Origin of the sequence: Arenibacter flavimaris (genome assembly GCF_030291335.1) — a bacterium.
Classification (GTDB): domain Bacteria; phylum Bacteroidota; class Bacteroidia; order Flavobacteriales; family Flavobacteriaceae; genus Arenibacter.
Window position 1 is genome coordinate 1 of record NZ_JASWIM010000039.1, and the last position, 50,290, is coordinate 50,290.

The following is a 50,290-nucleotide window of genomic DNA, read 5'->3' on the forward strand; positions in this document are numbered from 1 at the left end:
TTTGGAAACTTCATCACAAATATGGTTTCCGGACTCATTGCATATGCCTTTTACCCAACAAAACCAAACATCAATATAGACAACCTTCAAAGAATTGGATAGTCCTTATATCGAACTCACGTTGATTAATATTTTAAGTAACAAAAATGGATGTTCCTAATAATAAAGACCATCCATTTTTGTTATACCCATGCATTATGCATGGTAGATTGAACGTACAACGAACAAATTTTTTCTTAATATCCGGTTATGGTTCAATTAAACGCAAGACTTTTAAACGCCATTCTGCAAGTTGGAAGAGGCCGTCACCATTATTCTCCGTAATAAGCAATTTGTAAAAAGTATAGGCCGTTTCGTTTCCAAAGGAGAATTCAACAGTTTGTCCTCTAGAGGCAAAGGATTGATTGGTCCGGCTATCCAGAACGGTCCAGTCGCTACCGTTATTTGATCCTAATAATTGCCATGTTTTAGGGTCTCTTGAAGGGGCATCGTTTGCAGAGGTCAATGTGTATCTATTGACTATCTGGGCTTCTCCACCAAAAATTTGCTGTAAGAACAAATCGGCCGCATAATTAAATGTTAGGTATTTGGAAGAAGTATCCATGTCTATTAGTTTCTTTGAGCCTTCACCAGCGTCCGGACCTCCCGGGTTTTCATAGTTTACGGTAATTAAGGCTGCACCCTCCTCGGTAATGTCGACAATTTCCGTTACGGGGTCAAATTCATACGGCATGTCCGGATAGTCCATTTTCGCCTGGATAAGTTCCGTGGCCCATTCCTCTGTCCATCCAAAAGCACTTTCAGCTAAGGGTTGCAGATCAGAACCTACCGAGCCACTATAAAAATGTACAAATTCGCCCATGTTCATTTGGGTGGTATAGGAGCCGTCCAGCTTTGGAAATCGCTCACTGCTAGTTTTAAAAAAACGGCTTAATGCGGCGCTACCACCATGATCCTTGTATATTGGAAGGAACCAATCCTTAAACCAGTTGGAACCGGGACTGGGGTAGTCCACTATGGTGGAAATGTTTTTTTCGTACACTCTTAGGCTGTCCTCGGTCATTCCTAGATTGGAGTATACATCATATAAATATGATTGGCTCCATTGGTCGCCCCAAAGGTTGGATGCCGGAGAGCCGTAAGTATTATTGGTGGCCGATTCCACAATTTGACTGGCTTCCAAAATGATGGTGTCCGTGTTGTCTGAGGTCATTTCACTGCCGTTTAATGGAATGTCTATAATATTTCTACCGCCATGCTCCTCGTTAAAATAGGTAGTGTTGAAAGGTGTTCCCTCTGTATGGAACACTCCATATAAACGTTGGTTTCCTAGTTTTCCGTAGGTGTCATTGGTAAATTCCCAAAGGTTGTTCAGAAAACTGTAAGGCCATTCCAAGGGCCGCTCTATCTTATTGTCATAATATACGGCAACGTAATCGTCATAGTATTGTCTATATAGGGTATCATTACGATTATTCCAGGTCTGTGCCAAAATCCGATCTGGGGCACCGTCTGGGTCATCGTTTATAACGGACACAGGGAGTCCTTCAATATCGGAGAGAACGTCGTCTGTATTGCATGAATAAAGGCAAGCCACAAGGCTGGCCAGATATATGGTTAATAATTTATTTTTCATCTTAATTTCGTTTTAATAATTAATATTATAAAAAGTGGATTTTGCTTCTTTTAATTGGGTGTTCCATTCCTCCGGCCACCCAAAGGCATTTTCGGCCAGGGGTTGTAAATCCGCGGCGGCTGCACCGCTCCAGAAATGAACGAATTCTCCCATGTTCATTCGCCTTGTATAGCGATTTCCTTCGGCATTTTTGGGGAAGTGAAGAGCCAGAAGTTCGTAAAAGCGGTTTAACACCTTATTTCCTCCATATTCAGTGTATATTGGGTAAAACCAATCCTTGAACCATTGAGTACCAGGCCTTGGATAATCATCTACCTGTTCCATTAGATTATTGAAGGTATATTCGGCATATTCTTCCTGTCCTGTGTTCCTATAGACATCATAGATAAAGATTTCTGCCCACTTGCTATCTTTCCAAATGTCCCAAGCAGGATTTTCCTTAATACCGTTTGCCGCTCCTTCTACAATATGTCCAATTTCATGGATCATCATGCTAAGTCCCTCTTCCGGACTGGGTTCCAACCAGGTATAGGGGCCGCAATCTACCACATTTCTGAAATCATGGCTTGCATCCATATAGGGGGAAGGATGTCCTCCAGAATATTTTCCAGTATGTAATATGGCATAGAGCTTAGGGTCTTCCCCAAATTCCCCATATACACTTTTTATGTACTTCCAGACTTTTCCCAAATAGGCCTTGGGCCATTGGATTGACTGGTCAACATCCTTGTCAAAATAAAGTGCCAAATGTTCATCCGAATATACTAGATGGACCAACTGTTTGTGTTCAAACCAGTGTTCCTGCCATTTTTCCGGTGCGGCAAAGGGGTCCCCTTCGCTAGTATCCTCCTCTTCCTGATGGAATGCCTCTTTATCTTTTTTTGATTCACTGGAAGAACATCCTGATATAGGGAGTACAAAAATTGCCAATAAAACAATAAAAAGTATGTGCTGTTTTTTTACTATCATGATATCATTTTGTTATTTAAGACATGGAAGGGTTCACTTCGTACAATTTCCAAAGTTGATCCAGGGTTTTACCGGTATATTTTTTCCATAAACCTGGTGTATATGTCTTTTCCCGGAGGTGATAGTCTAATTTTTTAACAAGTTCTTTGTCAAAATTAGCCGTAGTCCATACCAAAAAGTTTGCGGTAATCCTGTAACTATTGGTATAGTGCTGCCCATCCTTGTATTGGGTTAGATACCAATTGGCACGCAGATTGTCAACGCCATACACATGGCGCACGTAATCTGCTATACCTTCTGTAAGCCATCCAGGTCCGGAACCATTGGGATATGCCTGGATAATGTGCATCCCTTCATGGGTTATCAAATCTATGTCCGTAGGATGTTGATGTATCCATTTGGAACTTATGGTTATAGCACCATTTTGTGCATAGGCCACTCCATTGTAAGAGGTGTCGATCTTTACTTTTAGATCAGTGCGCGCATTTTTATTAAAACGCTTCATCAACTTGGGATAGGTTTTAAAAATAGTCGAGACAAATTTTTTCACAATTGCCTTGTCAATGCTAGGGTCTTCATTGTGGAATTGAATTTCTACTCCATGTCTCTTAAAATTTTGAATCTCTTGTGCAGATACCCCTGTTACGAACATGGCCAAAATATAAAGCTGTATGGCAATGGTATTTATTTTCATTTTTTTTATTATTGGTGAAACTAATTTTGCAATGTTTTTGGTAAATCGGATTTCCCGAACAAACAGGAAACCCGATCAACTTAATAAAAGCAAAAACTAACTAACTACCATCCGGTATTTTGGATCAAATCGGTATTGGTATTGATCTCATCCTGTGGTATGGGCCACAGATAGTGTTTATTGGTAAAGACACGTGTTTCAAAAGGAACCACATTGTAAAACTCCGATTCATCGGTAGTATTAATGTCCAAACCATGAATTTCGCCATTGAGGATATCTTGGGCCACTTTCCATCTTCTGATATCAAAATACCTAACATTTTCAAAGGCAAGCTCAACCTTTCTTTCCTTGTGGATGGCCTCGCGCATGGATGCCTGATCAGCAGGGACATCTAAGCCCATAGTGCCGTATCCGGGGATTCCGGCCCTAGTTCTAATGGCATTCAGATAAATTAAAATGTCGGCATTTCCAGGGTCGTATTCGTTAAGGGCCTCAACGTAGTCTAGGTATATCTCGGCCAATCTGATCATGCTAAAACTTCTGTTGGAATTGGACCAGGTGTCAACCACCATATCCTTTCTCACTATATAGCCTGTGGTAGAATAATCGTTGCCACCAACTTCCTTGCCGGAGTTGCCCCCGTACCAGGTTTCTGTGATGGCATCCCCGTAATTACGTACCATCCATAAGCTATTGTTGTAAGTGATACCAGTATAAAATCGAGGTTCCCGATTGACCCATTGATTAAAGGTTTCCCGTTCTTGAAAGTCATATGGAGCTTTATAATTGGAAAAACCTGTATCCTGATAACCGGAAGTAGGATCTTCAATAGATCTTCCATTGGCCATGAAATAGGAGTCTACCATTTCTTGGGTTGCACCCAAGGCACCACCTCCTTTTATTTCACTGGCATAACCGTTGTGGTAAGGGGTCATTTCATACTGTCTATAATTGCTCGCTCGGGTTCTAGCGTAAATTATTTCGCTGTTCCAATCTTTCAACATTACATTACGTGTGGATAGATAAGGATCAAAAACCCCATTTTCATTATTTTCGGTATAGAGACTAAATTCGGTTGGCACAAACTCCTCAATAAATGCTTTGGCTGCATCGGCAGCTAGCTTCCATTTATCATTATCTGTAGTTTGATTAATGAGATGAGTGCCTTCGGAGTTCATTAAATCGGCATAATCGGTGTTGCCATTAAACAAAGGGCTGGCCGCTAAAAGCAGCACCTTTTCCTTGATAGCAAGGGCAAACGGACGAGACATCCTTCCGGCATTGGCCCCTCTAAATTCCAGCCCGGACAATGTACTGGCAGCTTTATCAAGTTCGGCAACGATATAGGCAACACTTTCGTCCATGGTGGCTCTTTGGAGTCCGCTTAGATCCGCGTCAGGATCTATTGGTTCTTCGCCCATTAAAATAACGGGTCCCCATGTCCTTATCAGATTATAATAGAAGTAGGCGCGCAAAGTCCTTGCCTCTGCAGTGTATTGGAGAATACGTTGGTCAGAACAGTCTTCGCATTGATCTATACTTTGTATAAAGGTAGAAGCTGCACGGATACCGCGGTAAAAGTTAGACCATAACGAACTTACCTCGGAGGTTGTGGCGTCCCATGTTCCTATATTCATATTGTTGCTCCAAACAAAGGACCAGGTGTATTCGGCCTCGTCAGAGGCAGCTGTCCAGGGTCCGGAATTACCATTTGTAACGAAACGCTGATTGGTTTCCTGTGGGATCCTGTTGTAAATATTGGCCAGATATTCCTCTACCGTATTTTCTTTGGAAAAGGTCTCATCAAATGTTAATCGGTCGTCGGGGACCTGGTCCAAAAAGTCATCGTTACATCCACCTAAAACAATTAGCACGCTAATTAAAAGAAAAAGGTTTGTTAACGGAATTCTATCTAAAATTCTTATGTTGTTTATATGCATGGCTATGTTGTTTAAAATTGAACGGACATTCCTAAAGAACCTACAGAAATATTGGGGTAGGCGCCACCATTGCTCGTTAATAGCTCTGGATCCCACAGGTCAAATTTGCTGATCGTAAAAAGATTGGTCCCCCTTAGGTAAAGGCGAATATTTTTCACCTTTACCTTATCGCTGATGGTTCCTGGCAAGGTATATCCAAGTTCAGCTGTTTTTAACCGTAGAAAATCTATATCACGAATCCACCATGAACTGGGTTGGGTATTGTTGTTTTGACCCACTCCCGAAGATCCATAGGATAGACGTGGATACATGGCATTGGTGTCATTATTTTCCACTGTCCATCTATCGGTAGCAACACTAAAAAGGTTTCCACGGCCCCCATCGCCATTAAACGGCATGATACCGGTTCCGGACAACATAATGTCGGCCTGACTCTGTCCTTGGAAGAACAAGCTTAAGTCGAAACCCTTATACTTACTGCTTATGCCAAAACCATAGGTAAAGAATGGTACATCGCCATCACCAATCCGTCTTTGGTCATAAGCGTCTATTTTACCATCGTTGTTGAGGTCTTTATAGCGGATATCCCCAGGCATGATCTGACCGAATTGGGTTGGGTAATCCCCATCTTCCGGCGTAATGAACCCATCTTCATTGGTGTCATCTGTGAGTGAATATAGCCCTTCTGCCACATATCCCCATCGGGATAGGAGGCCGCTGGACCTACGATCCAACCAAGAATATGGTTGTTCTGGCTGGCCATTCTCTATAATTTTATTTTTGTTGTAAGAGAAGGTGCCCCTGAACCCTAGGTAGAGATCATTAAAAGTTTTATTGTATTCCAAAGTTCCATCAAAACCCTTATTGTCCACTATCCCTAGGTTTCCAGAAGGATCGGAAACCAAACCTATGTAATTGGGGACATCACTTCTAGATAGGAAGGCCCCTTCGGTATGTTCTTTAAATACATCAAAGATTAGTCGTAGGCTGTTGTCAAGAGCAGTGACTTCCAGACCTAGATCCTGTTTTCTGGATTCTGCCCAAGTAACATCCACTCCTTGATAGGTTTCAGCTATACCGCCTACATATCTAATACTTTCGCCAAAGTTATAGCCATCTTGGCCGTTTTCTACCCGGCTCAAATAAGCAAAGCGGCCAGCCCCTGAGTCCGAGCCTACCAAACCATCTGAATACCTTATTTTTAAATAATCGATAGTGTTGCTAAGAGGTTCAAAAAAGTCTTCATTGGAAATGACCCAACCAGCAGCTATTGAAGGGAAAAAACCATATCGATTATTGGGGGAAAAGTTTTCCGACCCATTGTAACCAGCATTGAACTCGGCAAAATACCTATTGTCATAGGAGTAGGTTGCCCGTCCTGCAAATCCTTGGTTACGATATGGTATGGAGGAGGTAAAGTCGGTCGCAAAACCATCAGTATAATCCGTTCTGTTGAACAACAATAAACCGGTAACGGCATGTTCGTCAAAACTGCGGTTGTAATTCAATGCGGCTTCCAAATAAAACCTCCGTGTATTTCCATTGGTAGGCCTGTTGTCAATTATGGGTCTTTCAAAACCTAAATAATTGCCCGATCCGGTGTAGGTCTCAGTTAGTAAGAGTTCCCCATCCTGTGTATAGGGAAAGTTAGGATCTACATAATAGGTATTCTCTCTTTTGGATCTTTTAATATTGTTTCTGTTATAGGCGTCAAAGGAAAACATACCGGTTATGGACAATCCTTCCGTTAATACGTCCAAATTTTGAGTTAGCCTTAAATTGGAATACAGCTGGTTACGAGTATCGGTCCTAAGTCCCCTTAAAGCGACATCGGCATAGGGATTCCGTAGGTCGCCATTGGAACTACGCCCAGGAACAAAACCACCAGGGTAAAGTACAGGGTATTCCACAGGAGGCACTAACATTGCCTGGGTGAAGATGCTTGAAGCATCCTCGGCGGGATAATTTCCCTCGGAGAGATATCCTTGTAGGCCTAGGAGCATTTTGGTGGAAGGGGTAATGTCTACCGTAAGGTTTGAAGTGAAATTATATCGTTTATATCGGGTATCCGAATCGTAACTTTCCAAACCATCCGTAACAAATAGGCCAGTTTCATCATAATAGCCTATGGATACATAGTATTGGGAATTTTCTACCCCGCCACTAACATTGGAAGAGATTCTACGGTTTTTTCCGAAGTCGTTAAAAACAGTATCGAACCAATCAACATCGGGGTACAATAATGGATTGATGTTGGAGGCGGTCCGTTGTATTGTTTCATCTGAAAATCGGGCCACATTGCCCCTGGTTACCAAGGCTTCGTTGGCCAACTGCATATAGGTGACCCCATCTGCCAAGTTGGGCATTTTGGTAAATTGGGTTACACCTTCGTAGTAGTCTACCGAGACGGAAGGTTTGCCCTGTATGCCTTTTTTTGTTTCGATAAGGATAACCCCATTGGCACCTCTTACCCCATAGATGGCTGTAGCAGAGGCGTCTTTTAATACAGTAAAGGAATCTATGTCCCGTGGGTCGATATTGTCAAGACTCCTTTGTACCCCATCTACCAGTATAAGAGGGGAGGCATTGCCAAAAGTTGAGATTCCACGAATCCAAATATCGGCCCCATCGTATCCTGGCAATCCCGAGCGTTGAACCCCTGTTAAACCAGCTACTCTACCCGCCAGAGACGTACTTAGGTTGGCAACAGGTTGTTCAATTTCTTTGGGCTTAACAGTTGATTGGGCCCCTACCAAACTAATTTTTTTTTGTGTCCCGTACCCAACAACCACAACTCCGTCCAAACTACTGGCGGCTTCCGTTAGCTTCACAATGAGGGTTGTTTTTCCCTCTACAGGTATTTCTAAGGTCGAGTACCCTAGATAACTGAAGACCAAAACCGCATCGTTTGAAACTTCAATACTATAATTACCGTCAAAATCCGTAGCTACACCATTTAGAGTGCCTTTTTCCAGAATATTGACCCCTGGAATTGGGATACCTGTTTCGGCATCGGTTACAGATCCCGTTACTATTGGGTTTTGTAGATAGGAAGAAGGGCTCAGTTGATTGGTCCTCGGACCTTTTTTTAAAATAATCTGATTTTTTAAAATGGTATATGCAATATCTGTATGATCAAATAAGAGCGATAACACTTCATGGATATTCTTGTCCTTAATATTTACGGTTATTCTCGGAAAGTTTTCTATAAGGTCATAATCGCCAAGAAACTTATATTCACTCATAGTTTCGATCTTTCCAAGTACCGTCATTATTTCGGCATCTTGGACCGTTAATGTAAAATTGGTTTCCGCACTGGGGTTTGCAGCTGGTATCTGCCAAACGTTGGTGAGTACCAAAAACAAAAATTTGATCATAAGAGGGATGTTTTTGGGTAAAAAGGAATCTGTACGATTCCAATTAATTAGGATTTTCATACTTTAGCTTAATAATTAGTTAATGATTTGAGCGATCATTACTTTCATAATCGGGGAATGTTTGCAGCATTTCCCGATTTTATTTTTGTAGTAATGAGTTGTTTAGTTTTTTAAAGGTTTTTTTCTATTACATTTTTATTTGGTTTTTAGAGGTTCATAAATGGTAATTTCCCTACCCTCCACCTTGTATTCAAACGCTTGACTTTCTTGAAAGGATCGGAATATTTCTTCAATGGTCTCGTTATCAAATTTGGCGAAGAATTGTTTGTCATTCAGTTGTTTATATTCATTGTTGATTTTTACATCGAAATGCCTTTCCAGCACCTTAAGTATATTTTCGAACGGCCTTACCTTGAAGACAAGTCTGTTGTCTATCCAGGCAACAAATTCCTCTACATCTACCTTTTGTACATCGATTTCCGAAGACTTATTGTTAAAAAGCCCCATTTCACCTGGTTTTATGATACGCATTTTCGTGTTTGAAGTTGAAGTTTTATCATTGGAAAGTCCTACGGAACCCTCAATGAGAACTGTATTCACCGTGCTATTTTCTGCATATCCGTTTACATTGAAACGGGTACCCAGCACCTCGACCTTCAAGCCTCTTTGATAAACCTGAAATGGTCTTTCGGAATCTTTTGTCACCTCAAAAAAGGCCTCTCCATCTAGAAAAACCTCTCTTGGGGCGTTAACGGCAAAGGCTATGGGGTAACGAATCTTACTTCCAGAGTTTATAGTTACAAAGGTCCCGTCTTCAAGAATGAGTTTAAACTTTTTCCCCAAGGGCACGGAAATCTCGTTATATATAACAGATTGTTCGTTGAGGTCGACAATCTTATCATTAAATTTTCTATAGTTAATAACTCCATGGTCCTTTTTGGCAATTACTTGTCCTTTGTCATTGGTGATTACTTCGGATTCGGTTTCAGAAAGTATTTTTACAGTGCCATCTTCCAATTGAATAGTAATGGCATTTTCTGGAATTACCAAGTTAGTGGAGGAGTTGCCATTGTAGAACACTTTTAATACACTGGATAAACCAATTAGCAGCAAAATGGCGGCAGCTGCTTTTAAGAATACATGGTATTTACTATTTTTGGGTTTGGCCAGTTTTTCCTGAATGTTGGCAAAACTACCTTCCACATCAAAGGAGGGTAGCTCACGGTTTAGCAGATATTGGTCTTTGGCAAATTCTTCAAATTCCTTCCTGTTGGCATCATTTTTTATTAGCGATTCCAATTCCCTAAGCTCACTTTTAGTAATGCTCCCAGAAAAATATTTCCCAATGAGTTCCCTTAATTTTTCCATTTCTTAACCTTTCTTATTCATAAAACAACATAAATTTAAAAAACCCTTAACCATATAGTATATTTTTTTGCTAAATCGATTAACTTGTTCGCGATTTTATAGGTCAGCGATTATTCAAATATTTAATTAACAATCGATTATAATGATATTTGCCATTATTATTTTTTTTGATATAATCCCATTTATTCATGGCTAAGGTGGAATTGGTGGATAAATTACGGGATGGAGACCATGATGCCTTTAAACAGGTTTTTCAAGAGCATTATGAGGCCCTTTGTTCCTTTTTGCTGACTATGGGACTTTTTGATAGGGCCATTGTGGAGGATATTGCCCAAGGTTGCTTTATTACACTTTGGGAAAAGCGCTCTTCATTGCGTGGAGGTTCCAGTCTTAGGGCATTTTTATTTACCATGGGTTATCGCAGATTTCTAAATCGGATAAAAAAGGAAAAACGTCATGTTTCGGCCTTGGAGGAACTGAAGTATGTAAGTATGATTAAAAATATTGCTGAAGATGACGAGTTTCGGTCCAAAAGACATTTCCAACTTTGGAAGTTGATCGATGAACTTCCAGAAAGATGTAAACAAGTTTTATTGCTTCATAAGGTTCAGGGATTATCTTACGTGGAAATTGCAAATGAACTGGGTATTTCAATAAAGACAGTAGAATCCCAGATGCGCATCGCCTATATAAAGATTCGGGCGGGTTTTCAGGGAGATGGTATGGAATCCAAAGAATAGGAAATAACTAGTAACCATTATCCAGTATCACCTAAAAGTGGGCCAAGAATCAACAATATGAAGAAAAAACGTTATTCCATAAAAGATATCGCACAAGAATTAAAGGTATCCAGAACAACCATATCTTTTATTCTTAATGGAAAAGCCAAGGAAAAACGGATTAGTGAGGCACTAACCAAAAGGGTATTGGAATATGTGGAAAAGGTAGGGTACCAACCACATTCCATCGCAAGAAGTTTAAGGACGGGAAAAAGTAGGGTATTGGTTGTCATGGTCGAGGATATCTATTCCAAGCTGGCTAGGATAATTGAAGATGTTGCCTATAAAAAGGGGTATAGGGTGTTGTTCTGTAGTAATGACAACGATGATAAAAAATCCAGAGCTCTTTTAAAGCTATTCAGGGACAGGCAGGTGGATGGATATATTATTGTTCCGTCTCCGGGTGTTGAAAAGGAGATCAGGGCAATGGACCAAGAAGGGGTACCAGTTGTTTTGTTTGATCGATATTTTCCTGCCCTTAAGGTAAGTGCTGTTCTTGCGGCAAATAAACAGGCAACCTATGCGGCAACAAAACATCTAATTACAAATGGGTTTACCAAAATTATCTTCTTAACCATAGATTCTTTGCAGACACAAATGATGGCCCGCAAGAAAGGCTATTGCCTGGCATTGGAGGAACATGGGTTGGAACCGATAATCGTGGAAATTCCGACCAATGTGAAAAATAGTCTTGCGCAAAAGGACATATTAATGCAACTAATGAAAAAAACCAATGATTTTGATGCTATGTTTTTTGGCACCAACTATTTGGCCGTAAGTGCTTTGGAACTTATGAAGGAAGAATTTCCGTCCTATTTAAATTCCAAAGGCTTTTTTACTTTTGATGACAGTATTCTTTTTAAATTGTTTTCTCCTTCAATTTCTGCCATTTCACAACCTTTAAAGAAATTTGGGGAGCTTTTGATGGAGATGATCGTAGATAAAATTGAGTCGCCACAAGTGGATGCTGAAACGGATTTTAAGATACATACCTTGGATTGTGATATAGAATACAGGGAAAGTTCAATGCCTTTAAAGGACCGTAGCGGAATTTAGGAAGGTGTAATGGTGAATTCCCACCCGGTTGCCATTAGTTCGGCTTGGATCTGGTAATCGTCCTGCACAACGCTGTAATAAACGGCTTCGGCTATTTCACTGTGAAGTGGGAACCGTGAACGGTATCCGCTTTCAGAGTCGGCAGCGGTCCCAGGATTTAATTTTAGGGGTCCAGTTGTGGGCATGATCAAGAAATTACCAGGTCCGAATGCCCAGTTCCGCTAAAATGGATATTACTAAAACCAACAATTGTCCTGTCCCCGTATTGACAACCGGCACAGTATTTATATACATCCGGACTTTATTGTACACTGCCATAAGGCACGGTGGCCCAGGGTAGGTATGGCCCATTTTGGCCATACCTATCATAGGGTCTACATATTGTACGTAATTGGTTTCAAAAGGAACTGTAACGGTCGTGTTCTTTTAGGAAAATGAACTTAATGTAACTGCGCATATCCCTAAAATTGCATAAGGCCTATTTTTTACGGACTTGATCATTTGATTACAGTTTGTAGAAATTTTTTATTCGTTCGATAAGGAGTAGGGGTAGGCATCTTTGGTAGTTCCGCGCTGTTTATTGGGGGTGCTGTCCATCTCGATATCCAAAATGGCACCTTCCATAACCATGGAATGAAGGAGGTAATTTTTGTTGTATTCCTTGTTATTGAGCTTTATATGTTTGATGTATTTATTGTCCTTACTGTTTTTTGGTGCGTGAATAATAAATTCCTTTCCATTCTGAAGGTAAATGGTAGTCTTTTTAAACAGTGGAGCACCCAATACATATTGGTCGGTGGTAGGTGTTACCGGGTAAAAACCCAATGCCGAGAAAACATACCAGGCCGAGGTTTGTCCGTTATCTTCATCACCGCAATAACCATCCGGGGATGGAAGGTACATCTTGTCCATAGTCTCCCTAACCCATTTTTGCGCTTTCCAGGGTTGACCGGCATAGTTATAAAGGTATATCATATGTTGAATGGGCTGGTTCCCGTGGGCATATTGGCCCATGTTGGCTATTTGCATTTCGCGAATCTCGTGGATTACTCCACCGTAATAGCTATCATCGAATATTGGGGGAAGGGAGAAAACTTTATCCAGTTGGCCAATAAAGTCGCTTTCGCCGCCCATAAGGTTTATTAAGCCTTGGATGTCATGGAACACGGACCAACTATAATGCCAACTGTTTCCTTCGGTAAAGGCATCGCCCCATTTGAATGGATTAAAGGGTTTCATAAATTCTCCATCTTGGTTCTTCCCCCTCATCAATTTGGTTTCGGGGTCAAATAATTTTTTATAGTTTAAACTACGCTCTTTATAGGTTTTAATTTCCTTTTTAGGTTTTTTTAGGGCTTTAGCCAATTGATATATGGCAAAATCGTCGTAGGCATACTCTAGTGTACGTGCCGCGTTTTCGTTAATTCCCACGTCATAGGGTACGTACCCCAGTTTTTTGTAGTAAGGTGCTCCTGCACGGCCAATTGCCGTCATTGGGCCTTCGTTATTGGCACCATTAATCAAGGCGTCATAAAGGTTTTGGATATTGTAATCGAATTTTCCATCAGATTTAAGGTAGGCATCGGCAACCACGGAAGCTGAATTGTTTCCTACCATAATATTCCTTAATCCTGGACTGGCCCATTCCGGTAACCAACCACTTTCATCATATGCATTGGAAAGACCGGCCTGTATTTTGGCGTTCAGTTCGGGATACATTAGGTTCAAGAAAGGAAATAATGCTCTAAAAGTATCCCAGAAGCCTGTATCGGTAAACATATATCCGCTTCTTACCTCTCCATTATATGGGCTATAATGTACAACGTTGCCATGCTTGTCGTATTCATAAAATTTTCGCGGAAACAATAAGGATCTATAGAGACAGGAATAAAAGGTTTTGAATTGTGCGGGTGTACCTCCCTCAACCTTTATACGGCCAAGTTCGTCATTCCAGACCTTCTTGCCTTTTTCCTTCAGTGAGTCAAAATTATGATCGCCAATTTCGTTCAGGTTAAGTGCTGCTTGCTCAAAGCTGATGAAGGAAGAGGCTACCTTTGCATTGATCTGTTCTCCCTTTTGTGTTTTAAAACCAATAATTGCTCCGGTATGATTGGATTTTACTTCCAATGTATTGCTAAGTGTGCCATCGCTGAAAGTTTTTTTCAGTTCAAAAGGTTTGTCGAATTGAATAATAAAGTAATTTTTAAAATTATTAGGAACCCCTCCGCTATTACGGGTAGTGTAGCCAATAACCTTATTTTCTTCCGGAATAATTTTTACAAAAGACCCACGGTCTAGGGCATCGATTACTATTGAAGCCTGATCAGATTCAGGAAAGGTAAAACGGAACCGGGCCGCCCTTTCGGTTGGGGTTATTTCGGTTGTTACGTCGTGGTCTGCCAGATAAACACTATAATAGTATGGCTTGGCAGTTTCCGTCTTGTGTGAAAACCAACTTTGACGCTCCTCTTCCGGGAACCTAATTTTGCCGGTAACCGGCATTATTGAAAACTGTCCATAATCGTTCATCCACGGTGAGGGTTGGTGGGTTTGTTTAAAGCCACGGATCTGGGTAGCATCATAGGTGTAGGCCCAACCGTTGCCCATTTCACCGGTCTGAGGGGTCCAAAAGTTCATGCCCCATGGCATTGCGATTGCAGGATAGACATTTCCATTGGATAAACGGTAATCGGAATCTGTTCCAATTAAGGGATCTGCCCACTCAGCTGGCTCGTCTATATGGTCGATCACCACTTCCTGAGCAATGGATGTGGTAAGGAGTAACGGGATAAGTAATAGGAGAGAGATTGGTTTTTTCATACTTTTTGTAGGGTAATTTGAGTTTAACTTAGTTTATAGGCAGGATGAAATCACCCACCTGGTAGTTGTATGGGTTCAACAATACTATTGCCGACCGATGTGAAAATTCTTTTGCAACATTATATGTTTCTGAACGTCTGTAAGCAAAGCTTTTATGAGCACTGTTTTAATTCTGTAGGTGCTATTTAGGTCGTTTAGGGAATACAATAATACAAAATACTAAATCGATTTAGCAAATTTTTTTGAAACAATTGTTTCAATTGGTTGGTGTTGCACCTTACAGTAGGTTGTGGGAAAAGCGCATGAAAAAAAATGGTTATAGGCCAATATTGAAATTGAAAACGGCTTCAATCTGTTTCGGATCTTGGATTGATTCCATTGATACTTTTACCTTGAATGAATAAATTTACAGCGAAATTCCGATGATAAAATTTATGTGGAGTTGTTGAGGACCTTAGGTTGGATCGATCCCGAAAGTTGTTTACCTAATATAAAAAGTTAGAGTTTATTATTTCAAGTGCGTGTACCGTTTATTTTGTGCATCGCCCAAATGCATAGCATTCATGAATATTGGAATAATTAATTAAAATATATATCGCAACCTCTCCAACAAGAAGGACAATACTGGGGCATCAAAACGTTACAGTAACCTTGGAGTCTGAATAATTTCCATTTTCATCAAATGTAACAATATTCAAATAATAGGTTGCACCCGTTTCTACACTGGCATTGAAAGATTGTTCAATGGTATTGTCCAGGAACAGGGCAGGAGGGTTTTCTTGGGAAAAATATACTTGATAATAGTCGATATCATTATCTAGATCAACTCCTTCCCATGAAACATTTACAGTATTATTTTCATTTTCTGGTAACCTAATATCTGCAGGAAAAGGCACATGGTTTGAATCTGCCAGACCTTCCGTGTAAAAACTGAAATCTTCACTTTTTTCGGAATGTCCAAAATCATCCGTAACGGTTACGTTCCATGTATAAAGGGTACCCGGTTCCAATTCAATGGAAATAAAGGAATCAGTAGTGGTAAGTAAATTAGATTCCCCAGTTACTCCATCCGTATAGTTAATGTTGTAGCTTGTAATCTGGTCAACATCATTCCAATCAAATTCTACGGCAATCTTATTGGATTCCAACTTTGTTCCAAAACATTGTTTATTGTTTTCGGGGAGCAGTAAGCTAACCTTGCCTATACTGTTACTTGGTTCAAACTTGCCCTCACAAGCAAGAAATACCGATGTAAGGGCCATAAGATAAAATATATTCGACTTCTTCATAGCGCTACTCTTTGATAATTTTAAACTCTATAATTTCTATTCCCGAAACAACTTTAAAAAGATAGATTCCTTTGGGTAAATCTGGCAGCTGTACCGTAATATCTCCGTTTTCGATTTCTTCATGTATTGTCTTGACCAAACTACCTGATAGGGTGAAAATATTTATTTGGGCCTTGCCATCCCTTTCAAAACCACTAAAATTAAGAATGTCCTTTACAGGATTGGGAAATATCGATACGTTTCCAATAATAATAACGTCTTCAAAAATACCCTGACAATCAGATCCCCCTGTAATGGAAACTAGGTTTTGACCTTTATTAATGGGTATTTCCAGAATTTTATTTGAAGTATTTTCAAATTGAAAACGATAAATATTGTCATTTACCAGGGCTTCATAATTCTTGCTTCCCTGAACAATAAAGCTTGCTTTTAAATTGGTGGCATCTATGGCATTCGCATCTACGCTAAGTCTTTCATAAGTGGAGACTACAATACCAAAACATTGCTCATAATCTGGAAGTTCAGGAACAGTCAGGCAAACTTGATAACTTCCCCTCGCTAGATTATTTTGCTCAAAGGCATTATCATAATTAGCGGATCCAACAACATTTCCATTCAAGCTCACTGTAAATGTGTAATCCTCATTATCAATAGTGACTACAAAACTCCCGTTTTCTTCACCCTCACAAGTTTCACTTTGGACAATTACTTGAAGGGCTTCCTGATCAAAGGAAGTAATTTCATAAAGGCAGCCATTTTCTGCTGGGGTTCCCGATACGTACGGGCAGTCATCATCAATATCCGGAACCCCATCATTATCATCGTCACTATCTGCATTGTCGCCAATTCCGTCATTATCATTATCTGAAGATTCACTGCTATCCCTAGGGAATACATCTTGGTCGTTATCAATGCCATCGCCGTCTATGTCAGGGTCGCACACATCCCCGAGACTATCATTATCCAAATTTGCCTGATCCGAATTGGAAGTGTTGGGGCAGTTGTCCACATCATTGGGAATACCATCGTTGTCGTAATCGTTGTTCCCTTCACAGGCATCTCCAATTCCGTTGGCATCAGCATCTTCCTGATTTGGGTTTGCTACAGTAACACAATTATCCGAGTTGTCACCTACACCATCTTGATCCGTGTCTGACCATTCCGAGGCATCCATAGGGAATGCATCATTTGTATTCGGGTAGCCATCACCATCAATATCCTCATCGCAAACATCGCCAAAAGCATCTCCATCGAAATTTGCCTGATCCGAATTGGAAGTGTTGGGGCAGTTGTCCACATCATTGGGAATACCATCGTTGTCGTAATCGTTGTTCCCTTCACAGACATCGCCAATTCCGTTGGCGTCAGCATCCTCTTGATTTGGGTTTGCCACAGTAACACAGTTGTCCGAGTTGTCACCTACACCATCTTGGTCCGTGTCTGACCATTCTGCGGGATCCATTGGGAATGCATCATTTGTATTCAGGTATCCATCACCATCAATATCCTCATCGCAAACATCGCCGAAAGCATCTCCATCTAAATTTGCCTGGTCCGTATTGGAAGTGTTGGGACAATTGTCTATAGAATCTATTACGCCATCGTTGTCGATATCCGTTCCATCATCATCTATTATATTAACTCTAATGCGGACAACACCATTGATATCTGAATCTTTTAGGAAAACACCAGTTTCATTTTCCGAAATATCCACGTAATAATACTCTGCGTCTTCAATGGTATTGTCATTATTTATTCCAAGGGTAAGTAAAGGAAAACCACTAAAATCATAGGTAAGGTTTACAACCTCATTTACTGCGTAATAATCAGATCCATCAGTAGGTGGGTCACCCCCAATTGCAGTGCCGTTTCCTGAAACAATTTGAAAGTCGTATCCTTCAAAATTTTGGTCCGTAGCACTTGGATCGCTAATATCAAAGAGAACCGTTAATTCTTGCGAACTGTTCTCTTGAAAATTGTATTCGGTAGGGGTAATCATTTGGCCCCCTTCCAAAAGAGGTGTTATTTCAAAGGGAGGGGGTGGTTGGTTGTCATCATTGTCATTTATAAAACCTGTGGCTTGATCATTGTCTATTACTAATCCCAATCCCTGATTGGTAGTAGTGATCGCAGTGATAAAGTTTTCTTGATTTTCAGGATCGGTATCATTTATCACTTCAACCTCAAAGGTTATGGATTCCTGGGCTGGTTGGATATAAAGGGTTTTGTCGACATTATTTTTGATGCCGTCAATAAAATCAGTCCCAAGCACGGCTGCATCTGTACCTATACCAGGTAAAAAATCTACTTCAAATTCAATATCGAAAGGCGTATCGTTCACAGCAGGATTCCCATTCCCGTCACTTAATAAAATGGAAAAACCGATATCCGCGCCTCCCTCCAATCCAATTTGGGTAGAGGATAAGGAAATGTGGTTGTCATTATCCAATATGGAAATTCCTGCAAATGGTGCTCCTGTGTTGGGGTCTAAATAATACCCTTCACCTTCGGTAATTTCTAGGTCTATAAACTCTCCGTCCTCAAATAAATTATCGTCTATCGGTTCCACTGTCATTATAGAAGAGCCCTGACCATTAGCTATGAAGAAGGAATCTATTGAAGATCCATCAATTGTAAAATCCACACCTTCAATAGCATCCCCATTGTTCAGAAGTGAAATTGCCATATCCCGTCCACTTTCGTTAATTACACCGTTACCATTGTCATCAAAAATGGATATGGTAAAATTACCGTTGGATCCATTTTCGGCAATATTTGGACCGGCAGTAACATTTATCCTATAATCGTCTTCCAGAATGGTATAGGAGTAGATAAGGGAACCTTGGTCAAGGGAAGCGCCATCCGAGGCATTCACCAATTCTCTAGAATTGGAAAATGCTTCCAAAAAAACCACTTCATTACCCTCAAATTCGCTATCACTTGAGATGTTGAGGCCAGGTACAAGAATTGAAGTAAAGGTGTCATAGATCCCGGCCGGTATTTGTACTTCCAAACTTGCACCACCGTCAAGATCATAGTCCGTTGCCGGATCTGCTATATTGTTACCGGCAAAGGAGCTGGTAAATAAAATTATACTGGTGGGCGTTGTTACAGTTCCTTCCAGTAACAGGCGTGGGGTAGGGGTACCCGAGTCTTCCCAGTTAACCTCGTTGGGCAATATAAACGAAACAAGAACAGGGGGGTAAGTTGAACAATCTTCACTATATACAGTTTGGGAATCCTTGGACCAACCCGATGGTGATGTTCCTACTGTTGCTGCATCAACTTGTATACATGATAGTGTTGGGTAGTGCCCAGCAGTATTCAATTCTGTAATGGCAGCGTTATTTCCATTTTTTAAATTCAGTTCGTTTAAAGGAACTCCACCTAAACCGGAATTATAGGCCAGCCGAATTATTTCGATATTGGGGGAAGTAGAAAAATCCAAGGTTTCAATTCCAGTATTTTCCCCTTCGAATGTAATGAGACTATTGGGTAAACCATTATTTATTGTGGTTAAATCCAAGGAGGAAAGGTTTGGATTGTTGCGAACACTAAGTGTTTCTATGTTCGAAAAATTGCTAATGTTCAACTGGGTTAGGGCATTGTCAACTACTGAGAGCCGTTCCACAGTACTTAATCCGTTACCAGAAGTAGTAATTTCCGTTAAGGATGGGTTGTTTTCAATTTCAATATTTAGTAATTCCGCATTATTGTTGCCCAAATTAAATTCAGTGATAGCCGTATTTGTTATTACAAGATTTTGTAATTCGGTCATCCCAGCTATGTGCTCACCCACGATCAGATCGTTTAAAGCTGAACAATTTTCTATAGTTAAATTTGTAATACCCGACTGCCATATTTCTAATTTCTCAAGACTAGGTCTATTGCTTAGGTTATAATTGAACTGTGTTGCAGGGTCGTTATCGTTGAAAATACTGGCATATATGGTCAAATCCCTTAAATTGGAATTTGCGGGAGGTAGCACTAGGTTTGTCAGGTCTAAACAATTCCTAATATCCAATATTTCCAAACTGTTGACCGTAGAAAAATCAAGGCTGGTCAATACTGTGTTGTCAATCCTTAGGTTTGCCATATTGCTATTGGTAAAAGTAGCAAACGTAGTGAGCGAGGGGGCGTTTTCGATTGTTAAATCAGAAATTGTCGAATTACTGAAATCTACATAGCTTAAAAGGGGTTTGTTTATTAGGTCAAGTGCCTCTAAGTTCGAATTTAGGACCACTACAGTTGTGAGGTTATCGTTACTGCTTAATTCGATATCCGAAGTAAGGGTGTTAGTATCACCAAGTACAAAACTACTCAGCTTTGAATTTGCAGAAACATCTATTGAGGTCAATAGGGAACCGTATATGCTCAAAGACGATAATTCCAGATTTTGTGAAACATCAAGAGAGGTCAATTGTGTGGGGCCTACCCTTATCCTTTCCAAAGCATCCGCACCATTCACTACCAGAGAGGAAAGATTTGGAATATTGGTGTCAATTTCTTTCAGTAGTTTGTTTTGACTAAAATCCAGTTGCACGAGGTTTAAACTTCCCCCATTAATATGTACTTCCTCCAAAAAAATGAAATTTTCAATACCCGATAAGGTTTGTATATCCAAATTATTTAAATTAAATACAGTATTGGTGACCTTGGAAGCATCATCGAAACTAATGGCATTGTCTGGAAATGGGTTACTGTCAATGCCCTCTGCTATCAAATACGACTCAAAGGATGGATCTATTGGAAATGTCTGTGAAATAACAAATAAACTGTTAAGGCCTATAAGTAAAGTAAGTAGTTTTCTTTTCATAATCATTCTTTTTTTATCACCTCCTATGACTAATTGGTATCTTAAATCCAAAATAAACATTGACCATTTGTGGACTATCCGAAATTAGGTTTGATAATAAACTTCCCGAGCCCACAATAAGAGGGCCCAGTTTTAATCCTGCACCAATGGCCGTTTTACCCAATGGGCTATAACTTATGGGCAGATATGCACTAATTATTCTGGTCTCGAATCGCGGGGTAAACGTAATTAAGTTAAGTCGATTGTTATTGTAGGGTGCATTCTTCTTTACCACCGTTTGTGTTATATCCAAATTGGCGTAAACCAGGGGTAAGAGCTTATAATCTATATTGAGTCTTAAGGAGGTTGGTAAAGCAATTCTAACATCTCCCAAGGTACTTGTACTGGAGAAATTGTTGTCTAACGCATCAACAAAGTCATCCTCTACCTCATCCGCATCTACCGTTCCATTGATGTCGTATTTGGTAAACTCAACATCTTTATAGGTGATAGCTCCCAAATCCTGTAATGACATACCTATTTTAACCCTATACTTATTTATGGCCCTTTGATTATCACGTGTATTTGAGGCCATGGATGAAGGTGTTCTATATTCATACACCACGCCTAGATCCATTCCATAACCGGGCGAATAATTTTTAATATAGTCTTTCGGATCTTGATCTTCGTCATAACTCATGAGATATGAAAAGTCCCCATTAAAATTTATTTGATTGTCCGCTGCGGTATAACTTCCGGATAAATTATTGGACGATCCTTGGGCTATCCCACCGCCCAATAGATACTTTAAGGTTATTCCTCCTTTTAAATAGTGATTGTAAAAGTCGTCAAATATAACCCTGCCATATGCAAGACCTATTTCTCCCCAACCATGGGTAGTGCCATCCAGGTTATCCTGGTCAACGCTATAATCCTCAGTAGGGAAACCATCCAAAATACTTTCCAGGAATTCACCGTTAATGTTGTTGTAATTGTTTACCAATCTAGCCCTGGTCAGTATACCTACACTGTGTTTTTCGCTAAGGTTAAACATAAAGGAAGGCCCCATAACCTCTAAATTGGCAAGAACCTCGTTGTGGGAACTGGCAAAGGTGTTCAAATCCGTAAAATCTGCCCCATCTGCCAATTGGGTTACATTATCAAATGAAAAACCTACATAGTCATTGGCCACGACTGTGCTAAACGAGATGAAATTAACATCAATTTGCACCCTGGAATCAGCGATGTTGGCGGGATTGGAGGTAACTCCATGGATTCCATTAAAGTTGTCCGTAATATACCCGGTGTAAGATTGACAAACTAAAGAGGAAGAAAAAAGAATGGAAAACAGGAAGTAAATATTCTTCATTTGGTATGGTTTAGTAACAGCTGTTTTTGGTTTGGTTTTTTGTTCCATAAACAAGAATGACTAAATCCAGATGAACCGAATGTACAATCCTTGGGCTATCGGAAGGATGTAAATTCCACATTGGTAATTGGGTAAAAATTTTGGGGGGAGAATAAATTATAGGAAAGTTAAAGTTTATCAGTAGACCTTAGCATTCCCTTGACAAATATAATGTCTTAAAAAGTATTGGGAAATACCTACTAGTGGGTATTTTTACGCCAATACTGGATAAAGGGAGAATAGGATTGTACAGTTTATTTATTAACCGTATTTCTTACTCGGTAATCCCGATTTGAATGCTCCGACACTTGCCTGCCTTTGTCGTTTGGGCAGGGCTGTGACGGGGAGGTTTGCCCACACACTTTCTATTAATTCCAAAGGAACTGGGAAGCCGTTAATCGAAATAAAGATGTTATTTTGACCAATCATTGGAATGTAAAAAAAATAATTATTACATAAAGCGCTCCTATGCTGAGTTGTAATAAACCTTGAGAAAATTATTGACGAACCAAGGATACACGACCTACTGTATTAGGGTAATCCGATATACAGGGAACACTCGGTGTCATTTTTATAATCATGGAATACTCTCCTGAACGTACATAAGGGAAGAATTGGATCCTTGCGGTATGAATGTTTAATGAGATCTGTTGGGTCGATTGAAGGGGAGGTGAGTCAACATCGTCCGCACAGGCGTCTGAAATGTTACTTTCAACAATTAAATTAATATTCAATCCATTTTTAAAATGATAACTGTTTTCAATATAAGTGCTCCCACCTTCCAATTCCAAATTAATTTTATTCTCTTCCGTATTGAAAGTAATTAGTTCGTTCATTATAATTTGGTCATTAGAGCTATTTATAAGCTGTAATTTCCAAACCCCCGAAAGATAGTTTTCCGCATTGCCTTTTAGGGATATTCTATTATTTTCTTGGTCTACATCATTTACCACAATAAATGAAGAAGCATATTCTTTTTCTTCCTTAGGAGTGAAGGTTACGTTGACCGTCTTTTTACTAAAGGGAGGAATACTGCCAGCTTTCCAGTCTACAGAGAAGCCCTCCAACATTTCAATATCGGTAACCGTTATCGGATCATTTAGGTTAGGGTTCTCAATTTCCACAGGGAGGGTCTCGCTTTCACCAACAGCTACGTGCCCAAAATCCAAATCCCCGGATAAACGGATTTCCAATTTTTTTCCTTTCCCAAAAACTGGCCATTTATTGTTAGTGTCGTCAAGTGTGTTATCTACTACAACAAACCCATTGTATTCCTTATCATCGGTAGGTTCAAATACTACCTCTACTTCCTGTTTTTTTCCGGGAGCAATGGTTCCTTTGCTCCAACCATTGATACTGAACTTATCCGTAGGGAGACCTTCAAAACTTATGGCGTTAACTACCAGATTATCATTTAGATTGGGGTTCTCAATATCAAAAAATTCGGAGTGCGGTTGGTTCATTGCAACCCCATTATAATTTAAAGAGCCGCTAAATTTTATCTTTGCACCATCTTCATTGGTGGCAATGGCGGTAATGGCCTTGGTATCAAAAGGGTCGTATTTGTCATTGCTGATTTTCAAGAAGGTATTGAAGGATCCGGCAGCATTTTTTGGAGCAAATGCAACTTTAATTTCCTTGCTAAACGTTTCGCTCCCAGCGGCCCCCAGGGTGAAGGGCAAGGGAGTGTTTATTTGAAAATATTGCGCATTGCTATTTACGGATATAGCGGTAATGGTTATTGGGTCGGTACCCCTATTGAAAATATTTAATACTTCGGTTTTGGTGTCATTGATGTCTACTTCGCCAAAATTCAAGTTTCCAAGAATGGTTACTTCGGCTGAACGGCTTTGAAATTCTTCCAAGTCCTTTTGTAATTCTGCAGATATACGTTGCAGTTCCTCCAGTTTTGCCTGAAGGCCTGCCGCCTCGGCCACCACGAAGGCAGTACAGCCAATAATACCGGTAGGGCAGGTTAATGCATCGATAAACCCATTTACTTTTTCCAAATCCAGGGCCATTGCTTGGCCTATTTCTGTATCAGTTGCCTCAAGTAGGCTCTGGGATAGTTCAAAGACCATTGGAGAGCATTTGAAGGCAGCAAGCAATCCCAAAGGAATGGCCCCTGTGCCTACTGAACCTACCGAGCCTACAGCGAACATAGCTAAACCTTCGGCACAACCAACAACGTCCACCACCAGTTCAATATTGGAGGCAATATCGCGAATTTCCTCTGTTGTAGTCTTTTTTATTACCTCTCTCTTATTTGTAATAAAATCATCAGTGGAAGAAACTGTAAGGTTGGTAACAAAAGATGTCGCACCATTTAGCTCTAGGGCCATGTCTACAACTTCGTTGTTCTCTTTAAAATTATAGAGGACCGTGAGTCCCTCATTGTTCCTTTTGGATTTAGGTAATCCAGTTTGTTCATCAAGCACAATATACTCTTCATAAGCACCGTCTTTGTAGAAAAAACCATCATAATCACCATCTTCGTCCAAATCGCGGACATATAGACGTGCATTATTCTTATGTACAAAAGCAAAGGGGAATTGGGAGTTTCCCGTTTCAAAGATTAGTATGTTTTTTAAGGAGTTTTCTTGATCATCAAGCCTATCATCAATTCCCGTATCAGGAATACAAGAAAAGATAATGCCAAAAATAACAAGAATGGCGCACAGCTTTTTCATAATACAGAGAAGGTAACTTGGCCAGCAAGATAGACCATGTACGTACACAAAAAAATACCCACTCCAGGGTATATTTAGTGGGTCAATGGGAGTTTGCCCTATTCCAGAATACCATTTTTCTTACAAAACAGGAGTACATCATCAATAGAATGTGATTTAGCCTTTTTTAAGATGTTTTTCCGATGTGTTTGAACCGTATGTTTACTTATATGCAGATTTTGAGCAATTTGTTCTGAAGTGAAATCCTTATCCAACATCCTAATGACTTCTTTTTCCCTCTTGGTATAAAAGTCCTTATATAATTGGTAAACTACTTTTTTGAACTTCTTTAGGTCAAGTTCATTGGCTTGAAAATTCCATTCTACCCTGTCGCTGGTTTCCAAAAATGAGATGTCGGTCAACAACGAAAAATTACTTACCATTCTACCTTTCACATCACGTTCAAAAGCTGAGGATTGCCTTAATATTTTACAATAGTTTCCATCCTTCTTTAGGAACCGAAAAGACAGAAATAGATGAGCCTCTTCGTTCGAAGTTGGAATCTTTGTTACATGTTCCACAACGCCTTTTGTGATTTTTTTAACGATATCCCTATCGTCAGGATGGGTGTAGGCCACTAAATCTTCAGCATTGAATTCGGCCAACGTATAGCCAGTTAAACTTTCCAAATTTTTTTCGTAGATCATTCCTCTATCGGCCCAATGTGCCACATACAAACACTGTTTGTTGTTTAAGGGGAATTTTTCAAAAATTGAATAATCTTTAGGTATATATTTATAATTTTTGACAATATCTCGAATACCCTCTCTGAAGGCCTGCATCTCTATACGATCTTTCATGATTGTTGAAGACTATTTGCGAATTCAAAAAGAATTTTGTTAAATGCAGCTGGATTTTCAAAATGGGGAGAATGGCCTGATTTTGACACACTGTGTATCCTGATGTTTTTGTCAATATCCATTACTATATTTTCCATGTATGATTTGTTTATAAGACCATCTAGCTCACCTAGTACAAAAGCAATTGGAAGTTTTGTCATGGTTAAGATGTCCACTTCATCCAAAAGCTCTCCTTTACCTACGGCTATACCCAAATCATTTCTGAATTTGCCATCGGATTGTCTTATCAAGGACTTGATAAGGGTGTTGTCTTCAGCAGAACTTATGAAATTTGCCAAATCGTCAAGTTCCCCATTGTTCAAATTAGCTTGGAACAATAAAGCCATACGTTCGTCATTGTTAAAGGCCTCATCTATATTCAATGGTTTTTTTAACGGCGGGGTGCCACACAACAAAAGGCCAAGGCAGTTATTTAGTTTTGGTAAAGCTTCAATGCAGAAATGCCCTCCCAAGGAATGCCCTACTAAAATATAGTCTTGTTCCTTATTGATTTTTTCCACCAACATCCCTGTAATTTTTGTGATGGAATAGTTCTTCATTCTTGGAGATTGACCATGCCCTGGTAAAACTATGGTAACCAGGTTAAAATGCCGCAGTTCGGTTGCATTGAGCTGGTGTTGCCAAATCGCTGGGCTTTGTGAATTGCCGTGGACAAAAATGAGCGTTAATTTAGAGTTATCTCTTGCCTTTTTGGTAAAGGTGCTTAACTTCATATTGGGGGAATTCATTATGGCATGTGCGTTTAAAGATAGCGGAAATTTAACCTAAATAAACTGAAAGGGATCGGTTTACTCCTTGATCGTTCCTTAATATTCGATTAATTACGACATTGCAGTAATCGGCGGGCTATGATCTGTTTATATCTTAGGGTTCTTATTACTAATATAAAAGGCTAAAATATAAAAGGTGGGATACCTAATTTATGGTACCCCACCCTATAATACTTTTAAAAAAAAATGTGCTTTATTTATCTATAATTTTAGTTTTAAGAGTAATTCATGGGTGCCATTGCTCAAATTGGCAATGGTATTCTCTGTAGCGGTTTCATATGCATATCCCAATTGTAGACTATTGCTGGCTTTAAAAATAAAGAAACCGCCAAACCCTTCATCCATACGATATGCCACTCCTGGCTCTATTTTTTCCCCGAGCATAAAGGCTGCGGTGAAGTCCATTGAAAGGGGGGAGGCATTTACATACCGCGCTAATATGGAAGGCTTGAAGGTAATGTTATTGTTTAAAGGTATGTCGTAACCTGCCGTAGCATATACATGTATCTTATCTTCTCCTTGTTTTGCAATTCCATTGTCATTGTCCAAACGGTTTGGAGTGAGTATTCTGGGAACTGAAAGAGAGGCAAAAAATGATTTTCCTTTTAAATAGGCACCACTGCCTATATTGGGGGTAAAACTACCGCTGATATTCGTTAAGCTTGGGTCTGATTGAATGCTATAGGTTATAAGTCCATCCGTATTGACCTTATAGGAGTTTAACCCCGCTTTTATTCCCAAAAATAGATGTGTATTTTCATTCAGTTGCAAATGATAGGAGAAATCCAACGCTACCGAAGTTTGGTTTTCAATGAAGGTTCTATCATTGATGATAGAGATTCCCACTCCTAGATTCTTCCCAATTGGAGTTCCAAAGAAAACGGTCTGGGTTTCCGGGCTGCCTTCTACACTTGCCCACTGGCTTCTGATGCCCACTCCAATATCGGTTACCCCATTAGATCCCGCAAAAGCAGGATTAATGAGGTTCATATTATATCGGTAGAAGGTAAAATTGGGGTCTTGCTGGGCCGTTAATGCGCCAAAGGCCAGTAAGGTGGTTAAGACGAAATATATAGTTTTAAGTTTCATTTCAGTATTGAATTTTAATTGGTTAACGATTGGGTTTAATAATTAATGAACAACCAGCCCTGTATAGGTGCAGTACCATTGCCCAGATCAATTGTATACATATATGATCCCGACGGTAGTTTGTTGCTGTTGGACCTATATGTGGCGTTCCAATCGTTCTTATAGCCCTTGCTGGCAAATACTTCATGTCCCCATCGGTTATAAACCTTAATAAGTGCATTGGCGTAATTCTCAATTCCCGGTATTATCCAGTAATCATTGATCCCATCACCATTTGGTGTAAAGGCCTGGGCTGGTATTAGTGTGGGCTTGGCGTTGATTGGAAAGTAATCCTCCGCATCCGGTATCCCATCGTCATCATCATCGGTATCACAAGAATCGGCTATTGAATCTCCATCAGTATCAGTTCCTGTCAGGGTTAGTTGAGCAGTTTCAATAGTAGTGTTGCCACTGCTGTCCGTAGCCGTTAAAGTAAGGGTGTATTGTCCTATGTTGGCACAGTCAAAATTTGTACGGTCCATAACTAGGCTGGAGATACTACAATTATCATAACTTTCATCTATGAATTCTTCTGCAGCGATACTGATTAAACCGGTTTCATCCAAATTAATGGTCAAGTCTTTAACAACGACTATTGGTGCAATGTTATCCTCGACGATGACTACGGCTGTTGCGTGTGCTTCATTTCCGTTGGCATCGGTTGTTGTTAAGGTAACCGTATTTTCTCCAATATTTTCACAAGTAAAGTTTGTAGTATCTAAACTTATACTCGTAATTCCGCAGTTATCCGTTGAATTATTATTTATTTGAGTAGGGGTAATTGCAGCCACCCCATTGGCATCTAATTGTACAGTAATGTCTTGCGCAATTGCCGTTGGGGGGGTCACATCCATCAAGGTGATATTAAAGGTGGTCGTATTTGTATTTCCATTTCCATCCTCAGCAGCAAGTGTAATGGTCTGTGCTGTTGCGTGACCGCTAAGTACAGTGCCGGATATCGGGGACTGGGTAATTGTTACTGTTCCACAATTGTCCGCGGCCGTTGTTAAGCCCGTGTAATCTGGAACGGTAAAATTACAAGAGGCATCCAAATCTTCAAAGGTATCCTCCACGGCAGTTAACGATGGGGGAGTTACGTCCGCTAATGTTACCTCAAAGGTGGTCGTATTGGTATTCCCGTTTCCATCCTCAGCAGTAAGTGTAATGGTCTGTGCCGTTCCGTGATCGCTAATTACAGTACCGGATATCGGGGATTGGGTAACCGTTACTGCTCCACAATTATCTGCGGCCGTTGTTAAGCCCGTGTAATCTGGAACGGTAAAATTACAAGAGGCATCCAAATCTTCAAAAGTATCCTCTACGGCGGTCAACGATGGGGGAGTTACGTCCGCTAATGTTACCTCAAAGGTGGTCGTATTGGTATTCCCGTTTCCATCCTCAGCAGTAAGTGTAATGGTCTGTGCCGTTCCGTGATCGCTAATTACAGTACCCGATATCGGAGATTGGGTAACTGTAACTGTTCCACAATTATCTGCGGCCGTTGTTAAGCCCGTATAATCTGGAATAGTAAAATTACACTCGGCATCCAAATCTTGGTCTATATCCGCAACAGTGGTCAATGATGGGGCAATAAGATCATTAAAGGAGACATCAAAAGTTTGTGTCCCTATTTCACCTAAACTGTCCTCTATTGAGACCGTAATAGTACTTGTTCCCGCTGCATCCAAAAGGGGCGTAATTGTCAAAGAGCGGGTATTACCTGTACCTGTAATTACAATATCTGTATTATCTACCACACTTGTGTTTGATGAGGCTGCGGTAACTATAAACGTATTATCTCCAGGTAAGTTATCCGTAATAGTTAGAACTAATCCAGAGGCGGAACCATTAATACACTCAAATTGGTTTGCTATGGTGGAGCCTGAGGGTGTATCATTGGAGGTGGTTGTAAAGGAAACTTCATCACCGTAACCTGTTCCTATGGAGTTTGTGGCATATGCACGTACATAATAGGTGGAGCTACTGTTTAATCCGGTTAAATTGCTGCTAAAAGATCCCGTTCCTGTACCATTGGAAGTTTTTGAATCGGTTATTGTTGGTGATCCTGAAGTGTTCCAACAAATTCCCCTTTCAATAATAGCCTGTCCTCCATCATCAGTTATATTTCCGCCACTTACAGCTGTGGTAGAAGTAATGCCAGACATTGCTGTAGTTGTTACTGTTGGTCCCAATGATGCAAATACAGCATCAAAACACATTGTCATTAATAATCCTCCTCCACCTCCATTGTGTGAGAATGTAATAGTGGAGAAATTATTGGTTGAATGTACCTTTAATCGAGCCCCTTGAAGACCATCAACTGAAATTACATTACCATTGATAATAGTAGCTTCGGGGCAATCTCCGTTTTCATGTGTTATAGTTAATGATCCACCGGTATCAGTAGTAATAGTAACAATTTCACCAGTGTTTCCAGCAACCATATTATAAACCATATTGTTTACAGGAGATGAAAAGGTATTGGTGAATGTGCTTGCGCTTGAACCAATATAGACACTGTTTGGTTTAGTTGTGACCCCACAGATTTCCAAACTACTGGCGTAATTTTGGTATCCGCCGGTTCCTGAAGCGGTTATTGTCAATTCATTTTCAGTAAAAGGAAAATCATTATAGCCTTTTTCAGTTGTACAGGTTATTTGGCTTAATGCGCTTTGATAGCCTAAGCAGAATATCATTAACACTAGTAGAGTTATTTTTTTCATACGTTTATATTTATTGTTTTTCCAATTGAATTTCACACCTTCTGATATCTTCATATTGAAAATTAAAGTAGACAGGCACTACCTGTTGTGGTTTGAAGGCAGCGTCCTAAATCTTGAAAAGGCACTATGAACATGATATTGTTGTGGAATCCTTTATCAAGATTAAATTACCATCCTGTACCAACAATATTGGTTGCTCCAATCATGAAAAAAGGAGCCCTGTGATGGACTTAATTTGGGGGTTTTTAATTTTAAAAAATGGTTTTGTAGGGTTGTAATTTGGCAAGTTTTTGTTTGTAGTATTTTTCTTCATATAGGTTTTTGTTTACAGCTTAACGGGGCGAGAATGTTTCTAGTATTTCCAATCTTCATTCGTCTTGATATATGTCAATTTTCCTACAGTTTTAAGTAAATGAGCTGATAAAAATGCATTTTGTCGGTTTTTTTTGATTTTTTTCCTACACCGGAGGGCAAGATGGTTTTTGGCAAAAAAGTCTATGTAGATAAAGTTGTATCGTCTTTATAGGGGTGTTTTTTTGTCACTAAAAATATAAGCAACAAGAAAAATATTACATATTAAGGCTGGTCATCCAATGGCCCTAAGGTGGGGCGCCTTCATAAAGGATAAATTATTTTAGGGGGAACAGTGGCGGGAATAAGGTCCATTAATATGAAACGGAAGGGAACTTGGACAATACGTATTGGTTTCAAAAGTAAATGGGTACTATTGTAGTTTTCGGCCTATTCGTTGAATAGCCTGGAAAGTGTTTCTGGACGCATTGCCAGAAAGGAAGCCAAATATTTTTTGGGAATCCTTTGGGCCATTTTTGGGTCAGTATTTTTAAAGAAATAGGCTAGCCGTTTCTGAGCGCTGGGAATCCTGGTCATAAAAGCTCTGTTCTCGGCATGAATATAGTATTCCACCAGCATGATCCGGTTAATTTCCCGCATTTCCGGAAAGTTCTTCAAACAGTATTGATAATCCTGGTATTCCAAATATTCGCAATGTGTGACTTCTAGACATTGGATATTTTCCCTGGCGGGTTCATTTTTAAAAAATCCTGTTATTGAAGTGAATATTTCACTATCAAAACTAATCCAGGTTGTAACATCAATAGTATCGCTAACGCAATATCCCCTGACCAATCCTTTTTTTATAACATACAGTTTATTGCAAATTTCCCCTTCTTTATTAATGATTTCATTTTTAGCGTAAACCGTTCTCTTTATTTTGTTGGTCAAAAATGATTTTAGTTCAGCAGAAAGGGGAACTATTTCATTGAGATAAATTAGAATAAATAGATTTATATGAAGTCTGTTAGGTGAGGACATTTTGACGAATACAGTTTACTTGGCAAAAATACCTAAAAAGTAAGTATTGGCCAATCTATTTAGGACGGTTCCAGTACCTACCGCGGGAATACTTAATAAATGCGTTTTTAAGAGTCGGTTTTACATGCCCCCCCGAATAGGTGACTTTTTATTTGATATTATTTGGTTTTAAACGATATGGAATAAAACCAAAAAACCCTGTAAATCATAGGATTACAGGGTTTTTGGTGTGAAATGATATCATTTCAGTGGAGCCGGAGACGTCCAAGTGTTAAGAAAATGTCCAGTGGACATTTTTAGCGCAGGAGCGAGCGGGCGTGTTGGCTTTCGAATCCCGTAGGCATAACGCAAAAAACCACCCGTAGGTGGTTTTTGAAGTGGAGCCGGAGGGACCAGAACCTGCAGCTGGAATACCTTGTATACAGGGGTTTTTAGGGAGTCGTTTTTTTATGCTCACCGAATAGGTGACTTTTAGTTTTAAATAGGACTTCAAATACTCGTTTCTTTACAATTGTCCGAATTACCATAAATTAGTAGAAACAGTGTAAATCTTGCCAATGATCAACTTGTTAGCCAAGGTTGGGCGGTAACAGTGAGCAATAACCAGTTTAACTTAACGTTGTGTCAATAAATCAAAAAGTGGTCGATTGATATAGTAGTTCGCTGTTCCAATTCTTTTCTTTTGTAATAATCCATCTTTAGTTAATTTGTTGAGATAATTGGCCGCTGTTAATCTTGTGACACTCAGGTCTTCTACAACGAACTCTATTTTGGTGTAAGGGTGTTTAAATAAGTTGTTCAATAAGTCCTGGCTATAAAATTTGTAATTGGAGCGTAATTTATTTTTATATTCAGACATTAAGTCTTTGATTTTTACAATTAAGGTTATTGTGTCTTTGGATGTTTCTTCTACCCCCTTAATCATAAACAATAGCCACTCTTCCCAATTGTTCGTTACCCTTACTTCTTGTAGTAATCTATAGTAATCAGGTTTGTGTTTAATGATATAACTGCTTAAATATAGAATAGGTAATCTTTGTAAATTGTTGAGAATAAGATAAAGTATATTCATTATTCTTCCGGTTCTACCATTGCCATCATAGAATGGATGGATACTTTCGAACTGAAAATGTATGATGGCCATTTTTACCAATGGGTCGTAGTTGCTTAAATCGTTATCATTTATAAATTGTTCAAGGTTCTTCATAAGCCTTTGGATGTCATTTGAATCTTGAGGAGGAGTATAAACGGTTTCGCCCGTTGTACTGTTTTTTAGTTCGGTGCCAGGTAATTTTCGAAACCCAGCATTGTTCTTTTCTAATACTTCTTGTATTTCCAGGATGATCCTATTATTTAATACACCTTTTTGGGAAATCAAAGTAAAACCATGTTTTAGGGCTTCGATGTAGTTCTGTACTTCTTTAGCATCAATGGACTTGAAAGCATCCAAATTTAATTCGGATTTATAAAGATCATCATGTGTGGTGATAATATTTTCTATGGCAGAACTATCCTTTGCCTCTTGAAGCCCCAAGGTGTTTATTAAGATAGATTGATTTGGGATGGTTGACGCTAGGCCTTTAAGCTCTGCCAAAGCAGCATGTGCTGCAGGCAGACTTTTCAGAACCGCTTTACTTTCTATGTCAAAAGGCAATGGCAACTCAGCTAAATCAAAACCTTTCTCTTGGGCCATTATGTATAGTTTTTTAAGTTTTCTATACAAAGATAATTTTTTATGTATAGAAAATCGATTTTTCTTTACATAGCAGAAGACTTGTGTATAGATTCTATGAATTGGTATATATTTTACAAGAGACTGATTCACAATTCATAAACTGAGATTAAGTATAACCTCCGCCCATTGCCCTCCATTTTATTCCGGTCAAAGCGCATCGAAAAAAAAGTCTTGGACACAAGCCGTTTTTGAAAAAGAAAACGGCTTAAGTCCGCTTTGGTTTTTGCCGGGGTCATTTTTTTTTTTTTTCAATAGCATATTTAGTATAAAATTTTAAAAGATACCAAATGACAGTATATGATAACAAATGAAATTAAAGTGTTGTTAATCAGATGTTTGTGTATTTTTAAGACTTCTATTGGCTTAAATTTTGATGAGATGATCTTCTACTATTCTCCTTATGTAAAATGCGCTAAAATCATGCTTAAAATTCAAAATAAGACCATGTTTAAGTATAATTTTTAAAGTGAAATTAAACTTGGATGGTCAATGGGCGTTTTTGAGAAAAAACGCCCCCTTTATATAAGTTTTATTTTGTTTATTTATGTTTTATATAGTTTATATATATGTACCACTACTTGTCCACTACTTGTCCACTACTTGTCCACCGCTTGTCCAGTAGTTGTCCCACTAGTTGTCCTAGATTTAGTTATGTTATTTGTGTGCTCGTCAAAATCAAGCAAAAGATCTCAAATAAAATGATGGTTTTTTCAAATCATAAACCTATTCCAAGATTGAAAAAGCGATTCTTCGCTTCTTTTTCCCGATACCAAAGTTGTCCGATTTCGTCTTAATCGGATTGCATAACCGGGCTCGTTCTTCGCTCCTTTTATAAATCCTCTATAAGCCTAAATCGATAGGGAGGGGGTATCGAAAAAGTGAATATTTAGTAAGGAACGATAGGGGAAAAAATATGATAGTTTTGTTTTTGATCTATTATGAAATGTAGGCCTTCCTTTTGGGCGTTTACGTTTTGAAACGAACCTGGGTGAGTTTAAATTGTAAAGCAAGAGGGTAACACGCCAGGGCGGTGTTACGGTTCATAAAGTGCTGATTTTCAGAACTAAATTTACATGTCAAATTTGGGGCACTGTCCTATTTTTAATGTAAATCCGCTCGAAACCCCTATAATTATTGATGTTTTTACTGTAAATTATATCCTATTAATATTTTCTAATCTTAAAGGACCTGACTATGAAAAGACTAATAAATTTTAGTCAATTGGTTCAAAACGTATTTTAATGCCTATAAACATTGATATAATATGACCCCAGTGATCAATGCAATCAAATATTTTAAAGTCAACGGACATTTTTCTTGATACCTTTTTTTTCTCTTAGCCTGGCTCTCCTTTAAGACCATGGTTAAGTCCCAGGTTTCAGTAAAGCTGTATCGGTATGCATATTTCTATTGAAACGAATGCACTTCTTGAGGTTCTAAAATTTGCGTCAAATGGCCTGTGAACCTCTGTAAAATGACAAAAATTTGCGTCAAATTCATTTGAAAAGGAATTCGGAGAGTTATTCCGATTACAATTATGCGATTTTATTTGAGTATAATGTTGTACACTAAACCGACATGAGGTCATAATTGTTATAAAATATCGGGCATTATTTTTTTAAATTTGCTGCGATAGCAGATATATTTTAATCATCTTGTTGAATAGAAAGACCTTCTGAAATATGGATAATAATATCTTAGAAATTAAATATAAAAGGGTGCATTTAATTGAAGTGAATGAGGTGTCCAAAGCTTTGGGAATAAAACAAGCTTTGGAGTGTAGTAGGAAGGGTAGTGAGGCCGGTCGTGTAAAGAATCATAATTCAGTAATTCAAAACGCAAGAAAAAGACTTTCCTCTTGAATGTAATTTGGATTTATTTGGCCGCGATTCCTTTTATGGAATGGATTGTTGAATGATATTATGCAGTGCGAATGGATATTCGATTTAAGGTATCTGTACCAATAACGCATGGACTTCATCCAAAAATTCTCCCTCATCATAAGGCAGGAGTTGATTTGCTAATTCGAGTGTTTTTCGAATATCCAATCCGGGATCGTTAAAATCCCCTTCCACATGGCTGGCCAAAACGCAAACGTTAATCAGGGATTCTATGGTGCTAAAAAGATCCATGTATCCATCAAACTGCAGGAAGGATGGCTTAAATTTATTCTTGTGTATATCAGAGTTCTGTAAAGTGGTTAATTTGCGTTTTGCCGATTCCTTCAACCTTTTTAAATCTTTCTTTTTTGTTCCCATGGTCATTTGTTTTAATATTATGTCAATCCCTCCCTTAAATTCTCTTCCCTATAAAAAAGGTTTAGGTCATCCAATAGTGCCTCTTCCCCTTGTGGTAATAACCTATTGGCAATGGTCAGTGACTGACGAATATATTCCTTTTCGAATCCATTATTTATATCATCACATAATTCAGGGTCGATTGCCTTCATGGCCAAGTAAAGTAGGGCACGAACTGTCAAAACTAAGTCTGCATGATTGTCTACGTAAAAGAGACTGACCTCAAACTTGTTTTTAAAGAAGGAGTGGGGCTTTAGGGTAGGGTGGTGGTCCAAGGCATGGTACCTTAAGCGATGGATCAAATTTTCTTCGTTTGCGTTCATAGTTCTCGATTATTTAGATGATTTTGTTTTGACATTTTCTAAACCGCTCAGCTTTTCGGTCACATAGTCCATAAAATCCATTTGACTATGTGGTAGCATATTTAGGACCAATTCCAATACCCTGCACACGCTGTCATGTTTGGCAACATTTTGATTGTTTGGAGACAAGAGCATTCCGTTGCCGTCCAATGCAAACACACATACCTCGAGTAGGCTACCAATGTTCAACATCAGATCGTTGTTGTCTTTAACTTCAAAGGAAACCTTGTAGCAATTTGTTGGACTATCTGGTTGCTGCTTTAAAAGGCTCATAAGATTTTGGTGCAGTTTATGAATCTCGTTCAGGGACTTGAGTTTTTTCTTGTTTGTTTTCATGGACTTTTTTTTAACTGTTAACCGTGTTTCTCCTCATCCGGTATCGCATGCCGTATTTTATCAAGGAATTCCATTTCTTCATAGGGTATCATATTAAGTACATATCCAAGAACTTCTTTAATGTTCTGGTCGGGTTCTGGAACAACTCTATTTGGGGTACGTTCCGCATCCAATGCTGTGATGCATACCTTTAATAAACTGGAAATCATAAAGGAAGTTTCCAGGTAACCCTCTGTTATAAGATTAACGGTATAGAGTTCTTTTTTGGAGGGGTAGCGTTTCAAAGTATGGAAATGTTCCATGGTTAATTCCCTAATTTTATCCAGGAAGTTTATTTCCTCCAATCCCGGTCTTTCCACTTGAGAAGTACCCTCTTTAACAAAATGGGATCCTTTAAATGGTTCTTGATTTTCAAAGTAATTTCCGTATTGTGTATCAATTATGTTTTGTCCTGATTCACTCCTTACATGGCCCATAATGTCAAATGTGTTAGATTTATTAATAATTCTTTAGAATTTCTATTCAAATCTATAGATAATCTATTAAAAATCCAAACAAAATTATAGAAATTCTAAAGTGTTCATTAAGAAAAGTATATTTATGTAATCAATTTCAAAAGATATATGACCTCATTAGGATTGTTTTTAACCAAGAAATCGGTAAATCGAGCTATGGTCTCAAGACGCACAGGTATTAGCCAAGCAAGGCTTTCCCAATTAAGTTCTAATGAATCTACCAAACTTCGCGTGGATGAACTTTATTTGATCGCTTTGGCAATCGATGTAGAGCCTAGTGAATTGTTAAATGAGGTGTGTAAGGGGCTTAAATTACCAAAAGAATAGTAAGCAAAGGTCGACGACTTTTCAAACTTTTTAAATTGTTCATTTACAATAAACCGAAATCAGCAATAAACAGTAGCTGCCTGCATAAATTTGTAAATTGAATCTAGCTTTTGTAGATAATTCCTTAAACTACTCTATATGTAACATGTTTGCTTATTCGACCGTTTTATTAAACTTTTATTTTTCTTGGTTAATAACTCCTAGTAAGTTCATTTTTTCGGTATAGTTTTCTAGTTTAATTTTAGAGGTATAATTATACCATTATTCTATTTGGTTACGTAAGGGTAAGTACTAAAACCCAAAATCCCAATTTACAGATTGATGCCCTTTTGAAAGAAGGAGTTTCTGAGCGGAATATCTATCGAGATGTTTCTTCTGGGGCCAAGGCCGAGCGCCATGATCTGGATTTGATGATTTCTAAACTAAGAGAAGGAGATACAGTTATTGTTTGGAAACTAGATCGAATAGCGAGGAGTATTTCACATTTATTAAAATTAGTAGATCAGTTTGAAAGTCTAGGAGTTAGATTCAAAAGCATTAATGACCCCTTCATAGACACGACATCTGCCCATGGTAAATTTATAATTACACTTTTTGGAGCTGTTGCTCAATTGGAACGAGATATCATAATCGAGCGCACTACTTCTGGTCTTAAAAGTGCTCGCAGGAGAGGTATACAATTGGGTCGTAAAAAGGGTTTAGGTAAAGAAGCTAAGCAGAAAGCGATGTTGGCAGCTTCATATTATCAAGAGAATAAATTACCTATCATAGATATAATGAAATTGGTAGGTATTAAATCTAAACCTACTCTTTACAAATATCTAGCTATTCAGGGAAGAAGGAATTGTAGGGATTGTGGTATCGTTTTCTGGGATACTGAACAAGAACTGGAAACTGCACTTTGCAAGAAACATTTAAAAAAGAAGAAATAAGACTCTTTACAAAAAGCGGATTTTGTAAAGAGTTCCGATTTTTGAAGTACTTTTTTGGTAGTTTAACTGTAATCCAGAAACCATAATCAAAAGGCGAATTGTAAAGAGTTACTAAAACAGGGAAGCGTTAAGAACAATATGTAGATTAGTCGCGTTTTGCTATTTATGCTGACAAAAGGATATATGACCTGTTATGTCTTATGTATCCCAAAATGTGTAAAACACCTCTATACGCCAGCATGTACAACAAACCAAAAATATTCCTAGATAAATAATGTCATCTGACTATAATTATAATAAGGCTATTGCAGCGGAGGCATGGCCTCGGATACGATTATTCAGAAGTAGTTGGTCAAACATATCCAATGTCTGCTCCAATGCCTCTCTATGGCGTTTAGGATCCATATTAAGGGCACTATAAATGGCTAAAGCTGCCTGAACAGGTTCTTTGTCAAGAAACCCTCTTTTTTGAACATCCCCATGACCTAAATGAAGGGATTTTTTCATTAACTCAAGACATTCGATTGGAAACACTCTGGCGCTACTAATTATATACTGTATAAAATAACGGGGTTCTTTTTCAGGATGCATTGTTTCTACATAGGATTGTAAAAAAGGATATATTGAGTAAAAGTTTTCCGGCTTAAATTTTCGTAATATTAGCCCAGAGAATCGGCTTGCGATTTCATCACCTTTGTAAGATAGGCAACGAAACAGGAGCTGATTACATTTTGCATTCAGTTCCCCATTATCGAAAAGATAATCTTCTGCCGTATCGAGTATGGCGCAAATTGCATTTTCACCGCTTTCAAAAGCTTTGTTCAAAAGCACTACAGTACTATCTTCCGCTCCCAACTCAAATATCCATGATTTGGTAATAAGAACCACACTATCCTTATGGAGTTCTTCAAAGGCCAACGTCCGCGTCAAATAAGGTTTCATGCGTTCAAAGAAACTATGTAGGAAATAACTAGCCGAGACAAACGAACACTTTAGGAGTTCTGGGTTTTCGGTGTTTATGGCTGTGTTAAAAATAGAAAATGCACGGTCCATATCGAAATGGTTCAGATGGGCCACATTGCCTAAAATTGCTGCTTGGATGGAAGGGTAATTGTCTTTTAACGCTTCTTCAACTATTTCGAAAATGAAGATTGAGAATTCAGAAGTATGGGTGGTTTGCATGATTTTGATGAGGGCGGCACTACGAACAGAGTTAAGACTCTCTATCAGAAGATTTTCCGGATTTAAAATCCCCTTGCGATCGGGATGGCTAAAAACCAAGTCACTTAAATAATCCAATGCAGCTTTATCTATCAATTGGTGTTGTATGAAGTATTGGTTGAACCAAATACTCAGCATTATATGTTCCTGCGAAACCCCTTCTTTAATAAGGTCTTTATAGAGTTGGTATATCTTTGGAGGGTTGAATTTCCCTTCAATAAGGCCCCATAGTCCATACACCAAATAGTCCTGTGAATAGACCGACGAAGCAAAAAGTTCCTGAACAAGGGGGTAAAAATGCGCTGGTTTTTTTTCCACCTGAACCTTAAAAGCTTGGGCATGCTGTAATTTTCCGCCACGGGTGGGGTCCTCAGTGCGTTTTCGGACATAATCATCTCCATATTTGCGCATACTTTTTTTCCAATTTTCAAGATTCATACTGGTATAAGCACTGGATTGAAGAGGTCCGCCTACGCCATAAGAAATCATCCTGCTTTGATCCATAGGTCGGTCCGGCATCTCGTTAAATTTTCTTTTGAGTTCCTGATATCGCCTCCAAAGTTTAGGATGCTTGCGGAGATGATTTTGTGGAATGGCATGGATAAATAGATACTGTTTTTTACCTATGGAATTGACAATGTGATTTTTCTTCTCGTTGTCGGTAAATACGCTTAACTCATGTGGGTGTTTTATAGAGAATAGTATCGCTATTGTTTCTTTCTGTTGCACGTTTAAAAAGTGGGGAAAAGTGGCTCCTAAAAGCTTGCGGAGGAGAAATTGAAACTGATTGTCCCAATCGTTAAACCCATTTTTAGAGTGCAGCAATGTAATAAATGCAAAGGTTTGGGAATGAAAATAGCTTGGATTGGCAGCAAGTAGCAGGGCACAGAGTTTTAAGATGGGTATGGCGTTGGAATCTTTGTTTTTCTCATAAAATTGAAGTGCATTTTCCGGATCCGTGGCAGCCAACTTTTCAAGATGCTCTTTTAGGAGTCCAAACAAAACTTCATCAGCATTATCGGCGACACTACTTACCAGTTGTATATCTGAAAAATACAATGCTTTGTACAATGGTGTATCTATTGTTTTCGTCGTTATATCCTCTTTTTGGTCCTCAATAATAATTTTCATTAATTCAAACAAAAAAATAAAGGTTTCTTTTGGATAGCTCCCATTAAGTTGTTTGATGATTTTGTCCAAATCATGCCCTAAGTTGAGATTCAGACTCTTTTCAGAAAAAAGGGTTAAAACAATTGGGGTTAGCTTGGTAATGCAGTAGGCAAGGTGATGCTCTGCAATTTTCCCTAAAATCTGATAGAACCAAAAATTATCTTGCCGTTTTTGGTTCTCGTCCCTATATGGAAAGTATTGATCGAACAAGGAAAGTAAGTTCTTGTTTTCCCAGTGGTCTATTTGTATGAGTACATTCTGGACGAGATTGGTCGAATCTTCGTAGTTGCTTTGTTGATTCAAATAATCGATGACAAGGTCCAAGCTCTCCAATCGGTTATTTTGTAGTACCCGCAAAACCAAATTCCTGCGTAAGCCTCGTTCTTGGTCAAAACCTATAATTTTATATGTCCCCAAAAAAGTAGTGTTTTTAACTAGTGAGCAAGCAATTTTTCTGAGTCTATGTTGAAGTGTTGGTTTTGGAAAGAGATTATCATGCAGTATCTTTCTTTCCATCAAAAACATCATCCAGCCCCTAGAACGAACGGCACATAAAAAGGCATCCAAATAGTTCAATTTCCTCAAAATGACTTTGTAAACAAACTTTTTTTCCATGTCCGAAGGTGTATCGACCAAACCTAGGGAATTGATCATCAATAACTTGATATGAAACCGATATTTGGATTTGGAAACGATCTGCTTCAAGGTATGGATATAAAGCTTCGGGTTATACAAGCGGAGATATTCGACGACCATCTTTACGACCGGCCGTACATAAAGGCTTTGGCCATGCTGTTGTAAATAAGACATCAGGGATGCACCACGTTCAACGAACTGTTTGGCAAAAATAAAGTCGTAAAAGGTTTGATGAAAGAAATGGAGCCCCGAGGTATCCTCCAAGAGAATATCTTTACTTCCCAAAAAGTCAAGTTCGTTGTTGAATTCATCCCTAAAGAGGTTAGGGACGGTGATTCGTTCCCGCTCGTACATGGTTTGGGCAACCCTATACAATAGTTTTTTTAGCTGTAAGCTTCGTTTATTGGCCATTACCATAAGATCGTTCCAAAGTGCGTTGTGGAGGTCGTTAAGACTCTTTAACTGATCGGTGTGGTCGGAAGCTGTTGCTGAAAGTTTACAAAAAGTGTTTAAGTGATTGGGTGTCCCCAACAAATCCAAAAAGGTGTCACTTGGACTCTTGATGTCGTATTCCGCCAAGATTTTACGCACAGAATCCTTCGGTAAGGTACCAAGGACAAAGTTCTTATAGACGGTGGATTTGTATGTACTTAAATCGGCATCATAATTCAAGTCAAAGGTTCGTACACTAATCAATACACGTACACCCGGCATACGCACCAAATCCGAAATAAGCCGGTTGTAGGTCAGTAAGAAATCCCGATGGGTGCTTAAGGTTTGGGATAGGGCATCCAATTGATCGATAAGTACCACTATTTTGTGGTGGTTTTCTTTTAGGGCGGATACTACATCTTTGATGGCAACGTCCTTCTTTTGAAACAATTTCTCCTCTAAGCTTACTCGATTTTCCGCATAGTACCGATCTGCTTTAATGGCAAGAACTGGAATATCATTTTTAAGTAACAATTGACATACATCCCGGAAGATAACCGTTTTCCCAAGCCCTGCATTAGCTTCAAGTACTGCTAGCCCTTTTTGTTTGAGTTGCAAATCGGATAACACCCAATTGAAGATCTGTTGGGTTTCTGGCCGGTCCAAGTGAGTGGAGGACTGGGTGCCAAAATGCGCATGCACATCGTTCAGGTCGGAGGAGGCCGATAATGCTAAGGTATGTGCTTCCTCATAAGAAAGTGTTGGACGAAGCTTTTTATCCAATAAATCGGACATGCCTGCTACGTCGATTACACTTCGAACTGAAAAAAACTTCTTTAGCAAGTTGATGTTATAGGAATACGATAATAATAGTTCAATGTCTTCCCTAGGTAGGTTACGCAGCTTAATTTTCTCAAGCAATGGATAAAGTTTTTCCTTGACTCTATTGTAATCTATTAAGTTTTTTAGGGAGGCGTGTTGGGCAATTACATCATTTACCCATTTCTTCAAGGAAGGCTCTGTTGTAATTTTGGTATTGAAATCTTCAAGTAGAATTTTAGTATCGGGATGGAGACCAGCAGAAGCGAATAGATAGTAGGTAAAATTATCCATGTCCGGAATCAGTGACGGTTTGTTGATACTGTATAGCAAAAACTTTAGAATTTCCTTGGCCGCCATTGTTTTTCCAAAGGGGGTGCTGATGCTACTGTGTTTGCACTGAATAAGCCCGGTATTGTTTCCGTCCTTTTTAAAAACACAGTCCATACCATGGTCCTTGACTCCACCCAATAATTGGATGTCCTCAAATCCATTCCAGTGTTTTTCATATCTAATACATTGGGTAATGGTAAAGTAGGTCAGGAGCTCAAAAGTATTGGGGTCAAGTTTTTCCAGAGGCATACCCAATTCACTTTCGAGAATGGCAGGTTTGATGAACATTGAATCATCGACCGCATCCAGATCTTTAGTGCTATAGGTTATCTTCATTTGGTATCGTTGTTTTCTATTCCCTTATCCTGTATGCCTAGATATAGGGCCTGAAGTAATTTTTTATTTTCGGCCAATTTTTTTTCATGTTTAGAGCTAGGCACACCTTTAGGCTGTATGCTTTTGGTTTTTCCAGCAGGCTATGATTCAAAATAGTTATTATACAATAATTCAATTACATATATAAATGAAATATAAGGCATTAATGGTTTATATTTAGTTATTATAGACCATTTCAAAAAAGCTAGCGCATAATCAAATGCTAAAATACCAAAAGAGCTATCTTTTAGCCAACAGAACTATTAACTAATATGGGACACATTTCAAAACTCCTTTTGTTTGCAAAAGACACTGATGCCCCAAACGTGTTGAAAAGTCAGACCAGTGTAGGCGTGTTCGACGAAGGAAGTATAGAAGCCATTGAGAAATATGCCCTTAATGCAAATGGTGAATTTAGAAAACGCTTTAAGTCCAAGGACTTACCTATATTAGAAGATAATTTATCCCAGCTTATCAAACTTTCCCAAAAAGATGATTGGTAAAAACTAAAAAAGTCAGTTGTTATTGTTACGAAAGTTTTAATAAACGATAATATGCTTACAGACATCAATCCAAAATTATCAATGCGCAATAAAACGATAGAAAATATGTCCGAGTTAGAATTAAAAAATGGCAAAACCTTTGTCTTCATTGATCAATACGAAACGGTTGAAGCTAAGATATCTTATGGCAAAACACTTGAAGGATATAATGCATTCAAAATTTGGTTTAATGGTAAGTTTGTAATAATATCTAAAACATTTATTCCAATAGTTCATAAATTGAATGAATTGGCGGATAGATACCAGTTAGAAGAATCTAAGTTTAAATAAACGATACAAATATACACATGAAAAACGAAGAGTTGCGGTCAGTTTCAGTTGGACATAGAATAGGTAAATTCCATCATTGGGTAATTAAAGTGGTTGATGTTGATGATGACACTTCTCAAATTTCAAATGCGTTGATTGAGTTTCCAGGTGGTAAGTTAGAAGAGTTATCTCATAGTCATATTACATTTTTAGATTGATGAAAAGTTCAAATAAACGATGACAAAACCTTGTGACTGGAGACATGAGCCAATGCCCGATGAAAAAGAAAGTTTTTTTTCTGGTCGGAAGTTATTATTCGATGAATACTCTAAGTTAGAAAAGGGAATTAAGCCATCTGACATGGATGACAAATGGTTTGTCTACACGATTAATGAATCAATTTTCTTTCATAGGAGTTGGTCAGGACATTGTATTTTTGTAGTTAAAGTCGAAAGAGAAAATAATGAATTTTTTTTGGGAGATGTAATTGCTAATAGAAAGCCAGACCAATTCGGTAACAGTGAAATAGAAGTGAAAAAGGAAATGTTTGAGAAGCTTGTAGACTTAGTTATAAGGCGAAATTGAAAAAACAAAGTTTAAATAAAGGATTCCTAAATTGGGGTGGTGTAATACCGAAATATAAAGTATAATTAAACGATGGATGTAATTGAAAATACACTGATTGGTACTATTATAGGTGCAGCAGTTGGAGCTTTCCTCTCATGGGGACTTATTAAATTAGTTACCTACTATGTTTTAAGAGATAGATTAAAATCATTCATAGTTACCCTAGTTAATATACAATTGATACAAATAAAGAGTAGTAGAGCTTGGCTAGATAAATATACCAAAAACCTTTTATCAGTAGGCTCCATAGTCGACCAGGCACCATATTATACAAAGGACGAATTGCATGACTTAAAAAGTATTAGCGTGGAGCATCTTCTTTATTTAACAAAGCTAGAGCAAATACAATTGACCAACTTAATTGTTAATATAACGGAGGTAGAAGCTTTGTTTGATGGCTTTTGTAATACCCTTATGGAATTACAAAAAGAGGGTAAGGTACTTTCTGAAGACAAATACGATTTTCTAATTTTAAGAGCATCAAGAATATTGGAATTAACAGAACAATTTCCAGATACTTTGAAAAATCTTGAAACCTTAAAATTCGGTTATAAAAAGACTAACCCTGAGGATTTGGTAAAAACTAAAGACTAGAATTATAAGTTCAAATAAAGGATTATCAAGAACATGAGATATAAGGTTGCTCAAGGCATAATAAGCTTTGTTATTCTAGCATTAGTTGGTTGCACAAAAGAGGAAGAATGTACAAGGATTGATAAAATTGGTGGTGGATTATTGCCCGAACAGGAAATTGAAGTCCCATGCGATTTTCCAGAGCCCAAACCCTTAGGCATGCTTGCAAATAAAAAAATCTAAATTGGGGTGAAGTAATCCTGAAACATAAAGTCTAAATAAACGATACTCAATGAAAAAATATATTACTATAATCGTTGTGCTTATCTCCTATCAGAGTGTATTTTCTCAATACTCTAATAATGATGATGAATTAAGAGACTATTTCAGCACTATTTTGTATTTATCTGATGAAGCTATAGAGACTGTACAAATAAACGGTGAACAATATGAGGTTTTGTATCGCAAACCATGGACCGAAAAAATTCTTGAAAAGAAAGTTCCTGCGTTGGGGACAGGTTTTTTTCTACTCAGGGGTATTGATGTTTATTTAATTACTGCAGAACATGTTGCCAGGTTCTTAAAAAGCACAAGCAAAATAAAATATTTAGGAACTGATGGACAAAAAAAGGAAATTACAATTCAAGATTTAACACCAACTAAACATCATTTAAAAAAATTGAATTGGGTTAGACACCCTACCGCAGACGTAGCTATTTTACATTTAGGAATATATGATAATGTGGTTAAAGATATAGCTATGTTTAATTACGAATATTTAGAAGAATCTATCAAAGCACCAAATCGTTTTAATGACCTAACTATTATGGGTTATCCTTTGGGTTTAGGCGTTACTCCTTTATCCATTAGCCCAATTACTCGAAATACCCGTAGTGCAAGTGATATTGTATATTTTAACCGATTTGACAATGGTGTTATTAATCCATTCATTCTAACTGACGACCCAAGTATTGGAGGGTTTAGTGGTGGCCCCGTATTAGAAATTCGTAAAATCGATAAACAAATGAATATTCAAGGCGAGAAAGTAGGAATAGCTCCAACTGTAATAGGTCTAGTTCACGGAAATTTAGCCTCAAATACCCCAGGGAATTTCGCCGCTATAGTACCTTCATTTCAAATTGTTGAAACACTAGAATTGGCTCCAAAATTTAATGGAGAATATACGTTTTATTATCCAAATGGAAAATTATGGTCTAAACGCATTTATAAAGATGGACTTCCCTGGACTGTATTATCAAATTATAATTCAAAAGGGCAAATTCAAGATAAAGGAACATTAAAAGAGGGTGAAGGATATCTTTATGCTTGGAATGAAAAAGGAACGTTTGCAGAAGTAATTAATTGTAGTAAAGGAAAATGCTCTGGAGGTACTTATATGTATCCCAATGTTGATTTTTCAAAACAATTAAAACCAAAGTCTAATTAAATGTAAGCTTCCCTATTTTAGAACTTTATTTTTTTCAAAATAATTAACTTTAAGGAAGTTCAAATAAACGATGGCACGAATAAATAAGATGGGGGATTCTAAACTATGGCTTTTTCATGCCGATGAAGTTATGTTGGATTTCAAGTTTGACCCTATTATTTCTTATCTAGAAGAATCCGAAGTTATGATAAGGAGGAAAGGAGACGAGATTAAAACAAAATTTGAGGAATGGGAAAAAAAGTACGGACATGATTTAAATGTTCCTGATGCCTATGATATTTACGAAAATGAGGTATTAAATTATGGGGAATTCCCCAAGCTATTGAATAATTCTATTTTTCTGGTTATATATTCTATGTTCGAATCTCACTACCAAGAGTTATGTATGATTGTTGGAAATAGAATAGGGAGCTCCCTTCGCGTCAAAGATTTGGCTGGAGGAAGTGACATTGAATTATGTCGGAACTATTTGACCAAGGTAGTAGGTGTTAACCTTGAAAATTCAAACACAGAGTGGTCTGAGATTAAAAAATACCAGATACTTAGAAATGCCATAGCTCATAATACGGGTACTCTAAAAAAAATTGATACTGATTTAGGTAAATTTATCGAAAGGAAATCTGGGGTGAAATTATTAAATCAAACAATTTATATTGAAGAGATTTTATTTTTAACGTCCTTCATTGATTTGATTAAAAAGTATTTTATGAAAACGAATTCTGTTTTGGCAAACCATATTTATAAAAAGTAAAGTTTAAATAAAGGATATGTTAGAAGATGGTTTTAGGTCACATAGATATAGCGATATATTGAGCAACTTATGCGAGAATGGTTTTCTGACCGCTGAGGATGTTGGTAAGCTGCTAAAAGAATTTACAACCACTCAAAAAATTACTTTTGATAGTTTAAGCGATGAAAAGGCCCAAATCGTGTCGGAAGCATTAATTGATAATTATAACCGGTCAAGGTCTAAATAAACGATTTTCAGAATTGATTATATGACAGAAAAAGAAAAGCTATTTGTTAATACTGTTATTGAACTAGAAGAAAGATTTAATAGAAAGACTGAGTACGATTTTTTGAAAGCATCTGGATTAATCAGACAATTACTAGTTGATTCTAATCCACTGGTTGCTCAAGTAAATAGGAAATATAAACTAAAAATTAAATTCAAAGTCGTAAAACGATATAAGTTGGATTTTGCCCATATTGATTCGGATGGAACTAAATGGAATAATCTCAGTGCCATGGTATTTATATCGCCTGATAAATCATCAAATTTTGTTGAATTTTTAAGCAAAGATGATTTTTTTAAATACCAATTACTATCCCATAACGAAAAACAATTTACTGTCTTAGATGTTATAAAGATTTGCGCAAATAAATATGGAGGAATACATATTGAAGATATTAAGGGAGGAGAAAGCTTAAAGTTGGATAAAATGAACTCACTCATTAATTTCAATGGTTCTAAAAGCGTATTCCATGCCATGAATGGAATCATTGACGTTTGTATAAATGCCCTTAAACCATTGAAAAACACCATAACCAATAATTACTAAGTAAATAACTAAGATCAAAGTTTAAATAAAGGATATAATTCCAATTTGGGTATTTAAGGAAGCATTTTACATATCCAAAAAAAGTAATAGATAATTGCTTAACTCTTCCAAGAAAATCGACATGGCCAGAAAAGTATATTACAGCAGACCTCTTAAGCATTTTTGGGATAACCTTTATAGGAAGCAAAAGCAGTTCACTCCAAGTTTTACAGATGACCAAATATTTGAGGTGCTGAGAAATAACATTTTAAACAGCCCAGTAACTGCCCACGAAACGCATGCCTCGAAACAGTTGATAGTATCAGGTTGGGAATTGTGGAGAGTCGATTCTAAAGGAGAGTTGCTACATATTTTCTTCGTTGACAAAGAATTACGGGACTTCCTGGAAAGTACAACTTTGTCCGATTTGGATGGAATCAAACGCTTCCTTTACGAAAATGGTCAAAACCGAAGTGTATTTCATTTATATTCTAACAAACAGATTAATCATGTAGTATATCAATTTGCTTTGCACGTCCCATATGAATCTGAGGGATATGCCTTTTCATTAAGTATTGAAGAAGATGGTAGCCTTGAACTATACTATTCACTTGGAGAAAATGGGGGGAAAATGTCAGATAAGTTTTATGTTGATGTTAACAATAAAAATGATGAAATTTCATTAATCCACTCAAAAATTTTTAGACTTGTAATCAATACAATAGCTTACATGAGTTGCTTCCCTGAATGTGTTGATGATGGAGTTCCAAAGAATTTGTTGGAAAGAAGTGAAGATTTGTCAGCAAGGAATTTTTCATTACAGTTATCTGACAAAATCAAAGAAAGTGAAGGTTCAAAACTCTCAAAAAGGCCACATTTTAGAAAGGGTCATTTTAGGCTCCTTCGGTCAGAAAAATTTGTTAATAAAAAAGGTCAGATTGTATTTGTCTCCGAGACCATGGTTAAAGGAAGGGCAAAGACCGTTTCGAGTTCTTCTGAAATGGGTAAATTAAAATAAATCTATTAAAATTATGCCTTTCTAAAATTATAATCCAACCATAATAAAGTTCAAATAATGGATTTTCAAATATTAAGGAGTTTGCAATGATTAGCTGAGTGATAAGCGTGAAAATAGCTTAAATTTAAATAATGAACTCCATAACCGACATTCCGCCCATTGAGGTCTTAGAAAATCTTGATCTATTACGATCAGATCTGGAATCAAAGATTCCACCAAAAAAACTTGACCAAAATTTATTGATCGCCTCATGGAATATTCGAGCCTTCGGTAATTTGACCCGAAAATGGGATTCGGATGAAAATGATACTCCCAAGCGTGATCTTCATTCCATTCTCTGCATTGCCGAGATTATCAAAAGGTTCGATGTGATCGCGGTCCAAGAGGTCAAGGACAATATCAGGGCCTTACGGGATACACTCAAAATACTTGGCCATAATTGGTCCTTAATACTTACGGATGTTAACAAGGGCAAGGTTGGTAACGGGGAGCGCATGGCCTACCTGTTCGACACCAGAAGAGTCCAAATGTCTGGACTTGCCGGAGAATTGGTTGTCCCGGAAGAATGGGAGGACGACATCGATGATGGCGCAATGGCGAAACAGTTCGTTCGATCTCCTTACGCTGTAAGTTTTCAATCTGGTAAGCACACTTTTATTTTGGTGACCTTGCATATTTTATACGGTGACAGTCCAAAAAGCCGTATCCAAGAGTTAAAGGGAATCGCGAAATGGTTATCAAGCTGGGCGAATGACATGAATGCCTATCATCATGACCTGATTGCCCTGGGAGATTTCAATATAGATGAACGCGGGGATCTTTTGGACAAAACGTTCTTATCGGAAGGATTATACGTGCCCCCTCAGCTTCAGAAAAAGGAAGTGACGAGATCGATTTTTGACCAAACCAAGTACTATGATCAAATTGCTTGGTTCGATGGCCCGCCGAACGGGCCAAAGCTTTCAATGGAATTCCTGAACGGTGGTAACTATGATTTTGTTCCAATAGCACTTCAAAATCGTGGATTGACCAAAAACAGCCTTTCTTGGCTCATATCGGACCATTATCCGCTATGGGCGGAATTCAAAGTTTAAAATAACGATAAAACA

39 protein-coding genes and 2 pseudogenes are annotated in these 50,290 nt (G+C 38.3%); 18 read left to right on the plus strand and 23 right to left on the minus strand.

What is annotated here, in order from left to right; genetic code table 11:
- Nucleotides 1-102: pseudogene (locus tag QSE00_RS25390) on the plus strand (IS982 family transposase); the annotation flags it as partial.
- A 145-nt stretch (nucleotides 103-247) separates the two neighbouring features.
- Here the strand turns inward: QSE00_RS25390 and QSE00_RS21460 are convergent.
- From QSE00_RS21460 to QSE00_RS21485, 6 genes are all read right to left on the minus strand, one after another.
- Nucleotides 248-1,636 carry a discoidin domain-containing protein gene (locus tag QSE00_RS21460; RefSeq protein ID WP_286107455.1) on the minus strand — a complete coding sequence of 463 codons (1,389 nt, stop codon included), beginning with the start codon at nucleotides 1,634-1,636 and terminating at the stop codon, nucleotides 248-250.
- 12 nt (nucleotides 1,637-1,648) lie between these two features.
- A complete protein-coding gene (locus QSE00_RS21465; RefSeq protein ID WP_110355669.1) occupies nucleotides 1,649-2,605 on the minus strand; it encodes a hypothetical protein in 957 nt (318 codons plus the stop codon).
- A gap of 16 nt (nucleotides 2,606-2,621) precedes the next feature.
- On the minus strand, nucleotides 2,622-3,299 hold the full coding sequence (locus QSE00_RS21470) for a basic secretory protein-like protein (RefSeq protein ID WP_286107456.1): 678 nt from the start codon (nucleotides 3,297-3,299) through the stop codon (nucleotides 2,622-2,624).
- Between the two features lie 104 nt (nucleotides 3,300-3,403).
- Complete coding sequence (locus tag QSE00_RS21475; RefSeq protein WP_286107457.1) at nucleotides 3,404-5,239, minus strand: RagB/SusD family nutrient uptake outer membrane protein; 1,836 nt, start codon at nucleotides 5,237-5,239, stop codon at nucleotides 3,404-3,406.
- A gap of 11 nt (nucleotides 5,240-5,250) precedes the next feature.
- Nucleotides 5,251-8,616, minus strand: coding sequence for a TonB-dependent receptor (locus QSE00_RS21480; RefSeq protein WP_286107458.1), 3,366 nt, complete (start codon nucleotides 8,614-8,616; stop codon nucleotides 5,251-5,253).
- Between the two features lie 195 nt (nucleotides 8,617-8,811).
- Nucleotides 8,812-9,984 carry a FecR family protein gene (locus QSE00_RS21485; protein ID WP_286107459.1) on the minus strand — a complete coding sequence of 391 codons (1,173 nt, stop codon included), beginning with the start codon at nucleotides 9,982-9,984 and terminating at the stop codon, nucleotides 8,812-8,814.
- A gap of 188 nt (nucleotides 9,985-10,172) precedes the next feature.
- On the opposite strand from QSE00_RS21485, the gene QSE00_RS21490 reads away from it, so the two are divergent.
- Both QSE00_RS21490 and QSE00_RS21495 read left to right on the plus strand, forming a co-directional pair.
- Nucleotides 10,173-10,724 (plus strand): RNA polymerase sigma factor, encoded by a 552-nt coding sequence (locus tag QSE00_RS21490; protein WP_110355672.1) that lies wholly within the window; start codon nucleotides 10,173-10,175, stop codon nucleotides 10,722-10,724.
- Between the two features lie 57 nt (nucleotides 10,725-10,781).
- Nucleotides 10,782-11,819 carry a LacI family DNA-binding transcriptional regulator gene (locus tag QSE00_RS21495; RefSeq protein ID WP_286107460.1) on the plus strand — a complete coding sequence of 346 codons (1,038 nt, stop codon included), beginning with the start codon at nucleotides 10,782-10,784 and terminating at the stop codon, nucleotides 11,817-11,819.
- Here the strand turns inward: QSE00_RS21495 and QSE00_RS21500 are convergent.
- The 12 genes and pseudogenes from QSE00_RS21500 to QSE00_RS21555 form a co-directional block, all read right to left on the minus strand.
- Nucleotides 11,811-12,188 (minus strand): annotated as a pseudogene (locus tag QSE00_RS21500) (glycoside hydrolase family 92 protein); the annotation flags it as partial. The gene QSE00_RS21495 and the pseudogene QSE00_RS21500 overlap by 9 nt on opposite strands.
- A gap of 156 nt (nucleotides 12,189-12,344) precedes the next feature.
- A complete protein-coding gene (locus QSE00_RS21505; protein ID WP_286107461.1) occupies nucleotides 12,345-14,639 on the minus strand; it encodes a GH92 family glycosyl hydrolase in 2,295 nt (764 codons plus the stop codon).
- A gap of 632 nt (nucleotides 14,640-15,271) precedes the next feature.
- Entirely contained in the window at nucleotides 15,272-15,928 is a 657-nt protein-coding gene (locus QSE00_RS21510) for a fibronectin type III domain-containing protein (protein ID WP_110355675.1), read from the minus strand.
- Nucleotides 15,929-15,932: 4 nt separating this feature from the next.
- Entirely contained in the window at nucleotides 15,933-20,744 is a 4,812-nt protein-coding gene (locus tag QSE00_RS21515; protein ID WP_286107462.1) for a thrombospondin type 3 repeat-containing protein, read from the minus strand.
- A gap of 16 nt (nucleotides 20,745-20,760) precedes the next feature.
- Nucleotides 20,761-22,092 (minus strand): DUF5723 family protein, encoded by a 1,332-nt coding sequence (locus QSE00_RS21520; RefSeq protein ID WP_286107463.1) that lies wholly within the window; start codon nucleotides 22,090-22,092, stop codon nucleotides 20,761-20,763.
- Between the two features lie 536 nt (nucleotides 22,093-22,628).
- Nucleotides 22,629-24,821 carry a choice-of-anchor D domain-containing protein gene (locus QSE00_RS21525; RefSeq protein ID WP_286107464.1) on the minus strand — a complete coding sequence of 731 codons (2,193 nt, stop codon included), beginning with the start codon at nucleotides 24,819-24,821 and terminating at the stop codon, nucleotides 22,629-22,631.
- A 98-nt stretch (nucleotides 24,822-24,919) separates the two neighbouring features.
- The gene (locus tag QSE00_RS21530) at nucleotides 24,920-25,660 is read right to left on the minus strand and encodes a LuxR C-terminal-related transcriptional regulator (protein WP_286107465.1); all 741 of its coding nucleotides are present in this window, start codon (nucleotides 25,658-25,660) and stop codon (nucleotides 24,920-24,922) included.
- On the minus strand, nucleotides 25,657-26,433 hold the full coding sequence (locus QSE00_RS21535) for an alpha/beta fold hydrolase (protein ID WP_286107466.1): 777 nt from the start codon (nucleotides 26,431-26,433) through the stop codon (nucleotides 25,657-25,659). Before QSE00_RS21535 ends, QSE00_RS21530 begins: the two co-directional genes overlap by 4 nt.
- 258 nt (nucleotides 26,434-26,691) lie before the next feature.
- A complete protein-coding gene (locus QSE00_RS21540; protein WP_286107467.1) occupies nucleotides 26,692-27,579 on the minus strand; it encodes a PorP/SprF family type IX secretion system membrane protein in 888 nt (295 codons plus the stop codon).
- Nucleotides 27,580-27,614: 35 nt separating this feature from the next.
- On the minus strand, nucleotides 27,615-30,341 hold the full coding sequence (locus tag QSE00_RS21545) for a gliding motility-associated C-terminal domain-containing protein (protein ID WP_286107468.1): 2,727 nt from the start codon (nucleotides 30,339-30,341) through the stop codon (nucleotides 27,615-27,617).
- A 741-nt stretch (nucleotides 30,342-31,082) separates the two neighbouring features.
- A complete protein-coding gene (locus QSE00_RS21550) occupies nucleotides 31,083-31,673 on the minus strand; it encodes a Crp/Fnr family transcriptional regulator (RefSeq protein WP_110355683.1) in 591 nt (196 codons plus the stop codon).
- 613 nt (nucleotides 31,674-32,286) lie between these two features.
- A complete protein-coding gene (locus QSE00_RS21555; protein WP_246899243.1) occupies nucleotides 32,287-33,366 on the minus strand; it encodes a Fic family protein in 1,080 nt (359 codons plus the stop codon).
- A 1,724-nt stretch (nucleotides 33,367-35,090) separates the two neighbouring features.
- Here QSE00_RS21555 and QSE00_RS21560 point away from each other — a divergent pair.
- On the plus strand, nucleotides 35,091-35,270 hold the full coding sequence (locus QSE00_RS21560; RefSeq protein ID WP_286107469.1) for a hypothetical protein: 180 nt from the start codon (nucleotides 35,091-35,093) through the stop codon (nucleotides 35,268-35,270).
- An 84-nt stretch (nucleotides 35,271-35,354) separates the two neighbouring features.
- On the opposite strand, the gene QSE00_RS21565 is transcribed toward QSE00_RS21560, so the two are convergent.
- The 4 genes from QSE00_RS21565 to QSE00_RS21580 are packed head-to-tail and all read right to left on the minus strand — an operon-like array spanning nucleotide 35,355 to nucleotide 36,879.
- The gene (locus tag QSE00_RS21565) at nucleotides 35,355-35,666 is read right to left on the minus strand and encodes a hypothetical protein (RefSeq protein ID WP_286107470.1); all 312 of its coding nucleotides are present in this window, start codon (nucleotides 35,664-35,666) and stop codon (nucleotides 35,355-35,357) included.
- 17 nt (nucleotides 35,667-35,683) lie between these two features.
- Nucleotides 35,684-36,028: a hypothetical protein gene (locus QSE00_RS21570; RefSeq protein WP_286107471.1), complete on the minus strand. Its 345-nt coding sequence runs from the start codon at nucleotides 36,026-36,028 to the stop codon at nucleotides 35,684-35,686.
- 9 nt (nucleotides 36,029-36,037) lie between these two features.
- Nucleotides 36,038-36,403 (minus strand): hypothetical protein, encoded by a 366-nt coding sequence (locus QSE00_RS21575; protein WP_286107472.1) that lies wholly within the window; start codon nucleotides 36,401-36,403, stop codon nucleotides 36,038-36,040.
- Between the two features lie 17 nt (nucleotides 36,404-36,420).
- The gene (locus QSE00_RS21580; protein WP_286107473.1) at nucleotides 36,421-36,879 is read right to left on the minus strand and encodes a hypothetical protein; all 459 of its coding nucleotides are present in this window, start codon (nucleotides 36,877-36,879) and stop codon (nucleotides 36,421-36,423) included.
- Between the two features lie 147 nt (nucleotides 36,880-37,026).
- On the opposite strand from QSE00_RS21580, the gene QSE00_RS21585 reads away from it, so the two are divergent.
- Nucleotides 37,027-37,245 carry a helix-turn-helix domain-containing protein gene (locus QSE00_RS21585; RefSeq protein WP_286107474.1) on the plus strand — a complete coding sequence of 73 codons (219 nt, stop codon included), beginning with the start codon at nucleotides 37,027-37,029 and terminating at the stop codon, nucleotides 37,243-37,245.
- 263 nt (nucleotides 37,246-37,508) lie between these two features.
- On the plus strand, nucleotides 37,509-38,177 hold the full coding sequence (locus QSE00_RS21590) for a recombinase family protein (RefSeq protein WP_286107488.1): 669 nt from the start codon (nucleotides 37,509-37,511) through the stop codon (nucleotides 38,175-38,177).
- Between the two features lie 291 nt (nucleotides 38,178-38,468).
- Here the strand turns inward: QSE00_RS21590 and QSE00_RS21595 are convergent, their stop codons facing one another.
- Nucleotides 38,469-43,124: an ATP-binding protein gene (locus QSE00_RS21595; RefSeq protein WP_286107475.1), complete on the minus strand. Its 4,656-nt coding sequence runs from the start codon at nucleotides 43,122-43,124 to the stop codon at nucleotides 38,469-38,471.
- A 311-nt stretch (nucleotides 43,125-43,435) separates the two neighbouring features.
- On the opposite strand from QSE00_RS21595, the gene QSE00_RS21600 reads away from it, so the two are divergent.
- From QSE00_RS21600 to QSE00_RS21655, 12 genes are all read left to right on the plus strand, one after another.
- Entirely contained in the window at nucleotides 43,436-43,666 is a 231-nt protein-coding gene (locus QSE00_RS21600) for a hypothetical protein (RefSeq protein WP_286107476.1), read from the plus strand.
- A gap of 51 nt (nucleotides 43,667-43,717) precedes the next feature.
- Nucleotides 43,718-43,996 carry a hypothetical protein gene (locus QSE00_RS21605; protein WP_286107477.1) on the plus strand — a complete coding sequence of 93 codons (279 nt, stop codon included), beginning with the start codon at nucleotides 43,718-43,720 and terminating at the stop codon, nucleotides 43,994-43,996.
- 17 nt (nucleotides 43,997-44,013) lie between these two features.
- A complete protein-coding gene (locus QSE00_RS21610; RefSeq protein ID WP_286107478.1) occupies nucleotides 44,014-44,193 on the plus strand; it encodes a hypothetical protein in 180 nt (59 codons plus the stop codon).
- Between the two features lie 19 nt (nucleotides 44,194-44,212).
- Complete coding sequence (locus QSE00_RS21615) at nucleotides 44,213-44,560, plus strand: hypothetical protein (protein ID WP_286107479.1); 348 nt, start codon at nucleotides 44,213-44,215, stop codon at nucleotides 44,558-44,560.
- A gap of 72 nt (nucleotides 44,561-44,632) precedes the next feature.
- The gene (locus QSE00_RS21620; protein WP_286107480.1) at nucleotides 44,633-45,196 is read left to right on the plus strand and encodes a hypothetical protein; all 564 of its coding nucleotides are present in this window, start codon (nucleotides 44,633-44,635) and stop codon (nucleotides 45,194-45,196) included.
- Between the two features lie 33 nt (nucleotides 45,197-45,229).
- The gene (locus QSE00_RS21625) at nucleotides 45,230-45,418 is read left to right on the plus strand and encodes a hypothetical protein (protein WP_286107481.1); all 189 of its coding nucleotides are present in this window, start codon (nucleotides 45,230-45,232) and stop codon (nucleotides 45,416-45,418) included.
- A gap of 49 nt (nucleotides 45,419-45,467) precedes the next feature.
- Nucleotides 45,468-46,622 (plus strand): hypothetical protein, encoded by a 1,155-nt coding sequence (locus QSE00_RS21630; RefSeq protein WP_286107482.1) that lies wholly within the window; start codon nucleotides 45,468-45,470, stop codon nucleotides 46,620-46,622.
- Between the two features lie 70 nt (nucleotides 46,623-46,692).
- Entirely contained in the window at nucleotides 46,693-47,373 is a 681-nt protein-coding gene (locus QSE00_RS21635; protein WP_286107483.1) for a hypothetical protein, read from the plus strand.
- 16 nt (nucleotides 47,374-47,389) lie between these two features.
- Nucleotides 47,390-47,599 carry a hypothetical protein gene (locus QSE00_RS21640; RefSeq protein WP_286107484.1) on the plus strand — a complete coding sequence of 70 codons (210 nt, stop codon included), beginning with the start codon at nucleotides 47,390-47,392 and terminating at the stop codon, nucleotides 47,597-47,599.
- Between the two features lie 21 nt (nucleotides 47,600-47,620).
- The gene (locus QSE00_RS21645; protein WP_286107485.1) at nucleotides 47,621-48,184 is read left to right on the plus strand and encodes a hypothetical protein; all 564 of its coding nucleotides are present in this window, start codon (nucleotides 47,621-47,623) and stop codon (nucleotides 48,182-48,184) included.
- Nucleotides 48,185-48,305: 121 nt separating this feature from the next.
- Nucleotides 48,306-49,181, plus strand: coding sequence for a hypothetical protein (locus QSE00_RS21650; protein ID WP_286107486.1), 876 nt, complete (start codon nucleotides 48,306-48,308; stop codon nucleotides 49,179-49,181).
- A 131-nt stretch (nucleotides 49,182-49,312) separates the two neighbouring features.
- On the plus strand, nucleotides 49,313-50,275 hold the full coding sequence (locus QSE00_RS21655; protein WP_286107487.1) for an endonuclease/exonuclease/phosphatase family protein: 963 nt from the start codon (nucleotides 49,313-49,315) through the stop codon (nucleotides 50,273-50,275).
- Nucleotides 50,276-50,290: the final 15 nt, after the last annotated feature.

Coding starts and splice junctions, on each gene's coding strand:
- QSE00_RS21460 (WP_286107455.1), bottom strand. CDS start 1,636: ATGAAAAATAAATTATTAACCATATATCTGGCCAGCCTTGTGGCTTGC.
- QSE00_RS21465 (WP_110355669.1), bottom strand. CDS start 2,605: ATGATAGTAAAAAAACAGCACATACTTTTTATTGTTTTATTGGCAATT.
- QSE00_RS21470 (WP_286107456.1), bottom strand. CDS start 3,299: ATGAAAATAAATACCATTGCCATACAGCTTTATATTTTGGCCATGTTC.
- QSE00_RS21475 (WP_286107457.1), bottom strand. CDS start 5,239: ATGCATATAAACAACATAAGAATTTTAGATAGAATTCCGTTAACAAAC.
- QSE00_RS21480 (WP_286107458.1), bottom strand. CDS start 8,616: ATGATCAAATTTTTGTTTTTGGTACTCACCAACGTTTGGCAGATACCA.
- QSE00_RS21485 (WP_286107459.1), bottom strand. CDS start 9,984: ATGGAAAAATTAAGGGAACTCATTGGGAAATATTTTTCTGGGAGCATT.
- QSE00_RS21490 (WP_110355672.1), top strand. CDS start 10,173: ATGGCTAAGGTGGAATTGGTGGATAAATTACGGGATGGAGACCATGAT.
- QSE00_RS21495 (WP_286107460.1), top strand. CDS start 10,782: ATGAAGAAAAAACGTTATTCCATAAAAGATATCGCACAAGAATTAAAG.
- QSE00_RS21505 (WP_286107461.1), bottom strand. CDS start 14,639: ATGAAAAAACCAATCTCTCTCCTATTACTTATCCCGTTACTCCTTACC.
- QSE00_RS21510 (WP_110355675.1), bottom strand. CDS start 15,928: ATGAAGAAGTCGAATATATTTTATCTTATGGCCCTTACATCGGTATTT.
- QSE00_RS21515 (WP_286107462.1), bottom strand. CDS start 20,744: ATGAAAAGAAAACTACTTACTTTACTTATAGGCCTTAACAGTTTATTT.
- QSE00_RS21520 (WP_286107463.1), bottom strand. CDS start 22,092: ATGAAGAATATTTACTTCCTGTTTTCCATTCTTTTTTCTTCCTCTTTA.
- QSE00_RS21525 (WP_286107464.1), bottom strand. CDS start 24,821: ATGAAAAAGCTGTGCGCCATTCTTGTTATTTTTGGCATTATCTTTTCT.
- QSE00_RS21530 (WP_286107465.1), bottom strand. CDS start 25,660: ATGAAAGATCGTATAGAGATGCAGGCCTTCAGAGAGGGTATTCGAGAT.
- QSE00_RS21535 (WP_286107466.1), bottom strand. CDS start 26,433: ATGAAGTTAAGCACCTTTACCAAAAAGGCAAGAGATAACTCTAAATTA.
- QSE00_RS21540 (WP_286107467.1), bottom strand. CDS start 27,579: ATGAAACTTAAAACTATATATTTCGTCTTAACCACCTTACTGGCCTTT.
- QSE00_RS21545 (WP_286107468.1), bottom strand. CDS start 30,341: ATGAAAAAAATAACTCTACTAGTGTTAATGATATTCTGCTTAGGCTAT.
- QSE00_RS21550 (WP_110355683.1), bottom strand. CDS start 31,673: ATGTCCTCACCTAACAGACTTCATATAAATCTATTTATTCTAATTTAT.
- QSE00_RS21555 (WP_246899243.1), bottom strand. CDS start 33,366: ATGGCCCAAGAGAAAGGTTTTGATTTAGCTGAGTTGCCATTGCCTTTT.
- QSE00_RS21560 (WP_286107469.1), top strand. CDS start 35,091: ATGGATAATAATATCTTAGAAATTAAATATAAAAGGGTGCATTTAATT.
- QSE00_RS21565 (WP_286107470.1), bottom strand. CDS start 35,666: ATGGGAACAAAAAAGAAAGATTTAAAAAGGTTGAAGGAATCGGCAAAA.
- QSE00_RS21570 (WP_286107471.1), bottom strand. CDS start 36,028: ATGAACGCAAACGAAGAAAATTTGATCCATCGCTTAAGGTACCATGCC.
- QSE00_RS21575 (WP_286107472.1), bottom strand. CDS start 36,403: ATGAAAACAAACAAGAAAAAACTCAAGTCCCTGAACGAGATTCATAAA.
- QSE00_RS21580 (WP_286107473.1), bottom strand. CDS start 36,879: ATGGGCCATGTAAGGAGTGAATCAGGACAAAACATAATTGATACACAA.
- QSE00_RS21585 (WP_286107474.1), top strand. CDS start 37,027: ATGACCTCATTAGGATTGTTTTTAACCAAGAAATCGGTAAATCGAGCT.
- QSE00_RS21595 (WP_286107475.1), bottom strand. CDS start 43,124: ATGAAGATAACCTATAGCACTAAAGATCTGGATGCGGTCGATGATTCA.
- QSE00_RS21600 (WP_286107476.1), top strand. CDS start 43,436: ATGGGACACATTTCAAAACTCCTTTTGTTTGCAAAAGACACTGATGCC.
- QSE00_RS21605 (WP_286107477.1), top strand. CDS start 43,718: ATGCTTACAGACATCAATCCAAAATTATCAATGCGCAATAAAACGATA.
- QSE00_RS21610 (WP_286107478.1), top strand. CDS start 44,014: ATGAAAAACGAAGAGTTGCGGTCAGTTTCAGTTGGACATAGAATAGGT.
- QSE00_RS21615 (WP_286107479.1), top strand. CDS start 44,213: ATGACAAAACCTTGTGACTGGAGACATGAGCCAATGCCCGATGAAAAA.
- QSE00_RS21620 (WP_286107480.1), top strand. CDS start 44,633: ATGGATGTAATTGAAAATACACTGATTGGTACTATTATAGGTGCAGCA.
- QSE00_RS21625 (WP_286107481.1), top strand. CDS start 45,230: ATGAGATATAAGGTTGCTCAAGGCATAATAAGCTTTGTTATTCTAGCA.
- QSE00_RS21630 (WP_286107482.1), top strand. CDS start 45,468: ATGAAAAAATATATTACTATAATCGTTGTGCTTATCTCCTATCAGAGT.
- QSE00_RS21635 (WP_286107483.1), top strand. CDS start 46,693: ATGGCACGAATAAATAAGATGGGGGATTCTAAACTATGGCTTTTTCAT.
- QSE00_RS21640 (WP_286107484.1), top strand. CDS start 47,390: ATGTTAGAAGATGGTTTTAGGTCACATAGATATAGCGATATATTGAGC.
- QSE00_RS21645 (WP_286107485.1), top strand. CDS start 47,621: ATGACAGAAAAAGAAAAGCTATTTGTTAATACTGTTATTGAACTAGAA.
- QSE00_RS21650 (WP_286107486.1), top strand. CDS start 48,306: ATGGCCAGAAAAGTATATTACAGCAGACCTCTTAAGCATTTTTGGGAT.
- QSE00_RS21655 (WP_286107487.1), top strand. CDS start 49,313: ATGAACTCCATAACCGACATTCCGCCCATTGAGGTCTTAGAAAATCTT.